At 68.0% G+C, this 55,870-nt stretch carries 52 protein-coding genes (1 of these 52 cut by a window edge); 30 read left to right on the top strand and 22 right to left on the bottom strand.

The window, feature by feature from the left end; genetic code table 11:
• A protein-coding gene (locus NNZ72_RS07675) for an ABC transporter substrate-binding protein (protein WP_257314625.1) crosses the window boundary here: on the bottom strand, positions 1-774 show its 5' portion. Its footprint begins 273 nt before the window's first position; 774 of the gene's 1,047 nt are visible here — the first part of the coding sequence; the start codon lies at positions 772-774; the stop codon falls past the left edge of the window.
• A 49-nt stretch (positions 775-823) separates the two neighbouring features.
• Entirely contained in the window at positions 824-1,594 is a 771-nt protein-coding gene (locus tag NNZ72_RS07670; protein WP_257314623.1) for an HpcH/HpaI aldolase family protein, read from the bottom strand.
• A 157-nt stretch (positions 1,595-1,751) separates the two neighbouring features.
• On the opposite strand from NNZ72_RS07670, the gene NNZ72_RS07665 reads away from it, so the two are divergent.
• A complete protein-coding gene (locus NNZ72_RS07665) occupies positions 1,752-2,483 on the top strand; it encodes a GntR family transcriptional regulator (protein ID WP_257314621.1) in 732 nt (243 codons plus the stop codon).
• On the opposite strand, the gene NNZ72_RS07660 is transcribed toward NNZ72_RS07665, so the two are convergent.
• The 7 genes from NNZ72_RS07660 to NNZ72_RS07630 all read right to left on the bottom strand — a co-directional run bounded on the left by NNZ72_RS07660 (position 2,467) and on the right by NNZ72_RS07630 (position 12,068).
• Positions 2,467-3,294, bottom strand: coding sequence for a sugar phosphate isomerase/epimerase family protein (locus NNZ72_RS07660; RefSeq protein ID WP_257314619.1), 828 nt, complete (start codon positions 3,292-3,294; stop codon positions 2,467-2,469). The two genes, NNZ72_RS07665 and NNZ72_RS07660, sit on opposite strands and share 17 nt — an antisense overlap.
• 118 nt (positions 3,295-3,412) lie before the next feature.
• Complete coding sequence (locus tag NNZ72_RS07655) at positions 3,413-5,506, bottom strand: oxidoreductase (RefSeq protein ID WP_257314617.1); 2,094 nt, start codon at positions 5,504-5,506, stop codon at positions 3,413-3,415.
• Positions 5,507-5,524: 18 nt separating this feature from the next.
• A complete protein-coding gene (locus NNZ72_RS07650; RefSeq protein ID WP_257314616.1) occupies positions 5,525-6,907 on the bottom strand; it encodes an FAD-dependent oxidoreductase in 1,383 nt (460 codons plus the stop codon).
• A 41-nt stretch (positions 6,908-6,948) separates the two neighbouring features.
• Positions 6,949-8,202, bottom strand: coding sequence for an LVIVD repeat-containing protein (locus tag NNZ72_RS07645; protein ID WP_257314614.1), 1,254 nt, complete (start codon positions 8,200-8,202; stop codon positions 6,949-6,951).
• A 77-nt stretch (positions 8,203-8,279) separates the two neighbouring features.
• Positions 8,280-9,272, bottom strand: a complete 993-nt coding sequence (locus NNZ72_RS07640) for a sugar ABC transporter substrate-binding protein (RefSeq protein ID WP_257314612.1) — start codon at positions 9,270-9,272, stop codon at positions 8,280-8,282.
• Between the two features lie 186 nt (positions 9,273-9,458).
• Positions 9,459-10,526: an ABC transporter permease gene (locus NNZ72_RS07635; RefSeq protein WP_257314610.1), complete on the bottom strand. Its 1,068-nt coding sequence runs from the start codon at positions 10,524-10,526 to the stop codon at positions 9,459-9,461.
• A gap of 18 nt (positions 10,527-10,544) precedes the next feature.
• On the bottom strand, positions 10,545-12,068 hold the full coding sequence (locus NNZ72_RS07630) for a sugar ABC transporter ATP-binding protein (protein ID WP_257314609.1): 1,524 nt from the start codon (positions 12,066-12,068) through the stop codon (positions 10,545-10,547).
• A 478-nt stretch (positions 12,069-12,546) separates the two neighbouring features.
• On the opposite strand from NNZ72_RS07630, the gene NNZ72_RS07625 reads away from it, so the two are divergent.
• The 6 genes from NNZ72_RS07625 to NNZ72_RS07600 are packed head-to-tail and all read left to right on the top strand — an operon-like array spanning position 12,547 to position 17,443.
• On the top strand, positions 12,547-13,335 hold the full coding sequence (locus tag NNZ72_RS07625; protein ID WP_257314606.1) for a FadR/GntR family transcriptional regulator: 789 nt from the start codon (positions 12,547-12,549) through the stop codon (positions 13,333-13,335).
• A 13-nt stretch (positions 13,336-13,348) separates the two neighbouring features.
• Positions 13,349-14,341, top strand: coding sequence for a D-erythronate dehydrogenase (gene denD / locus NNZ72_RS07620; protein WP_257314605.1), 993 nt, complete (start codon positions 13,349-13,351; stop codon positions 14,339-14,341).
• Position 14,342: 1 nt separating this feature from the next.
• A complete protein-coding gene (gene otnK / locus NNZ72_RS07615; protein ID WP_257314604.1) occupies positions 14,343-15,593 on the top strand; it encodes a 3-oxo-tetronate kinase in 1,251 nt (416 codons plus the stop codon).
• On the top strand, positions 15,590-16,222 hold the full coding sequence (otnC, locus tag NNZ72_RS07610; RefSeq protein ID WP_257314603.1) for a 3-oxo-tetronate 4-phosphate decarboxylase: 633 nt from the start codon (positions 15,590-15,592) through the stop codon (positions 16,220-16,222). The genes otnK and otnC overlap by 4 nt, the downstream gene beginning before the upstream one ends.
• Positions 16,223-16,226: 4 nt before the next feature.
• Positions 16,227-17,003, top strand: coding sequence for a hydroxypyruvate isomerase family protein (locus tag NNZ72_RS07605; RefSeq protein ID WP_257314602.1), 777 nt, complete (start codon positions 16,227-16,229; stop codon positions 17,001-17,003).
• Between the two features lie 17 nt (positions 17,004-17,020).
• The gene (locus tag NNZ72_RS07600; RefSeq protein WP_257314601.1) at positions 17,021-17,443 is read left to right on the top strand and encodes a GlcG/HbpS family heme-binding protein; all 423 of its coding nucleotides are present in this window, start codon (positions 17,021-17,023) and stop codon (positions 17,441-17,443) included.
• 58 nt (positions 17,444-17,501) lie between these two features.
• On the opposite strand, the gene NNZ72_RS07595 is transcribed toward NNZ72_RS07600, so the two are convergent.
• From NNZ72_RS07595 to NNZ72_RS07585, 3 genes are all read right to left on the bottom strand, one after another.
• Positions 17,502-18,305, bottom strand: a complete 804-nt coding sequence (locus NNZ72_RS07595) for a family 1 encapsulin nanocompartment shell protein (RefSeq protein ID WP_257314599.1) — start codon at positions 18,303-18,305, stop codon at positions 17,502-17,504.
• Positions 18,298-19,347 carry a Dyp-type peroxidase gene (locus NNZ72_RS07590; protein ID WP_257314598.1) on the bottom strand — a complete coding sequence of 350 codons (1,050 nt, stop codon included), beginning with the start codon at positions 19,345-19,347 and terminating at the stop codon, positions 18,298-18,300. The genes NNZ72_RS07595 and NNZ72_RS07590 overlap by 8 nt, the downstream gene beginning before the upstream one ends.
• Before the next feature lie 101 nt (positions 19,348-19,448).
• On the bottom strand, positions 19,449-20,366 hold the full coding sequence (locus tag NNZ72_RS07585) for a DMT family transporter (protein ID WP_257314597.1): 918 nt from the start codon (positions 20,364-20,366) through the stop codon (positions 19,449-19,451).
• 240 nt (positions 20,367-20,606) lie between these two features.
• On the opposite strand from NNZ72_RS07585, the gene NNZ72_RS07580 reads away from it, so the two are divergent.
• Genes NNZ72_RS07580 through pcaF form a run of 3 tightly spaced genes read left to right on the top strand, consistent with a single transcriptional unit; the run spans position 20,607 to position 23,205 of the window.
• Entirely contained in the window at positions 20,607-21,329 is a 723-nt protein-coding gene (locus tag NNZ72_RS07580) for a 3-oxoacid CoA-transferase subunit A (RefSeq protein ID WP_257314595.1), read from the top strand.
• Entirely contained in the window at positions 21,326-21,997 is a 672-nt protein-coding gene (locus NNZ72_RS07575) for a 3-oxoacid CoA-transferase subunit B (RefSeq protein WP_257314594.1), read from the top strand. The genes NNZ72_RS07580 and NNZ72_RS07575 overlap by 4 nt, the downstream gene beginning before the upstream one ends.
• Positions 21,998-21,999: 2 nt before the next feature.
• Entirely contained in the window at positions 22,000-23,205 is a 1,206-nt protein-coding gene (pcaF, locus tag NNZ72_RS07570; RefSeq protein ID WP_257314593.1) for a 3-oxoadipyl-CoA thiolase, read from the top strand.
• A gap of 21 nt (positions 23,206-23,226) precedes the next feature.
• On the opposite strand, the gene NNZ72_RS07565 is transcribed toward pcaF, so the two are convergent.
• A complete protein-coding gene (locus tag NNZ72_RS07565) occupies positions 23,227-23,844 on the bottom strand; it encodes a TetR/AcrR family transcriptional regulator (protein WP_257314591.1) in 618 nt (205 codons plus the stop codon).
• 165 nt (positions 23,845-24,009) lie between these two features.
• Between NNZ72_RS07565 and NNZ72_RS07560 the strand changes: the two genes are divergently transcribed.
• The 11 genes from NNZ72_RS07560 (at position 24,010) to NNZ72_RS07510 (ending at position 34,724) form a co-directional block, all read left to right on the top strand.
• The gene (locus NNZ72_RS07560) at positions 24,010-25,254 is read left to right on the top strand and encodes an acyl-CoA dehydrogenase family protein (protein WP_257314589.1); all 1,245 of its coding nucleotides are present in this window, start codon (positions 24,010-24,012) and stop codon (positions 25,252-25,254) included.
• Positions 25,255-25,264: 10 nt separating this feature from the next.
• Entirely contained in the window at positions 25,265-25,813 is a 549-nt protein-coding gene (locus NNZ72_RS07555; RefSeq protein ID WP_257314587.1) for a flavin reductase family protein, read from the top strand.
• Positions 25,814-25,860: 47 nt separating this feature from the next.
• Positions 25,861-26,706, top strand: a complete 846-nt coding sequence (locus NNZ72_RS07550) for an intradiol ring-cleavage dioxygenase (protein ID WP_257314585.1) — start codon at positions 25,861-25,863, stop codon at positions 26,704-26,706.
• Positions 26,707-26,715: 9 nt separating this feature from the next.
• On the top strand, positions 26,716-27,048 hold the full coding sequence (locus NNZ72_RS07545) for a hypothetical protein (RefSeq protein WP_257314584.1): 333 nt from the start codon (positions 26,716-26,718) through the stop codon (positions 27,046-27,048).
• A 256-nt stretch (positions 27,049-27,304) separates the two neighbouring features.
• Positions 27,305-28,573: an ABC transporter substrate-binding protein gene (locus tag NNZ72_RS07540; RefSeq protein ID WP_257314807.1), complete on the top strand. Its 1,269-nt coding sequence runs from the start codon at positions 27,305-27,307 to the stop codon at positions 28,571-28,573.
• 38 nt (positions 28,574-28,611) lie between these two features.
• Entirely contained in the window at positions 28,612-29,331 is a 720-nt protein-coding gene (locus NNZ72_RS07535; RefSeq protein ID WP_257314583.1) for an ABC transporter ATP-binding protein, read from the top strand.
• Positions 29,324-30,028 carry an ABC transporter ATP-binding protein gene (locus tag NNZ72_RS07530; RefSeq protein WP_257314582.1) on the top strand — a complete coding sequence of 235 codons (705 nt, stop codon included), beginning with the start codon at positions 29,324-29,326 and terminating at the stop codon, positions 30,026-30,028. Before NNZ72_RS07535 ends, NNZ72_RS07530 begins: the two co-directional genes overlap by 8 nt.
• Positions 30,029-30,032: 4 nt before the next feature.
• Complete coding sequence (locus NNZ72_RS07525; RefSeq protein WP_257314581.1) at positions 30,033-30,899, top strand: branched-chain amino acid ABC transporter permease; 867 nt, start codon at positions 30,033-30,035, stop codon at positions 30,897-30,899.
• On the top strand, positions 30,896-31,912 hold the full coding sequence (locus NNZ72_RS07520; protein WP_257314577.1) for a branched-chain amino acid ABC transporter permease: 1,017 nt from the start codon (positions 30,896-30,898) through the stop codon (positions 31,910-31,912). Before NNZ72_RS07525 ends, NNZ72_RS07520 begins: the two co-directional genes overlap by 4 nt.
• Positions 31,913-31,926: 14 nt before the next feature.
• Positions 31,927-32,946 (top strand): maleylacetate reductase, encoded by a 1,020-nt coding sequence (locus tag NNZ72_RS07515; RefSeq protein WP_257314806.1) that lies wholly within the window; start codon positions 31,927-31,929, stop codon positions 32,944-32,946.
• A gap of 23 nt (positions 32,947-32,969) precedes the next feature.
• The gene (locus NNZ72_RS07510) at positions 32,970-34,724 is read left to right on the top strand and encodes an FAD-dependent oxidoreductase (RefSeq protein ID WP_257314575.1); all 1,755 of its coding nucleotides are present in this window, start codon (positions 32,970-32,972) and stop codon (positions 34,722-34,724) included.
• Between the two features lie 18 nt (positions 34,725-34,742).
• On the opposite strand, the gene NNZ72_RS07505 is transcribed toward NNZ72_RS07510, so the two are convergent.
• The 8 genes from NNZ72_RS07505 to NNZ72_RS07470 form a co-directional block, all read right to left on the bottom strand.
• Positions 34,743-35,504 carry an IclR family transcriptional regulator domain-containing protein gene (locus NNZ72_RS07505; protein ID WP_257314574.1) on the bottom strand — a complete coding sequence of 254 codons (762 nt, stop codon included), beginning with the start codon at positions 35,502-35,504 and terminating at the stop codon, positions 34,743-34,745.
• Between the two features lie 423 nt (positions 35,505-35,927).
• The gene (locus NNZ72_RS07500) at positions 35,928-37,202 is read right to left on the bottom strand and encodes a TRAP transporter large permease (RefSeq protein WP_257314573.1); all 1,275 of its coding nucleotides are present in this window, start codon (positions 37,200-37,202) and stop codon (positions 35,928-35,930) included.
• A 2-nt stretch (positions 37,203-37,204) separates the two neighbouring features.
• A complete protein-coding gene (locus NNZ72_RS07495) occupies positions 37,205-37,714 on the bottom strand; it encodes a TRAP transporter small permease (protein ID WP_257314571.1) in 510 nt (169 codons plus the stop codon).
• A gap of 128 nt (positions 37,715-37,842) precedes the next feature.
• Entirely contained in the window at positions 37,843-38,814 is a 972-nt protein-coding gene (locus tag NNZ72_RS07490) for a TRAP transporter substrate-binding protein (RefSeq protein WP_257314570.1), read from the bottom strand.
• Between the two features lie 177 nt (positions 38,815-38,991).
• Complete coding sequence (locus NNZ72_RS07485; RefSeq protein ID WP_257314568.1) at positions 38,992-39,819, bottom strand: phosphogluconate dehydrogenase C-terminal domain-containing protein; 828 nt, start codon at positions 39,817-39,819, stop codon at positions 38,992-38,994.
• A gap of 297 nt (positions 39,820-40,116) precedes the next feature.
• Positions 40,117-41,319 carry an alpha-hydroxy acid oxidase gene (locus NNZ72_RS07480; protein WP_257314805.1) on the bottom strand — a complete coding sequence of 401 codons (1,203 nt, stop codon included), beginning with the start codon at positions 41,317-41,319 and terminating at the stop codon, positions 40,117-40,119.
• A gap of 119 nt (positions 41,320-41,438) precedes the next feature.
• Positions 41,439-42,200: a FadR/GntR family transcriptional regulator gene (locus NNZ72_RS07475; RefSeq protein WP_257314567.1), complete on the bottom strand. Its 762-nt coding sequence runs from the start codon at positions 42,198-42,200 to the stop codon at positions 41,439-41,441.
• Positions 42,201-42,304: 104 nt separating this feature from the next.
• Positions 42,305-43,156, bottom strand: a complete 852-nt coding sequence (locus NNZ72_RS07470; protein WP_257314566.1) for an amidohydrolase family protein — start codon at positions 43,154-43,156, stop codon at positions 42,305-42,307.
• A 140-nt stretch (positions 43,157-43,296) separates the two neighbouring features.
• Here NNZ72_RS07470 and NNZ72_RS07465 point away from each other — a divergent pair, with 140 nt between their 5' ends.
• The 4 genes from NNZ72_RS07465 to NNZ72_RS07450 all read left to right on the top strand — a co-directional run bounded on the left by NNZ72_RS07465 (position 43,297) and on the right by NNZ72_RS07450 (position 48,128).
• A complete protein-coding gene (locus NNZ72_RS07465; protein ID WP_257314564.1) occupies positions 43,297-44,394 on the top strand; it encodes a substrate-binding domain-containing protein in 1,098 nt (365 codons plus the stop codon).
• Positions 44,391-45,929, top strand: coding sequence for a sugar ABC transporter ATP-binding protein (locus tag NNZ72_RS07460; protein WP_257314563.1), 1,539 nt, complete (start codon positions 44,391-44,393; stop codon positions 45,927-45,929). Before NNZ72_RS07465 ends, NNZ72_RS07460 begins: the two co-directional genes overlap by 4 nt.
• Entirely contained in the window at positions 45,929-46,930 is a 1,002-nt protein-coding gene (locus tag NNZ72_RS07455; RefSeq protein ID WP_257314562.1) for an ABC transporter permease, read from the top strand. The genes NNZ72_RS07460 and NNZ72_RS07455 overlap by 1 nt, the downstream gene beginning before the upstream one ends.
• Positions 46,931-47,234: 304 nt before the next feature.
• On the top strand, positions 47,235-48,128 hold the full coding sequence (locus NNZ72_RS07450; protein WP_257314561.1) for a helix-turn-helix domain-containing protein: 894 nt from the start codon (positions 47,235-47,237) through the stop codon (positions 48,126-48,128).
• Between the two features lie 45 nt (positions 48,129-48,173).
• Here the strand turns inward: NNZ72_RS07450 and NNZ72_RS07445 are convergent, their stop codons facing one another.
• A complete protein-coding gene (locus NNZ72_RS07445) occupies positions 48,174-50,300 on the bottom strand; it encodes a TonB-dependent siderophore receptor (RefSeq protein WP_257314559.1) in 2,127 nt (708 codons plus the stop codon).
• A gap of 355 nt (positions 50,301-50,655) precedes the next feature.
• Here NNZ72_RS07445 and NNZ72_RS07440 point away from each other — a divergent pair, with 355 nt between their 5' ends.
• The 5 genes from NNZ72_RS07440 to NNZ72_RS07420 are packed head-to-tail and all read left to right on the top strand — an operon-like array spanning position 50,656 to position 55,559.
• Positions 50,656-51,594, top strand: coding sequence for an ABC transporter substrate-binding protein (locus NNZ72_RS07440; RefSeq protein ID WP_257314804.1), 939 nt, complete (start codon positions 50,656-50,658; stop codon positions 51,592-51,594).
• Entirely contained in the window at positions 51,591-52,634 is a 1,044-nt protein-coding gene (locus NNZ72_RS07435) for a FecCD family ABC transporter permease (protein ID WP_257314557.1), read from the top strand. Before NNZ72_RS07440 ends, NNZ72_RS07435 begins: the two co-directional genes overlap by 4 nt.
• A gap of 2 nt (positions 52,635-52,636) precedes the next feature.
• Positions 52,637-53,671, top strand: a complete 1,035-nt coding sequence (locus NNZ72_RS07430) for a FecCD family ABC transporter permease (protein WP_257314555.1) — start codon at positions 52,637-52,639, stop codon at positions 53,669-53,671.
• Entirely contained in the window at positions 53,668-54,498 is an 831-nt protein-coding gene (locus NNZ72_RS07425) for an ABC transporter ATP-binding protein (RefSeq protein ID WP_257314551.1), read from the top strand. Before NNZ72_RS07430 ends, NNZ72_RS07425 begins: the two co-directional genes overlap by 4 nt.
• Entirely contained in the window at positions 54,495-55,559 is a 1,065-nt protein-coding gene (locus NNZ72_RS07420; RefSeq protein ID WP_257314550.1) for a DUF2218 domain-containing protein, read from the top strand. Before NNZ72_RS07425 ends, NNZ72_RS07420 begins: the two co-directional genes overlap by 4 nt.
• Positions 55,560-55,870 lie beyond the last annotated feature (311 nt).

Raw genomic sequence — 55,870 nt, 5'->3', positions numbered from 1 at the left:
CGCCGAGAACCATTCGCCCCACGCCACGCCGATCGGAGCGGCCTCCATCGCCGGGAAGGCGCGCGACCCCCACAGGATGCCCATCGCCGCCTCGCCGCTGGTGAGCAGCTGCTGCGACTGGGCGCCGGTGTCCCACCAGATGATCGAGTCGCGGATGGTCTCCAGCTTGGCGAGCGCCCGCTCGATGTCGAGCGGATAGAGGTCCTCCTTCTTCACGCCGTCGGCAAGCAGGGCAGCCTCGAAGATGCCGCCGGCGACCCACTTCCAGCAGGCGCGCATGCCGGGGAACTTCTCGACGTCGAAGAAGTCGGCGAGCGTCTGCGGGCCGCCGTTGGGGAAGGCGTCGGTGCGGTAGGTGATCAGGGTCTGCTCGATATCGAGGCCGACGCGATATTTCATCGCCCGCCCCGGCAGGAGGGCGTCGCCGTCGACGACCGAATAGTCGATCTCCTCGAGCCATTCGGCATCGCTGTCGAAGCCGAAATAGTCGCCGGTCGTCCACAGGTCGACGGTGACGTTGCCGGCCTCGACCATGGCTTTCAGGCGCGACGGATCGTCGGGCGTGTCGAAGCGCATGACCAGCGACGGGTTCGCCTCCTGATAGGGCGTGAAGAACGCAGCCCGCAGCGCCTCCTCGAACGCGCCGCCGGAGGTGGCGATGGTGACGCTGCCGGATTGCGCCAGCGCACGGCCGGCGCCCAGGAGGCCTGAGAAAGCGCTGGCAAGGCCCAGTGCCGCTGTACTTCCGAGTAATGCACGACGTGTGAGTTGCATCGAATATCTCCCTTTTCGATGGTTGAGCTCGGACGGCCGGGGCAGGCTCTTAGGAACACAGCTCCCGGAGTTTTGCGGAGGTCTGGCGGCCGCCGTCGGCGAGGTAGCCGGTGTCGAGACCGTGGGTGAAAAGCGTGAAGCCGAGCTCGCGATAGGCGGGGATGAAATCGAGCGAGGCCACGTCGATGCCCGCGGCGATCCCGTTGCCGGCCGCCGCCGCGCACACGCGGGCGCAGGCTGCCTTCAGCTCCTCCGACAGCACGCCGACCTTGATGCCCAGCGACATGGCGAGGTCAGCGGGGCCGACATAGAGGCAGTCGATGCCGGGAACGGCGGCGATTTCCTCGACGGCTTCCAGGCCGCCGCGCGTCTCGATCTGCACGACGACGGCCGTCTCGGCATTGGCGGCGGCGACGTATGCGGCCTCGTTCATGTAGAAGTTCGACGCGCGCAGGGGCCCCATGCCGCGCACGCCGGCCGGGGGATACTTGGCCGCGGCCACGACCTCGCGGGCCTCCTCGGCGGAATTGACCATGGGAACCATGAGCGCCGGGATGCCCTGGTCCAAGGCGGCCTTGATGGCGTCGGACGCGTTCTTGCGCACGCGGTAGAGAACCGGGGTGCCGTTCTTCTCGAAGGCGGGAAGCAGCACGCGCAGGTCTTCCGGGGTGACCGGCGCATGCTCGCCGTCGACGAGCACGAAATCGAACCCGGCCTGGGCCATGATCTCGGCCACGTAGGTGTCGGGAATCTGCATCCAGGTCCCAAGGACCGTCGACTTGTTTCGCAGGGGGGCGGAGAAGGCGGTGCGCAGGTTCATATTGGGCTTCCATATTGTGCTATACGCCACATGTGGCGTGTAATATATTACACGTGACACGTACAGAGTGACACGTGATTGCTTTCTCTGTCAATGCGATTTAGCGATGAGGCGACGGGACGGCATTTGCGCCCGGAGCGCACACAGGAGACACCGAATGGCAAACGCCCAGATTCTGATGCACGAAAGCCTGAGGGGGCAGGCACTCCATATCCTGAAGACGCGGGTCCTGATGGGGGACTTCAAGGCCGGGGAAATCTACTCCTCCACCGCGATCGCCCAGGAACTGGGCGTCTCGAACAGCCCGATCCGGGAGGCTCTGCTGTCGCTCGTCGACCTCGGCCTCATGGAGGCGGTCCGCAACAGGGGCTTTCGCGTCGTCGAGTTCGACGAGGCATCCCGCCGCAAGATCATCGAGATCCGGCTGATGCTCGAGGTCCCCACCGTGGTGAAGGTGCTGGGCGTGCGCGACCGGATCGCGGCGAAAAGGGACGAGATCGAGGATTTCCTGGCCGAGATCGAGGCCTGCGCCGAGAAGGGCGACTTCGTCGGCTATCTCGCCGCCGACCGGAAATTCCACCTCGCGATCATCGAGGTCCTCGAGAACGAGTATCTCAACGACATCATCGGCCAACTCCGCGACCAGACCCGGCTCTACGGGCTGAAGAACGTCTATGCCTCCGGCCGGCTCGTGCGCGAGGCGGAGACCCATCGCGAGCTGTTCCACGCCATCCTCAACGGCTCGGCCGAGGAGGTCGCGCAGATGATGGCCGACCACATCAGGGCGAATGCCGAGGACAGCTACCAGCCCACGGCCGTACACATCCTGGTCAACGGCTGGGAAGCAGCGGAAGAAGGAAGGGTGTCGAACCTCACAGCAGCGACCTGATATAGTCGAACGCATCCCGCGCCATGCGGTCCGCCTCGACCGCGCGGCGGTCGAAGCCGATCTCCATCGTGACGTAGCCGCCGAAATCCAGTTCCTTGAGGTCGCGGACGATCGCGCGATAGTCCGCCTTTCCGGCGTCCGAGGGTGCGGCCCGGTTGGCGTCCGCGAGATGGATGTGATGCAGGTCCGCGCCCATGCGCCGGATGTAGTCGCTCGACGCCTCGTTGCGGTAGATGACGTGATAGGTGTCGAACATCAGCTTCACATTCGCCCGGCCGACCTCGGCCTTGAGGCCGATGGCATCGTCGCAGGAATCGATGAGGTTGCTGTCGGCCGAGGTCGGCTCGATGACGACCGTGACGCCGCGCCCGGCGGCATGGTCGGCCACGGCTTCCAGGGCCGCCCGGCTCCAGTCCCATGCCTGCCGCCGGTCCGTGCCGAAGACCTGCCAGCCGGCGACGTAGAGCAGGGTCGAGCCGCCGAGATCGGCGCAGAGATCGGCGACCTTCCTGTACTGCTCGATCGCCGCCGCACGCTCCTCCGCAAGGGGCGAGGCGACATTGTAGCCCGGCCCGCCGCCCGGCGCCGGCAGCATGCTGGCGAGCGCCAGGACGTTCGCCTCGAGCATACCGCGGATCTCGCGTCGGCGCGCCGGCCCGAGATAGTCGGGAAAGGCGTGCGGGCTCGCCGCACCGATCTCGATGCCGTCGTAGCCGATCCGGGCGATCCGCTCGATCACCTCCGACAGCGGATAGGCCGGGACCCAGACGGGAAAGCTCGAATAGACCCAGGTGTTGAATGCAAGTTTCATCGGTTTTCCCCCGTCCTAGAGCATTTCCAGCCGAAGCGGGATCGCTTCGGCGTCGGATAATGCGGCAAAAACAAAAAGCTAGAGCATTTCCGGTGAGCCAGCGTTCACCGGAAATGCTCTAGAGATTGCGCGCCACCTCGAAGGCCTCGAGGATCGTGCTCTGGATCAGGCGGGGCGCGACGCAGTCGCCGATCCGGACGATCTCGACATGCCGCAGGCCCGGATCGGCCTTGAGCGCCAGGTAGAGGTCCTCGCGCGAGCGGCGGCCGATCACCGGCACCACCCAGTCCACGTCCTCGATGATCCGCTCCTCGCCGGGCATCAGGATGTATTTCGCCCAGCCGATCGCATCCGCGTCCGAGAAGACCGGCGCGATGCACACCCGCCCCGGCTCGATCGCGGCAAGCGACATGCCCGGCAGGAGCGTGATGCCCTTGATCGCCGCCCGGCGCTGGAAGAGCGTGCGCGTGCCTGCCTCGATGTCCTCGCCCACCATGCCGTGCGAGGCGATCACGGTGACGCGACACTGCGCGTCCGCCAGGAACTCCGCCGTGCCGGCGGCCTCCCAGTGGCCGTTGTTGTCGACGACGACCACGTGGCCGGAAAGACAGCGTTCGCCGGAAAGCACCTGATCGCCCGAGACGACGAAATCCCGGTCGAGCCCCTCGATGTCCGGCAGCACCTGCCGCCCGAGCGCCCGCGACATCCGCGTCGCGTCGCCCGGTCCCGCGGGCAGGTTCGGCTCCGAGCCGGTGGCGACGACGACCACGTCGGGTTCCAGCGCCGCGATCGCCTCCGCCGTGGCAGGCGTGCCGAGCTGGACGGCGACACCGAGGTCGGCGATCGCCGCCTCCAGATAGGCCGTGACCTCGCCGATGCTGGCGTGCTCGGGCTGCAGGGCGGCGAGGTTGACCTGCCCGCCGAGGGCGCGTGCCCGTTCGATGAGCGTCACGCGGTGGCCCCGGCGCGCGGCGATCTCGGCGGCCTTCAGCCCGGCCGGGCCGCCGCCGGCGATAACGACGTGGCGCACCGCCGCGGCCCTGCCGACCAGCCGCTCGCTCATCCGCCGCTCCTGCCCGGCGCCGGGATTGTGGACGCAGCGCACGCCCTTCTCCTGGCCGACCTGGTAGATGCAGCCGTCGTTGCAGGAAATGCAGAGCCGCACGAGATCGCCGCGCCCGGCGGCGACCTTGTTGACCGTCTCCGGATCGGCGATGAGCTGGCGTGCCATGCCGACGAGGTCCGCCTCGCCCGCCGCCAGCAGCGCCTCGCCCCCCTGCGGCGACAGGCGCCCGAAGCCGATCACCGGCAGCGACGTCGCGCCCTTCAGCGCGGCGTTGATGCGCCGGAAGTCCGACGCCGCCACCGCCGCCGGCGGGATCTCCATCCAGTAGCTCGAAAACGACCCGGCGTCGGCGTTGAAATAGTCGACCCTGCCGGTCGCTTCCAGCGCGCGGACCATGTCGAGGCCGTAGTCCGTGTCGTAGCCGAAGGGCGTGAACTCGTTGACGCAGATGCGCACGCCGAGCGGGACGTCCGGCCCCGTCGCCGCCTTGATCGCCTCGATCACCTCGAGGGAAAGCCGCATGCGGTTCTCGAACGAGCCGCCGTAGCGGTCCGTGCGGCGGTTGAAGAAGGGCGAGGCGAAGGAGCGCAGCAGGCCGTCATGGGCGATCTTGATCTCGATGCCGTCGAGGCCGGCGTCGACGAGGTTGCGCGCGCTCTGCGCGAAGCCGTCGATTACCGCGCGGATGTCGTCCTCGTCCATGGCCTTGGTCGAGTGGTGGCTCGACGGCTCGGGCATCTGGGTCGGCGCCCACATGATGTGCGGCGGCTTCTCCAGCGAGGTGTGGCCGCCATGGGTGAGCTGGCCGAACAGCCTGGCGCCGTGGCGGTGGACGGCATCGGCGATCCGCGCCAGGCCCGGCACCACCGCGGGGTCCCAGGCATTGACGAAGCGCCGCGACATCTTGCCGGTCGGATGGACGGCCATGCTTTCGAGGATGATCAGCCCGACGCCGCCCCGCGCCCTCTCCTCGTGATAGGCGACGTGGTCGTCGGAGGGCATGCCGTCGAGATGGCCGAGGGCGGTGAAATGGGGCTGGAACACCACCCGGTTGCGCAGGCAAACGCGGCCGATCGAGAACGGGCTCAGGAGATGGGGGTACCCCGAGACCGCTTCGCCCGCCGCAATGGCCGCCGCCCTGGACATGTCCGCCTCCCCTCCCCGTCAGCCCGTCTGCCGCAGCACGTCGGGCACCGCCTCCTCCGGCGTGCCGAGCCAGACGCCGAGCGCGCGCAGGCGCGCCTGCACGTCGGCCACCGGTATTCGCGAGGTCGGCACGCCGCGCTTCGCGGCCAGGGCGGCGGCGATCGCCGCCGCCTCGCCCGTCATGGTGCAGGCCGGGACGTTGCGCGTCGAGCCGAAGGCGATCTCGTCGACGGAGATGCAGCGCCCGGCCAGAAGCAGGTTGTCGACCTTCAGCGGCACGAGGCAGCGATAGGGAATGCCGTAGCCGATGCCGACATGGTCCATGATGGCGCGGCTGCCGCCGGGCTCGTGCACGTCGACCGGCGAGTTGCACAGGCCGATCGCATCCTCGAAGCGGCGGTTGCCGCGCACGTCGGCCTCCGTCAGCACGTAGGGGCCGGTGACGCGGCGCGTCTCCCGCACCCCGAGCTTGGGCGCGACCTCGAGGAAGATCGCCTGCTCGAAGCCCTTCACATAGCGCTGCAGGAAGTCGAAGGCACAATAGGCCTGCTTGCGGATCTCGATCTCGGCGCAGCTGAGGTCGCGGTCGTCGAGGCCGTTGCCCTGGAAGCGGGTGACGTTGACGCTGATCTCGCCGGGGATCAGGCCGGTCTTCATGGTGATGTGGTCCTTGGGGATGATCCAGTCGAACCCTTCGGCCACCTTGTCCTTGATACGCTGCTGGAAGCCGGTGAGGAGCACGGCCATGGCGTAGTCCTCGTTGCGGCTGCCCGCCTCCTTCGGATAGACCACCTCCCACATGTCGGCGCGGTTCTCCTCGCAATCGGCGATCAGAGCCGGCACGTCGACGTTCAGCACGCGGAAATAGGAGGTGATCGGCTGGGTCAGCCCGTCCCCCTCCCGGCCGAGCATGAAGTCCGCTCCGGCGAGCGCGGCGACGTCGCCGTCGCCGGAGGCGTCGACGAAGGCCTTCGCCAGCACCAGGCTCTCGCCGGACTTGGTGCGGATGAGAAGCCCGTGCACGGCGCCGTCCTTCATCACCGTCTGCACGACGTTGGCGCGCAGCAGCACCTCGATGCCCGATTCCTCCACCATCTCGATGATGACGCGCTGCATCACCTCCGCATCGAAGGTGCCGGTGTACTTGCCCCAGTAGGATTCGCGCACGCGCCCGTCGGCGCCGCGATAGCCGACGCAGCGGTCCAGCATCTCCTCGAAGATCTTCGAGTTGATGAGGCCCGTCGGCTTGGTCAGCCGGCCGCCGGTGATGAGGCCGCCGAGGAAGCCGGTGCCTTCGAGGAGCAGCACGCTCGCCCCCTCGCGCGCGGCGCGGATGGCCGCGACGATGCCGGAGGAGCCGGCGCCGGTCACCACCACGTCATAAGAGCCGAACAGGTTCATCAGTCATTCCTTTCGAGACAGCGTCGATCCGGCCCGCGCGGTCAGCCGGTATATTCCATGATGTAGAGACCGGCATTGTAGTCGGTCACGTAGGCGAGGCCCGCCCTGTCGACGAAGATGTCGCAGGACTGGATGATCGGCTTCTTGCCGGGGCGCCTGTCCATGAGGCCCGCGGGCGGCGGCGGCACCAGCGCGCCGACCTCTTTCGGCTGGTAGGCGTTGGAGATGTCGTAGACGCGCACGCCGGCGTTCTGCCAGGTCGAGAAGATCAGCGACGTGCTCTGGAAGCTGCCCGGCCGGTTCTCATGGATGTTGTGCGGCCCGTAATGGGCGCCCTTGTGCGTATAATCCTGGTCCGACGGCGGCGGCATGGTGGCGATCGGCACGGGATTGGCGGGGTTCTTCACGTCGAAGATCCAGATGTTCTTCAGCCCGTCCTCGAAATCGTCGAGCACCGCCTCGTCGACGACGACGAGCAGGTCGCGCCCGGCGATCGGCAGGCAGTTGTGGGTGCCGCCCTGGAACGGCGGCGACCAGTTGGTGTGGCGGATCAGCGACGGCCTGGTCCGGTCGGAGACGTCCATCACCACCAGGCCGGCGTCGCGCCAGGCGCCCCAGGCGATGTCGCCGTCGACGATGGCATGGTGCAGGCCGAACTTCGCGTTCGCCGGCCATGCCGGCGTCTCGCCGGCCGCCTGGTGCATGCCGGGCAGCGCATAGCGGCCGGCCTCGCGCGGATTGGCCGGGTCGGACATGTCGACGGTCATGAAGATGAAGTCGGTGTAGCCGTCGAGCAGGGCCGAGACATAGGCCCACCGGCCGCCGGTCCACCAGATACGGTGGATGCCGCCGGAGACCGGCATGAAGCCGATGCGGCGCGGCTCGCCCGGCCTGCTTGCGATGTCGTAGACCGCAAGCCCGGCGTCCCAGTTGCGCTCTGCCTTCGGCGCGGCCGTCCCGAGCGCGGTGCCGGCGGCGGCCTTGTAGTAGGCCGCCTCGTCGGCGAAGGCGGCGTCGGCGAAGACGTCCTTGCCGTGGATGACGAGCAGCAGGCCGTCGGCGGCCTGCAGGTGCACGTTCCAGGTGTTGGCCGGCGCCGGGACGTAGCCGGCCGGCCTCGGGTTCGCCGGATCGCGCACGTCGACGATCGAGAAGCCCTGGCTGAACAGGTGCCCGACATAGGCGAACCCGTCCTCCACCATCACCTGGATGCCGTCGCGCCGGCCGCCCTGGTCGCAATGGCCGACGAGCCGCATGTTGCGGGCGTGATCGGGTTTCATGATGTCTGTCGTCATGCGTCAATCCGTTCGTGTCGTCGTTCGTCATGCGGCAGGGCGCACCGCGGCGCGCCCTGCCCGTTCCGGGTAAAAGGTCAGCCCTTGACCATGTTGCCCCAGTTCTCCTCGCTGTCGACGTTCTCCTTCCAGATCATCACGGGCTGGATGAGCGTCGTCTTGTTCACCGGCTTGCCGCTGAAATGGTTCTCCATCTCCTCGACGATGGAGGTGCCCATCGAGAACGGGTTCTGGCCGACGTCGGCCGTCTGCGTTCCCTCGCGGATGCGCTGGAGGCCGAGCGGCGTGCCGTCGAAGCCGATCACCGGAATGTGGCCCTCCTCGCCGGCGAGCTTCAGCCGGTCGATCTGGCGCAGCGCCGAGACGACGCCGCGGATCATCTCGTCGTTGTGCGCCCAGATCGCCGCGACGTTCGGGTCACGCGTGAAGGCGTCGACGGTCAGGGTCTGGGCGTTGTCCGCGGTCCATTCCGCCTTCAGCGTCTCGATCGTGATGTCGGGATATTTCGCCTCCATCTGCTCGTGGAAGCCCTGGTAGCGCTTCTCGGACTGGCCGGAGCCGATCGCGCCGCGGACCTCCAGGACGCGGCCCTTGCCGCCGGTCAGCTTCGCCACCGCGTCGGCCGCCGCGCGGCCGCCGGCGACGTCGTCGAAGGTGTTGTAGGCGATCCATTCGCCTTCCGGCGGCAGGTTCTCCAGCATGAAGAGCGGGATGCCCGCCTCGTTCGCCTTGCGCACGCCGCCCTGCAGCAGCTTCGCGTCGACCGGGTTGAGCAGGATGATGTCCGGCGACTTGGACAGCACGTCGAGCATCTGCGTCGTCTGCGTCGAGGGATCGCCCTTGCCGTCGTAGACGGAGATGTTCATGCCCTTCTCGGCCGCGAGCTTCTTCACGTGGTCGACGAGCGTGACCTGGTATTCGTACTGCAGGCCGAAGGCGATATAGGCGAGGTTCTTGCCCTTGAGCGCGCTGTCCTCGGCAAGGGCCGTCCCCGGCAGGGCGGCGGTACCCGTCAGCAGCAGGGCGGCACCGGCCGCAAGCTGCAGGAGTGTACGGCGTGTCGTTGGCATTCTGGTCTTGGCGTCCATCCTGTTTCCTCCCAATTGGACCCGTGAGCCACCCGTGCCGGGTGGTATTGCCATTCCCGCTTCGCCGGTCTTCGGGCAAAGCGATCCCGTTCGCCCCGAAGGGCGCATGTCTCATCCGCTTGCGTCGGCTTGCTTGTGCGGCGGGACGCGGGCGCCCCGCCGGAACGTTCAGCTCTTCTGCGATCTCGACGATTTGGTCGCGATCACCTTCTTGCGCATTCCCGCCTCCAGATAGCTGCGGCGATAGACGTCGAGGGCGGCGGCCGCGGCGATCACCAGGCCCGAGACGACCGAATCCCAGTTCGGCGGCACGTTGAGCAGGTTGACCGCGTTCTGGACGAGGCCGAGCAGCAGCACCCCGAGCAGCATGCTTCCCATGTTGCCCTCGCCGCCGAACAGGCTGACGCCGCCGATGACCACCGCCGCGATGACGGCAAGTTCGAGCCCCTGGGCCGCCGTCGCCGCGCCCGCCTCGAAGCGCGCCGTGATCAGCAGGCCGGCGATCGCGGACATCAGGCCGGAGATCATGAAGGCGATGATGACGACGCGCTCGGTGTTGATGCCGGCGAGGCGCGCGGCGAGCGGATTGCCGCCGGTCGCATAGACGGAGCGCCCGAAGGAGGTGCGCGAAAGGACGATCTGCGCGATCAGGGCCAGCACCAGGGTCAGCACGATCACCGCCGGAATGCCGAAGATGCGCGCCGCCTGGAGATCGACGAAGAACTGCGGCACCGGCGCGATGTTGGTGCCGCCGGAATAGATGTAGGCGAGGCCGCGGCCGATCGTCATCGTCGCAAGGGTGGCGATCAGCGCGGGAATGCGCAGCTTGGTCACCGCGAGCCCGTTGACCAGCCCGATGCCGAGCCCCGCGAGCAGCGCCACCGCCACGCCGATCTCCGGCGAGAAGCCCTGGAACTGGACAAGCCCTACCGAAAGGACCGACGAGAGCACCAGGACGGACGCGACCGACAGGTCGATGCCGGCGACGAGGATGACGAAGGTCTGGCCGATCGCCACGACCGCGATGATCGTCGCCGACTGCAGCACGTTCTCGATGTTGCGCACGGTCGCGAAGACCGGGCTCAAAATGCTCATGATGCCGCCGCCGAGCAGGATGACCGCCAGAAGGCCGACGCTCTGCATCAGGTCGATGAACGATATGCGGCCGCGAAGTCCGGGCAGCTTGCCGTGTCCTGCGGGGGCGACGTCGCTCATCGGTGTGTTCTCCAGTGCCATTCAAATCTCTCCCCGACGTCAACCCGTCGTCGCATAGCTCATGATCGTCTCGCTGGTCGCCTCCGCCCGGCTGAGCGCGGCGGATATCCGGCCCGACCGCATCACCAGCACGCGGTCCGACAGCGACAGGATCTCCGGCAGCTCCGAGCTGATCAGCAGGATCGCCATGCCGCTTTCGGCCAGCCGCAGGATCAGCTCGCTGATCTCCGACTTGGCGCCGACGTCGATGCCCTTCGTCGGCTCGTCGAGGATCAGCACCTTCGGCCGTCGCGCGAGCCAGCGTCCGAGCACGACCTTCTGCTGGTTGCCGCCCGACAGCGTGGAGACCCGCACCTTGGACGACGGCGTCTTGACCGCCAGGCTGCGGATCTCGCGCGCGGCGATCTCCTCCTCCAGCGCGCTCGACAGGAAGCCGTGCCGGGAGATCTGGTCGAACAGGCTGAGCGTCATGTTGCTGCGCACGCTCATCAGGCCGACCAGCGCCTGCCGGCGGCGGTCCTCGGGCACGAGGCCGATGCCGGCGTCGATCGCCGCCTTCGGATCGTTCGGCCGCACGCGGCGGCCGGCGATCTCCACCGTCCCGCTGTCATAGGGATCGATGCCGAAGACGCAGGAGGCCGTCTCGCTGCGCCCCGCGCCGACCAGGCCCGCCATGCCGACGATCTCGCCGGCGCGCACCTCGAAGGAAATGTCGTCGAGCAGGCCCTCGCGCGTCAGGTTGCTGACGCGCATGACCACGTCGCCGATCGGCCGCGGCTTGTGTTCCGTCTCGCGCACCTCGCGGCCGACCATCATGCGGATCACCTTGTCGTGGTCGAGCTCGCCGATCGGCTTCGTCCCGACAAGCCGGCCGTCGCGAAGCACGGTCACGCGGTCGGAGATGGCGAAGACCTCCTCCAGCCAGTGCGATACGAAGACGATGCCGAGGCCGTTCGCCTTGAGATCCTCCACCACGCGGAAGAGCCGCTCGATCTCCGGCGGCGAGAGCGACGTCGTCGGCTCGTCCATGACGAGAATCTTCGAATCCTCGGAGATCGCGCGGGCGATCTCGACGAGCTGCTGGTCGGCGGGGGACAGGCGTCCGGCCGGCGTCGCGATGTTGAGATGCGGCGCCACCCGGGCGACCGCCGCGCGCGCCTTCTCCTTCTGCCGGCGCATCGACAGCCAGCCGTAGCGCCCGGGCCAGCGCCCGAGCATGATGTTCTCCGCCACCGACATGGCGGGCACGAGATGGGCGTCCTGATGGATCGTCGCGACGCCGATGCGGTGCGCGGCGGCCGGGTCCGCATGCAGCGGCACGCCGTCCACGGTGATCTCGCCGCGATCCGGCGTATAGAAGCCGGCCATCAGCTTGATGAGCGTCGACTTGCCGGCGCCGTTCTCGCCGAGAAGGGCCGTCACCTCGCCGGAGCGGACGTCGAAATCCACGTTGTCGAGGGCAAGGACGCCCGGGAAGGACTTGGTGACGCCGCGCGCCACCAGGATCTCGCGCCGCTCGCCGGCCGCCGGCTGGGCGGCGGCCGGCGCCTCCACCGCGCTCACGACCGGTCTCCTGCCGTACGATGCCGGCCGCGCTCAACCCGAACCATTTCCGATCCTCCCTTGCCAGGGCGTACCGCTCCTCAAGCGGACCCGTCGCGAAACCGGGGCTTCGCTGCTGACGGTCTTCACGCTAGAGGCGGCATCCCAACTTGTCAACTGGTCGAGGCACCAGACCAGTTGTTTTTTGTGTTCCGGCAGCCAGCCGCGCCGGGCGGGTCTTTAGACCCGATTCCGGGCGGCGACCCGACGACCGGTCACCGTCCCCGGCAGGCCCAGCGGCGGAAGACGACGGAGACAAGCTGCTATTCACATGATATCAAAGCAATTTTATACATGCTCGGCCCAGCATTGCGCAACGTGGGCCGCCAGTCGTCCGCTTGCTCCGGCGCGCCGCGGCCTTTTTTTTGACACCGGGGAGGTGACAGCCGGCTACGAATAGTTTAACTGGACTATACATCAGTCCAGTCGTGGTGAGCCAATGCCCAGCCTTCCGCTATCGCCTCTGCACGAGACGATCCACAAGCAGACCGCCAAGGAGATGATCCGCGACAAGATCGTCTCCATGATCGCGTCGGGCATCCTGCAGCTAGGCGACGAGCTTCCGAGCGAGCGGGAGCTCTCGACCATGCTGGCGGTCAGCCGGGAGACGGTGCGCGGCGCGATCCAGCTGCTCGCCGGCGAGGGCGTCGTCCAGGTCTCCCAGGGCGCGCGGACGCGCGTCGCCCGGGCCGACGTGACGATCAGCACCCAGCGCATCGGCGTCACCAATCCCACCTCCATCAACGGCTACAGCCTCGAGGCGGTGCACGCCGCGCGGCTGCTCGTCGAGACCGCCGTCGCCGCCGACGCGGCGCGCAACCTCGACGCGGACGACATCCGCCGCCTGGAGGATTCGATCGCCGCGCAGGAGCAGGCGCTCGACGACCCGATCCGCTTCCTGATCTGCGACCGCGAGTTCCATCTGACGATCTACTACGCCTCGACGAACCGGCTGCTGGCCGACTTCGTCGTCGACCTCTACACCTACATGCTCGACCATCGCCGCATCGCCATGGGCCAGCCGGGTGCGATCGAGAAGAGCCTGGAGGACCACCGCTTCATCGTGCGGGCGCTGAAGATGCGCAACCCGGACGCGGTCGCCGCGGCGTTTTCCGAACATATCCTGAGAATTCACGACACATCCCGCGCCGTCGATGAAGGCGGCCTCGCACAAGCGGGCAGGAAGCCCGCCGAGGCCGTGCCCTTCGTCCCTGCCGGCAGAAAGTAAGGAGTCGGCCGATATGAACATTCTGATCATCGGAGCGGCCGGCATGATCGGCCGCAAGCTCTCCTGCGCGCTCGCCGAGGCCGGCAGGCTGGGCGGCCGGCCGATACGGCGGATGACGCTCGCCGACATTGTCGTGCCGGAAAGGCCCGACTTCGACGGCGAGATCGAGGCGATGGCGATCGACCTCTCCAGCGCCGACGCTGCCGCCAGCCTCGTCGCCTCGCGGCCGGACGTCATATTCCACCTGGCCGCCATCGTCTCCGGCGAGGCGGAGGCGGACTTCGAGAAGGGCTACCGCGTCAATCTCGACGGCACCCGCTCGCTGTTCGAGGCCGTCCGCCTTGCCGGCGCCAAGCGCAGCTATACGCCGCGGATCGTCTTCACCTCTTCGATCGTGGTCTTCGGCGAGCCCCTCCCCCCCGTCATCAGCGACACCCATTGCCTCACGCCGCTCACGAGCTACGGCACGCAAAAGGCGATCGGCGAGCTTCTCCTTGCGGACTATTCGCGCAAGGGCTTCTTCGACGGCATCGGCATCCGCCTGCCGACCATCTCGATCCGGCCGGGCAAGCCCAACAAGGCCGCATCCGGCTTCTTCTCGTCAATCCTGCGCGAGCCCCTGATCGGCGAGGAGGCGATCCTCCCCGTCAGCGAGACCGTGCGCCACTGGTTCGCAAGCCCGCGCGCCGCGACCCGCTTCCTGCTGCACGCCGCGACGCTCGACACCGGCTCGCTCGGCCAGTTGCGCACGCTCACCATGCCCGGCCTTTCGGCGACGGTGGGCGACCAGATCGAGGCGCTGCGCCGCGTCGCCGGAGACGCCGCGACGAAGCTCATCCGCCGCGAGCCCGACGAGATGATCGCCGCCATCATCGCCGGCTGGCCGCAGAGCTTCGACGCCCGGCGCGCCGAGGCGCTCGGCTTCCGCGGCGAGACGTCCTTCGAGGAGATCATCCGGGTCCATATCGAGGACGAGCTGGAAAACCGCGTCCGGGAGCACGCCTGACATGCTGCTGGGTGCCATCGCGGACGACTTCACGGGCGCAAGCGACCTCGCCAACACGCTCGCCAAGGGCGGCATGTCGACGGTGCAGTTTTCCGGCTTCGGCGGCACGGCGCCGGACTGCGAGGCGGGCGTCGTCGCGCTGAAGACGCGCTCCGCCCCCGTCGGGGACGCGGTCGCCCAGTCGCTTGCCGCCGCACGCTGGCTGCTCGACCAGGGCTGCGAGCAGCTCGTCTTCAAATATTGCTCCACCTTCGACTCCACCCCCCAGGGCAACATCGGCCCCGTCGCCGAGGCGCTGCTCGACCTGCTGGGCGCCGAGGTCGCGGTCGTCTGCCCGGCCTTCCCGGGCGCGGGCCGGCGGCTCTTCATGGGGCATCTCTTCGTCGGCGACCGCCTCCTGTCGGAGACCGGCATGCGGCACCATCCCCTGACGCCGATGACCGATCCCGACATCCGGCGCTGGCTGGCGCTCCAGACGGCGGGAGACGTGGGCAGCATCCTCCTCGACACCGTCCGCGCCGGTCCGGAGGCGGTCCGCGCCGCCTTCGCCGCCGAGGCCGCGGCCGGGCGGCGCCTCGTCGTGGCCGATGCCATCGCGGACGAGGACCTGATGACGATCGGCGCCGCCGTGGCGGATCATCGGCTGGTCACGGGCGGATCGGGCATCGCCCAGGGCCTTCCCCGGAATTTTCGGGCACGGCTCGGCGGCCCCGCGGATGCGGCGGCCGTGCCGGCCGTGACCGGCCCGGGCGTGGTTCTCTGCGGCTCCTGCTCCACCGCCTCGCAGCGGCAGGTGGCGCTCTACGCCGCGAGCCACCCTGCCCTCGCCGTCGATCCTGCGGCGCTGATGGAGGGCGAAATTTCCGTCGACGGCGTCGCGGACTGGATCGCGCGGCAGGGACGGCGAACACCGATCGTCTATTCGACGGCAGCGCCGGAGGCCGTCGCCGACGCGCAGGCGCGCTTCGGCAGGGCGGCGGTCGCGGCACGGTTCGAGGATTTCTTCGCCGCGCTCGCCCGCCGCCTTGCCGACACCGGCACGCGCCGCATCGTCGTCGGCGGCGGCGAGACCTCGGGGGCGATCGTCGAGGCGCTCGAACTGTCGAGCATGCATGTCGGCCGCGAGATCGATCCCGGCGTGCCGGTGCTCGTCGGCGAGCGCGACGGCCCGCTCGGCCTAGCCCTCAAGAGCGGAAACTTCGGCGCGGAGGACTTCTTCGAGAAGGCGCTTCGCCAAGTGGGTGCACCATGAGCGAGGCCGCCGTCCGCGCGAACATCGTCCGATGGGGCAAGTCGCTGTTCGACCGCGGCCTCACCGCCGGCTCGTCCGGCAACATCACCGCGCGGGTCGACGACGGCTTCATCGCGACGCCGACGAATTCCTGCCTCGGCTTCCTCGACGCTGACCGCCTGTCGAAGCTCGATGCCGCCGGCAACCATATTTCCGGCGATCCGCCGACCAAGGAAACCCCGCTCCACTTCGCCTTCTACGAGGGCCGGGGCTGCGCCGCCGTCGTCCATCTCCACTCGACCTTCGCGACCGCGCTGTCCTGCCTGTCGGACGTCGACCCGACGGACGCGCTGCCGCCGATCACACCCTATGTCGTGATGCGCGTGGGTCGCGTTCCGGTCGTGCCCTATACGCGGCCGGGCGCTGCGGAGGGAAAGCGGCTCATCGCCGGGATCGTCGCCGGCCACAGCGCCGCCCTTCTCGAAAACCACGGGCCGATCGTCTGCGGCGCGACGCTCGACGCCGCGGTCTTCGCCATCGAGGAGCTGGAGGAAGCGGCGAAGCTCGCGATCCTGACGCGCGGCATGCCGGTGAGGCACCTGTCGCAGGACGCCGTCGCCGACCTCAACGCCACCTTCAAGCTGCGGTGACCCGATGCCGAAATTCTCCGCCAACCTCGGTTTCCTCTGGCCGGACCGCCCGCTGCTCGACCGCATCGATGCCGCCGCTCGGGCGGGTTTCCGCGCGATAGAGCTGCATTGGCCCTACGACGTGTCGGCGGAAGCCGTGCGCGAGCGGTGCGGCCGGCACGGCCTTCTGCTGCTCGGCATCAACACGCCGCTCGGCCGCGTCGACGCGGGCGAGTTCGGCCTCGGCGCCGTGCCCGGCCGCGAGGCGGATTTCGAGCGAGGCTTCCTGCAGGCCCTCGAATGGGCGGAGGCGGCCGGCGCCGGCGCGATCCACGTGATGGCGGGCGTCGTCGCGCCCGAGCGGAAGGAGGCCGGCCGCGCCACGCTGATCGGCAACCTGCGGAAGGCGGCGGCGCTCGCGCCGGAGACGACGCTGCTGCTTGAAGGCATCAACCAGCGCGACAAGCCGGGCTACTTCTATTCGACCATCGCCGAGAAGGCCGACGTCATCGGGCAGACCGGCGCGCCGAACGTGCGGATCATGTTCGACGTCTACCATGCGGGCGTTTCGGAGGGCGACATCTTCCGCAAGCTCGCCGCCTACCTTCCGCTGATCGGCCATGTCCAGATCGCCGCCGTGCCGAGCCGCGCCGAGCCGGACGAGGGCGAGATCGACTACGCCCATGTGCTCGCCGAGCTCGACCGCCTCGGCTATCGCGGCTGGGTCGGCTGCGAATACAAGCCGCGCGCCGGCACGGACGAGGGGCTCGCCTGGACGAGGACGCTGAACGTCACGCTTTGAGGAATGGAGGAAAGAGAATGCTCGCCACGAAAACCGCGCTGACCATCGAGGCCGCGAAGACGATCGCGGCCGCCTGCGAGGCGGAAGCGAAGAGGCTGGAGCTGCGGCTCGTGATCGCCATCGTCGACGACGGCGGCCATCTCGTCCTGCTCCACCGCGACGACGGCGCGCAGGTCGGCAGCGTCGAGATCGCCACGCTCAAGGCGCGCACCGCCGTGCTGTTCCGCCGCCACACCCGGGACTTCCAGGACGTGGTCGAAGGCGAAGGCCGTCTTGCCCTGCTCTGCATCCCCAAGGGCATCCCGCTCGACGGCGGCGTGCTGCTGAAGGCGGGCGACGAGATCATCGGCGCGATCGGCGTCTCGGGCGCAAGCGACGAGGCCGATGGCGACGTGGGACGGGTGGGTGCCGCGGTGCTCACGGATATCCGCAAGCGGTAGAGGCGCGCGGCATCGTCGACGACCCTGCCGTCCACGGTCGGGCGCCTGAACGCGACGGCTACGGTTCGGCCGTCAGAGGCACGGCCGCTTCCGTCGTCAGCACGCGGAAGGTGAAGCTCTCCTGCACGTAGAGATCGACCGTGGCGGCGGAATGGCCGAGATAGCCGATGGAGAAGTCCTGCCCCACGGTCAGCTCGAAATCCCCGCCGCGCAGCGACAGCACCAGGCCGTTCTCGATGGCCGGCGCCCAGATGATGCCGCCGTCCGCCACCTTGTCGAGGTGATGGAAGACCGGATAGCCGTCGTCTGAGCCGCCGCTTGCCGCCATATAGGCATCGGCGCCGAGCACCAGCGCATAGGGTCCCTCGACGCCGGCGAGCCGGAGCTGGCCGACCGCCCGCGCCGCCGCGTCCGAATAGCGCTTCACGCCCGCCGGAAGCGGCAAAGCGGGATTGCTCGCCGCCGCGCGGATGCCCTCTATGCCGGCGGCGGCGTAGCCATCGAACACGGCGCGGTCCTCGGCGAAGGCGATCCTGCGCATCGCCTCCTTGACGGGCGACCAGTCGCTGTCGAGCGCGCCGCGCTCCACGTCGTCGATGGCGCTGCGGGCGAGCTGGAAAGGCACGCGAAGCTCGACCAGCGCCTTGACCTCGCGCGCCACCGATTGCACGCCGTCCGACGGCGGCGTGATCGGCGTGACATGGCCGGTGCCGACCGCGGAAAGGCCGGGGCCGGACGGGCCGACCATGTCGACGACGCGGCGGGCGGCGAGGTGCCGCTTCAGCGTGCGCGTCGCCTCCTGCTCGATCTCGGCCCAGGCGGCCTCGGAAATGGGCGCCAGTTCGCGATGCAGGTTATTCATGGGAAACCCCTTTCCTGAGAGAGCCTATGCCGAGCGATCCGTCGCGGCGCGGCGCCGGGTCTTGCGCGGCCGGTGCGACGGTATCGAGAACCGGAGCCGCATCCGGCGAAACCGTGTCGAGAAAGGAGGCTGAGGGGACGAAGAACAGCGTGCCGGTGACGGCGCGGCTGAAGTCGAGCAGCCGGTCGTAATTGCCGGGCGGACGGCCGACGAACATGTTCTCCAGCATCGTCTCGATGCGCCGCGGCGAGCGCGCATAGCCGATGAAATAGGTGCCGAACTCGCCCTTGCCGATATCGCCGAAGGGCATGTTGTCGCGCAGGATCTGCAGTTGCTCGCCGTTCTCGACGATGTTCGTCAGCACGTTGTGCGCGTAGCTCGGCTTCGCGGCCTCGTCGAGCTCGATGTCGGAGAGCTTTTCGCGGCCGATGATCCGCTCCTGCTCGGCGACCGGAATCCTGTTCCAGCCCTCGAGGTCGTGCAGGTATTTCTGCACGATCACATAGCTGCCGCCGGCAAAGCCCGGATCCTCGTCGCCGATGATCGTCGCCGCGATAGCGGCCGCATCGACCGGATTTTCCGTGCCGTCGACGAAACCGATCAGGTCGCGGTCGTCGAAATAGCTGAAGCCGTGCACCTCGTCCTCGGTCGACACGAATCCCGCCAGCCGGCCCATGATCCGGCTCGCCAGCTCGAAACAGAGGTCCATGCGTGTGGCACGGACATGGAACAGGAGATCGCCGGGCGTCGAGACGGCGTGGTGCTTTGCGCGGATCTCGCGGAAAGGATGCAGGTCCTTCGGGCGCGGCGCGCCGAAGAGCCGGTCCCACGCGTCCGAGCCGATGCCGAGGACGCAGGAGAGCCCGCCCTCCAGATCGCGGAAGCCGACCGCACGCAGCAGGCCGGAGAGGTCCGCACAGAGCGCCCGCACGGCGTTTTCGGCCTCGCGGCCCGGGGCGAGCGTGACGACCAGGAAAATGGCCGCCCGCGTCAGCCGCGTCGCGACCGGCTGGGAAACGACGGGGGACGGGGCTGCATTCATGCGCTATCCATTCCGACAGGGACGCGGATCATAGGCCGATGGAGCGAAGGTAGCGAGTCTTTCCTCGCCATGCCATCGAAAACCCGCATGGTCGTGCGGCCTCACGACGTCCGCCGGCCTGCCCGCGCGAGGTCGAGTGCGGCGGACGGCTTCAGGATGATGATCCCCGCCAGGACGATGACCAGCGAGCCGACGACGGTCGGAAGATCGAGCCGCTCGCCGAAGACGAGAACGCCGAGCGCGATGCCGAAGATGAGCCGCGTGTAGCGGAAGGGGGTGACGACCGAGACGGCGCCGGTGCGCATCGCCTTCATCAGCGCGGCATAGGCGAGCACGCCGCAGATCACCGCCGCCGACAGGAGAAGAGCGGGGACGGGCTCGGGGATGACAAACGCCTTCCTCTCCCAGACCAGGGCGTAGGCGGCGCCGGCGAGCACGATCGCCGCGAAGCCGTAGAACCCGAGGACCGCGGTGGCGATGGAGCGCGGCGCCGCACGGCTCGCGAGGTCACGCGCCGCGAAGCCCAGCATGCCGACCAGCGCCAGCACGGACAACGCCGAGAAGCTTTCCGCGCCCGGCCGCAGGACGATGAGCACGCCGACGAGGCCGACGAGGATCGCCGTCCACCGCTGCCAGCCGACCCGCTCGCCGAAGAGGATCGCCGCACCGAGCACGACGACGATGGGCGTTGCCTGGAGGATCGCCGTCGTCGCCGAGAGCGGCGTCAGCGCAAGCGCGAGCACGTAGAACAGCCGCGCCGTCACCTCGAAGCAGGCGCGCACGCGCATGGGGCGCGAGAGCGCATCGGCACCGAACATCGGCTCCCCCCGCACGATCGCGAAGACGGCGAACAGCAGGGCCCCGCCGAGGCCGAAGAGAACGAGGACCTCGGCGATCGGCAGGGACGCCGCGGCGGCCTTCACCATCGCATCCTCGACCGCGAATGCCGCCATGCCCGCGACCATCCAGAGGCTGCCGGCGAGGTTCGCCCGGGTTTCTTGCGCGGTGGTCTCGGTCATGGTGGCGACGCCTGTGGACTGCTGATCGCCCCTCGTACCAGCTTTCCGCCCGATTCCGTCGAGAATTTTCTCCTCCCGCCGATGGAAACCCGTTTCGCCCCTCTCCCATGTATCATCTTTAATTTGTGCGATATGGAAACAAATTTCATATATCGCACAAAATCTGTTGCCCGCCCCAACGCGTTTTCCTATCCAGAGGGAGGCGGCTGCGCTCGCGGCCGTGCTCTGGAGGGAAAGGCGATGGACAAGACGGTCCCGAGCCTCGTCGCGGCCGTGTCCGGCATCGGCGACGGCGCGACGGTGATGATCGGCGGTTTCGGCGGCTCCGGCGCGCCGATCGAGCTCATTCACGCGCTGATCGACCGCTTCGTCGCGACGGGCCACCCGAAGGACCTGACGATCGTCAACAACAATGCCGGCAACGGCCATGTCGGGCTCGCCGCCCTCATCGAGCAGCGCATGGCGCGCAAGCTGATCTGCTCCTTCCCGCGCTCGGCCGACCCAAGGGTTTTCACGGATCTCTACCTGTCGGGCGAAATCGAGCTGGAACTGGTGCCGCAGGGCACGCTTGCCGAGCGCATCCGCGCCGGGGGCGCGGGCATTCCCGCCTTCTATACGCCCACCGCCTACGGCACGGACCTCGCCGCCGGCAAGCCGATCGAGGTGTTCGACGGCCGTCCCTATGTGCAGGAGCGCTGGCTCAGGGCCGACTTCGCCATCGTCAAGGCCCATCGGGGCGACCGCCACGGCAATCTCACCTACAACAAGGCCGCGCGGAACTTCAATCCGCTGATGTGCACGGCGGCCGCAACCACCATCGCCCAGGTCTCCGAGATCGTCGCGCCGGGCGAGATCGACCCCGAGGCCGTCGTCACGCCCGGCATCTTCGTGCAGGCCCTGGTGGCGGTTGCCGATCCGCAGCAGGAAGAAGTCCTGAACCGCGCAGGAGCGCGCCATCCATGACGACGAAACTGTCCAACGCGCAGATCGCCTGGCGCGCCGCCCAGGACATCGACGACGGGGCCTATGTCAATCTCGGCATCGGCTTTCCCGAGATGGTGGCGCAATACCAGCCGCCGGGACGCCAGGCGGTGTTCCACACGGAGAACGGCATCCTCAATTTCGGCGAGCCGCCGATCGCCGGCGAGGAGGACTGGGACCTGATCAACGCCGGCAAGAAGGCGGTGACGCTGAACCCCGGCGCGGCCTTCTTCCACCATGCGGACAGTTTCGCGATGGTGCGCGGCGGCCATCTCGACGTCGCCATCCTCGGCGCCTACCAGGTGGCGGAGAACGGCGACCTCGCCAACTGGAGCATCGGCGCGGGCGGCGTGCCGGCCGTGGGCGGCGCCATGGACCTCGTGCACGGCGCCAAGCGCGTCGCCGTCATCACCGAGCACGTGACCAAGACGGGCGCGCCGAAGCTCGTCAAGCGCTGCACCCTGCCGCTGACGGGCGTCGCCTGCGTGACGCGGGTCTATACCAGCCTCGCCGTGATCGACATCGAGAACGGACGCTTCGTCCTGCGCGAGAAGCTGCCCTCCCTCTCGCTGGAAGAGCTGCAGGCCCTGACGGGGGCCGAGTTCCTCGTCCCCGACACCGTCGCCGACCTCGTCGTACCGGAGTTCTGACCATGGCCGAGGCCTTCATCTGCGACTATGTCCGCACCCCGATCGGCCGCTTCGGCGGCGCGCTCGCCGGCGTGCGAGCCGACGATCTCGGGGCGATCCCGCTGAAGGCGCTGATGGCCCGCAACCCGGCCGTGGATTTCGAGGCCGTGGGCGACGTGGTGCTCGGCTGCGCCAACCAGGCGGGCGAGGACAACCGCAACGTCGCGCGCATGTCGCTCCTGCTCGCGGGCCTTCCCGTCTCCGTCGGCGGCACCACCATCAACCGGCTCTGCGGCTCGGGCATGGACGCGGTGATCACCGCGGCGCGGGCGATCCGCGCCGGCGAGGCCGAGCTGATGATCGCCGGCGGCGTGGAGAGCATGAGCCGCGCACCCTTCGTGCTGCCCAAGGCGGAAGCCGCCTATTCGCGGCAGGCGGAGATCCACGACACGACCATCGGCTGGCGCTTCGTCAACCCGCTGATGAAGAGGCGGTACGGCGTCGATTCCATGCCGGAGACCGGCGAGAACGTCGCCGAGCAGTTTTCGGTGAGCCGGCAGGACCAGGACGCATTCGCGCTGCGCTCGCAGGCGAAGGCGGCGCAAGCGCAGGCAAACGGCCGCCTCGCCCGCGAGATCACACCGGTCGCGGTCCCCGTCCGCAAGGGCGATCCCGTGCGCGTCGAGAAGGACGAGCATCCGCGCGCCACGACGCTGGAGGCGCTCGGCAAGCTCGCCACGCCCTTCCGCAAGGAGGGCGGCACGGTGACGGCGGGCAATGCCTCGGGCGTCAACGACGGCGCGGCGGCGCTGATCGTCGCCTCGGAGGCGGCCGCGCGCCGATACGGCCTCACGCCGATGGCGCGCATCCTCGGCGGCGCGAGCGCCGGGGTGGAGCCGCGCATCATGGGCATCGGGCCCGCGCCCGCCGCCGAGAAGCTGATGGCGCGGCTCGGCATGACGGCCGGGCAATTCGACGTCATCGAGCTCAACGAGGCCTTCGCCAGCCAGGCGCTCGCCACGCTGCGCCTGCTTCGCATCGCCGACGACGATCCGCGCGTCAACCGCAACGGCGGGGCGATCGCGCTCGGCCATCCGCTCGGCATGTCGGGCGCGCGCATCGCCGGCACGGCGGCGCTGGAGCTGCAGCTCGGCGGCGGGCGCCATGCGCTGTCGGCCATGTGCATCGGCGTCGGACAGGGGATCGCCGTCGCCTTGGAACGGGCCTGAGTGATGCGGCCCGCGCGGCAGTCAGAGCGTCTTCCGCTCCGGGGACAGGACGGGGCGCGGCCGGGCCGCAAGCTCGATCGCCTCCTCCTCGCCGATTCCGGTCATGCAGAGCAGGCGCACCACCGTCTCCTCGATCAGCGACGGCGCCAGCTCGCCGCGGGTGATCGACAGGCTGACGCCGACGATGGCGAAGGTCGCCATCTTCCAGGTCAGCGCCGCGTCCGCGACGCGGAACCGGCCGGCGCGGGTGGCGTTCTCCAGGTCGCGGATGGCAAAGGGTCCCATCACGCGGAACATCGCGCCGGCGATGACCTCCGGCCGGTTCAGCAGCTGCTTCCAGCGCATGTCGCCGGTCGCGTGGTCGATGACGGTGCGCACGCCGAAGGCATAGACCTGGGCCGGATCGGAGAAGGTGTCCGTCACCTCCTCGATGCGCAGAGCGAGATTGTGCATCACCCGCTCCATCACCGAGATGGCGAGGTCGTCCTTGGACTTGAAATAGCTGTAGACCGTGCCGGCGCCCACATCCGCCAGCTCGGCGATCTCGTGCATGGTGGCGCTGTCTATGCCCTTCTCGGAGATCACCCGGTAGCCCGCCTGCACCAGCGCCTCGCGGTTGCGCTCCTGCCTCAGAGCCACCCTGCCTTTCGGCGGAACCTTGCTTGCCGTCACAGAACCCACCCCCTCCCCGTCGCCTCTTCCTGCTTGCCGCAGGAGGGACGGCAAAGTCAAGTTCGAATGACGGTCGGAATTGAACAAATTCACGACCGGCCAAAATCACAATTGACATAAAATCGAAACTGAATGACGTTCATTTATATCGCGCAGGAGGAAGCGCTCAGGGAGGCTTACATGAACATGCATGTCGATTCGCGCATCACGGAATCCGAGGTCAAGGCGGTGGCCGAGAGCCTCGTCCCGGTCTTTTCCGAACGCGCCTTGCAGACCGACAGGGACCGCAAGGTGCCGGCCGAGAACATCAAGCTCCTGCACGACAGCGGGCTGCTCGGCATCTTCCGCGCCCGCAGGTGGGGCGGCTCCGAACTGTCCATGCGCGCCCATGTCGACGCCGTCGCCACCGTGGCGCGCGGCTGCCAGGCGACGGCCTGGGTGCTCGGCGTCTACCATGCGCACGACTACATCATCGGCCACATGGCCGAGAAGGCGCAGGCCGAGATCTATTCCACCGGCGAGATCCAGGCGGTCGCCGCCGTCATCGGCCCGCGCGGCCGGGCCGTGCGCCAGGCGGACGGCTCCTACATCCTGAACGGCTTCTGGCCCTTCGTCTCGGGCAATTCCGCCTCGCACTGGCTGCTGCTCGGCGCGGAGGTCTTCGACGAGGCCGGCAACAAGCTGGACGAGGGCGATCTCGCCGTCCCGGTCGGCGACGTCGAGGCGATCGACGACTGGCACGTGGCCGGCCTGCAGGGCACCGGCTCCAACTCGGTGAAATGCACGAACGTCCCGGTGCCCGCCCACCGCTTCGTCTCGCTGCCGGCGATCCTGGAGAACCAGACGCCGGTCTTCGCGCAGCCGGACGCGCCGGCCATCTACAAATGTCAGGGCGGGCCGGCGCTCGGCATGTATATCGCCACCTCCGCGCTCGGCGCCGCACGGCGCGCGCTGGAGGAGTTCCTGAAGGTCGTTCCCGGCAAGAAGGTCATGTACACGAGCCACATCTCGCACGAGTGGAGCGCGCTGCAGATCGCCGTCGGCGAGGCCGCCTCCATGATCAATGCCGCCGAGCTGATCTTCTACCGGGCCGCCGATGACGTCGACGACCATGCCCGCCGCGGCGAGAAGATGCCGATGGAGATGCGCGGCCGCATCCGCATGGACATCACCACCGTGCCGCGGCTCTGCCGGGACGCCGTCCACAAGCTCTACACGATCGGCGGGGCGGCCGGCCTGTCGCTCAAGAGCCCGATCCAGCTCAACGCCCGCAACCTGCAGGCCGCCAGCATGCACGGCTTCCTGCTGCACGACGCGGGTGCGGAGATCTACGGCCGGGTGCTGCTCGGTGTCGATCCCGGCACCGGCGTCATCTGAGGCCGGGCCGATGGATGCGACGACAACGCGCCTCGCGCCCGTGCCGGCGGCGGACTATGTCGCGGCGATCGCCCAACACGTCTCGTCGGTCTGCGTCATCACCACCGAGCTGGACGGCGAGCGCTTCGGCCTGACGGCGACGGCCGTCTCCTCCGTCTCGGCCGAGCCGCCGCGGCTCCTCGTCTGCGTCAACAAGAACGGGCTGACGCACGAGAAGATCGCCGCGGCCGGGCGCTTCTGCGTCAACGTCCTGGCCGAGGGCCAGGACAAGGTGGCGATGGTGTTCGCCGGCATGGGCGGCAGCAAGGAGGACCGTTTCGCGACGGGAGAATGGGTGCGGATGAAGACCGGCGCCCCGGCGCTGGCCGGGGCTCTCGCGACCTTCGATTGCCTCGTCGGCGAGACCTCCGACCAGGCGAGCCACACCGTCTTCTTCGGCGACGTGGTGGCGACGGGCCACGTCAAGGGGCAGGACACGCTGCTCTACGGCGCGCGCCGCTTCCGCCAGCTGCGCAAGATCTTCGCCGGCTTCGGCGGCGGCGGGGACGACTACCTATAGGAACGGTTTGGGCGCGGCATCGGGAGGATGCGCGCCGGGAGGGGAACATGTCACGCTATTTCACCGAAGAGACCTCGATGGAAACGGTCAACGCCCGCATGGGCGCGGATGTCGATCCGCGCCTGCGGGAGGTCATGGCCTGTCTGGTCAGGCACCTGCACGCCTTCGCCAAGGAGATCCACCTGACCCAGGAGGAGTGGGAGGTCGGCATCGACTTCCTGACGAAGACCGGGCAGATCTGCAGCGGCGAGCGGCAGGAATTCATCCTGCTGTCGGACGTGCTCGGCTTCTCGATGCTGGTGGACGCGATCAACAACCGCCGCCCCGCCGGCGCGACGGAGAACACCGTCTTCGGTCCCTTCCACGTCGACGGCGCGCCGGTCCGGGCGATGGGCACCTGCATCTCGCTCGACGGCAAGGGCGAGAGCTGCCTGTTCGAGGGCAAGGTGATCGACCTGCACGGCAACCCGATCGAGGGCGCCAGGGTGGACGTCTGGTCCGACAATGCCGACGGCTTCTACGACGTCCAGCAGCCCGGCATCCAGCCGAAGTGGAACAATCGCGGCGTGTTCGTCACCGGAAAGGACGGGGCCTATTCCTTCGTCGGCATCAAGCCGGTCTCCTATCCCATCCCCGACGACGGTCCCGTCGGCAAGATGCTGGGAAAGCTCGGCCGGCATCCCTACCGGCCCGCGCACATGCATTACCTGGTGACGGCCGACGGCTACCAGCGGCTGGTGACGCACACCTTCGTCGGCGACGACGCGTACCTGGAATCGGACGCCGTCTTCGGCGTGAAGAAGTCGCTGGTGGCGCCTTTCGAGCGCCTGAAGGACGGCGCCACGCTCTGGCGCTCGCCCTTCGACTTCGTCCTCACGCCCGTCTCCGCCTGAGGAAAGCCGATGCCGCTCGTCAAGATCCATGTGGAGAACGTCGTCTGGAGCGAACGGGGCGCGGCGCTGACCGGCGCCCTGAAGCCGATCCGCGCCATGCTCTGCGAGACGTTCAAGGTCGACGCCGGCCTCTGCCAGCTGGCGATCATCCCGGTCTACGGGGTCGACGACCAGGCGCCGGTGGCGGCCGAGATGCAGATCCTGCCGAAACCGGAGCGGACCCGCGAGGTGATCCTCGGGGCCTGCGAACGGCTGCGCGACATGCTCGCCGAAGCCTCCGGCGAGCGCACGGTGATACGCTCGACGCAGCTTGATCCCGAGACCTATCTCGCCCTGAAATAGGGCGGTGCCGCCGCCGGCTATGGAAAACCGCGGATCGGTCCGGTCCCGCGGCTTCCGGCGTTTCGGGCTGCCATTGTTGCGTGCGATAATTGAACTAAATTCAATATAAGAACAAATCGCCTTGACCCTGCCGCCCTCCGTCGCCCAATCTCACTCTTGAAATCTCGCAAGAAACGCGGCGCCGCGCAGGAGAGGGTGGGCGGCATCCGCACCGAGAAACGGGCAAACCGGGAGGGTCTTCATGTCCAGAATCATCATGCTCAACCGCAGACAGGTACTTCGCGGCGCCGGCGCGCTTCTGGCGGCACCGGCGATCCTGCGCGCCACACGCGCCTCGGCGCAGGACGCGGTCTTCAAGATCGGCTACGTCTCGCCCAACACCGGCCCGATCGCCGGCTTCGCCGAGGCGGACGCCTTCATCCTCGACGGCGTGCGCAAAGCCTTCGCCGGCCTCACCAACAACGGCAAGCCGGTTTCGGTGGAGATCATCACCAAGGACAGCCAGTCGAGCTCCAACCGCGCCGCCGAGGTCGCCACCGAGCTCATCGAGAAGGACGGCGTGAACATGCTGCTCGCCTCCGCCTCGCCGGACACGGCCAACCCGGTCGCCGACCAGGCGGAGCTGAACGAGATCCCCTGCATCACCTCGGTCACGCCCTGGCAGCCCTATTTCTTCGGCCGCAACGGCGACCCGGCGAGCGGCTTCAGCTGGACCTACCATTTCTTCTGGGGCCTGGAGGACGTCATCGCCAACTTCCTGGCGATCTGGGACCAGTCCGGCGTCGCCAAGAGTATCGGCGGCCTGTTCCCCAACGACGCCGACGGCAACGCCTGGGGCGACGCCAAGCTCGGCATGCCGACGCCGCTTTCCGAGGCCGGCTATGCGCTGGTCGATCCCGGCCGCTACCAGGTCATGAACGCGGACTTCTCCTCGCAGATCGCCGCCTTCAAGAAGGCCGGCTGCAAGATCGTCACCGGCAACATGATCCCGCCTGACTTCGCCACCTTCTGGTCGCAGGCCGGCCAGCAGGGTTTCCGGCCGAAGGTCGTGACCATCGGCAAGGCGCTGCTGTTCCCGTCGGTGATCGAATCCCTCGGCGAGCGCGGCGACGGCCTTACCTCGGAGATCTGGTGGTCGCCGAGCCATCCCTTCACCTCCAGCCTGACGGGCGAAAGCGCGAAGGAGATCGCCGACGGCTACATGGCCGCGACCGGCAAGCAGTGGACGCAGCCGATCGGCTTCAACCATGCCCTGTTCGAGGTCGCCGCCGACGTCATCCGGCGCGCGGACGATCTCTCCGATCCGCAGTCGGTCGTCGACACGCTCGCCGCGACCGACATGCAGTCGATCGTCGGGCCGATCTCCTGGAAGGGCGGGCCGCTCAACCCGGTCAGGAACGTGGTGCGCACGCCGCTGGTCGGCGGCCAGTGGCAGAAGACGGGCGACCGGTTCGAGCTCGTCATCACCAACAACAGCCAGGCCCCGTCGATCCCGGTCGGCGGCGAGCTGAAGCTCCTCTCCTGACGAAAAAAGGCGGGTGGGCCCGGCCCACCCGCAAGGCCATGTCGATACTGGTTCTCGATCAACTCAGCAAACGCTACGGTGCGCTTCTCGTGACGGACGGCATCTCGCTGTCCGTCGACAGGGGCGAGATCGTCGGCATCCTCGGTCCGAACGGCGCGGGCAAGACGACGCTGTTCAACCTGATCGCCGGCACGGTGAAGCCCAATTCCGGCACCATCACCTTCGACGGCCGCGACATCACCCGCGAGGGGGCGGCCGTGCGCTGCCGGGCCGGCATCTCCCGTTCCTTCCAGGTGCCGCAGCCCTTCACCGGCATGACCGTGTTCGAGAACGTCCTCGTCGGCGCCACCTTCGGCCGCGACCGGGCGGGCGCGTCGGATTTCGCCATGCGCGCGCTCGAACTCAGCGGGCTGACCCGCAAGGCCAACCAGCTCGCCGGCTCGCTGCCGCTGCTCGACCGCAAGCGGCTGGAGCTGGCGCGCGCGCTTGCCACCGACCCGAGCCTGCTGCTGCTCGACGAGATCGCCGGCGGGCTGACCGACAGCGAGTGCCACGAACTGCTGGAGGTGCTGCGCGAGGTGAACGCCGCGGGCGTGACCATGGTCTGGATCGAGCACGTGGTCCACGCGCTGCTCTCGGTCGCGCAACGGCTGGTGGTGGTCGATTTCGGCCGCAAGATCGCCGACGGCGTGCCGGACGCGGTGATGGCCAGCAGGGAAGTGAAATCCGTCTATCTCGGGGACGACGTCCATGTCTGAACCGCTCCTCACCGTCGAGAGACTGAACGCCTTCTACGGCGATGCGCAGGCGCTGTTCGACGTCGACCTGACGCTCGCCCGCGGCGAGCTGCTCGCGCTGATCGGCGCCAACGGCGCGGGCAAGAGCACGCTGCTCAAATGCCTGACCGGCCTCGTGAAGAACCGCACGGGCACGATCCGCTTCAAGGGCGAGGACCTCATCCCCGTGCCCGCCTTCGAGATCACCGCGCGGGGCATCGCGCTGGTGCCGGAGGGCCGGCGGCTCTTTCCCTCGCTCAGCGTCGAGGAGAACCTGCTTCTCGGCGGCAAGGTCGCCCGCCCGGGCGCCTGGTCCCTGGAAGCGATCTACGACCTGTTCCCGATCCTGAAGGAGAAGCGGAAATCCCCGTCCACCCTGCTGTCCGGCGGCCAGCAGCAGATGGTAGCGATCGGGCGGGGGCTGATGTCCAATCCGGATATCCTGCTGCTCGACGAGCTGAGCCTCGGGCTTGCGCCGGTCGTCATCAAGGACATCTACGACCTCCTGCCGAAGATCGCCGGAAACGGCCTCTCCGTCATCCTCGTCGAGCAGGACGTCAGCCGGGCGCTCGGCGTCGCCGACCGCTTCATGTGCATGCTGGAGGGCAAGGTGAAGCTGGAGGGCAGGCCGGACGCCTTCGGCCGCGAAGAGATCACCAACGCCTATTTCGGGACCTGACGGGATGGAATGGATCAACATCATAGTCCAGGGCATTCTGGTGGGCGGCCTCTACGCGCTCTTCGCCACCGGCCTGTCGCTGATCTTCGGCGTCATGCGCCTCGTCAACATCGCCCATGGCGACCTGATCATCGCCGCCGCCTATCTCGCCTATACGGTGATCCAGCTCACCGGCCTGCATCCGCTGGCGAGCCTCGTCGTCGTGCTGCCGCTTTCCGCGCTGTTCGGCTACGGGCTGCAGCTCGCCGTCCTCAACCGCACGCTGGACAAGGGCATCCTGCCGCCGCTGCTCGTGACCTTCGGCCTGTCGATCATCATCCAGAACTTCCTGCTCGAAACCTTCAGCGCCGACAGCCGCAGGCTCAATGCGGGCGCAATCGAGATCAGCAGCTTCAGCCTGATGCCGGGCCTCGACATCGGCTATGTGCCGCTTCTCACCTTCGCCTGCGCGGTCGCGGTGGTCTGGGGCCTGCAATACCTCTTCTATCACAGCCCGATGGGGCGCTCCTTCCGCGCGGTGTCCGACGATCCGGAGGTCTCGCAGCTGATGGGCCTCAACAACCGCACCGTCTATGCCGCCGCCATGGCGCTCAGCATGGTCGTCGTGGCGATCGCCGGCGTGCTGCTCGCCATCCGCTCCAATTTCGACCCGTTCATGGGGCCGGGCCGGCTGATCTTCGGCTTCGAGGCGGTGATCATCGGCGGCCTCGGCAATCTCTGGGGCACGCTCGCCGGCGGCGTCATCCTGGGCGTGGCCCAGGCCGTCGGCGCCCAGATCGATCCCGGCTGGCAGCTGCTCGCCGGACACATCGTTTTCCTCCTCATCCTGGCGGTCAGGCCGCAGGGCCTGTTCCCGAAGGGGGTCGCATGAACCGGTTCCACGTCACGCGCGCCACGGGGCTCAGCCGCTTCGCGCTTGCGCTGTCCGTCCTTCTCGTCGTCGTCCTGGCCGCGGCCCCGTGGTGGGGGTCGACGGCGACGCTGCGCCTCATCGGCGAGATGATGATCTACCTGGCGCTGGCGAGCCTGTGGAACCTGCTTGCCGGCTATACCGGCCTCGTCTCCGTCGGCCAGCAGGCCTATGTCGGCTTCGGCGGCTACATGCTCTTCACCATCGCGCTCTATCTCGGCTGGAACCCGCTGGTCGCCATCCCGCTGGCGGGCCTTGCCGCGGCGCTCGTCTCCATTCCCGTCGCCAAGCTGGTGTTCCGGCTGAACGGGGCCTATTTCGCCATCGGCACCTGGGTCGTGGCAGAGGTCTTCCGCCTCGGCTTCGCGCAGATGTCCTCGCTCGGCGGCGGCTCCGGCTCCAGCCTGCCGGTCGCCATCATGCGGGACATGGCCTCGTCCAAGGCGATGCGGGAATCCCTGATCTACTGGGCGGCGCTGGCGCTCGGCGCCGGATCGGTCGCCTTCGTCTACCTGCTCCTGCGCTCGCGCATCGGCCTGGCGCTGACGGCGATCCGCGACAACGAGACGGCCTCCTCCAGCCTCGGCATCGCCATCCCGCGCATCAAGCTCGCCGTCTATGTCTGCGTTGCCGCCGCGACCGCGATGGTCGGCGCGCTGATCTTCCTGCAGAAGCTGCGCATCGCCCCGGACGCGGCCTTCTCCGTCAACGACTGGACCGTGCTCGTCATCTTCATGGTGGTGATCGGCGGCATCGGCACCATCGAGGGGCCGATCATCGGCACGATCCTGTTCTTCGTGCTGCGCGAGTTCCTCGCCGATCTCGGCTCCGTCTACCTGATGATCCTCGGCGCGCTCGCCATCGCCGTGATGATGCTGTCGCCGCAGGGCATATGGGGTCTGATCGCCGGGCGCCGGGGCCTGTCGCTGTTCCCGGTCGGATACCGCGTCGAGACGAGAGGGGAGAAGCCGTGAAGCCTTTCATCTACATGCCCGTGCCGACGCGCGTCGTGTTCGGCCACGGCCGCATCACGCAGGCCCGGGCCGAGGCGGAGCGCCTCGGCATGACGCGGCCGATCGTCATCGCGACGGCGCAGCAGGCGGACGCCTGCGAGGATCTCGCCCGCGCGATCGGCGGCCTCGCCTATCCGCACGCGGTGATGCACACGCCGGTCGACGTCACCGAGACGGCCGTCGCCTTCGTCCGCGACAACGGCGTCGACGGGATCGTGTCGCTCGGCGGCGGCTCCTCGACCGGGCTCGGCAAGGCGATCGCGCTGCGCACCGATCTCGACCAGCTCGCCATCCCGACCAGCTATGCCGGATCGGAGATGACCGACATCCTCGGCGAGACCGAGGGCGGGCTGAAGACGACGAGGCGCGATCCCGCCATCCGGCCGGAGACGGTGATCTACGATCCCGACCTCCTCGCCACGCTGCCGGACGCCTTCGCCGCGACCAGCGGCCTCAACGCGATCGCGCATGCGGTCGAGGCGCTCTATGCGGCGGACGGCAATCCCATCGTCACGCTGATGGCAGAAGACGGCATCCGCGCGCTGGCCGCGGCCCTGCCGAAAGGCCGCGCGGGCCACGACGAGGCGCTTTACGGTGCCTGGCTCTGCGGCGCCGTGCTCGGCAGCGCCGCCATGGCGCTGCATCACAAGCTCTGCCACGTGCTCGGCGGCACCTTCAACCTACCGCATGCGGAGACCCACGCGGTCGTGCTGCCGCACGCCACCGCCTACAACGCGGCGGCCGCCCCCGGCGCCATGGCGCGCATCGCCCGGGCGCTCGGCGCGGACGATGCCGCCATGGGCCTCCACGTGCTTTCGAAATCGCTGAGTGCGCCGCTTTCGCTGAAGGAGATCGGCATGCCGGAGGACGGGCTGGAGAGGGCCGCCGATATCGCCGTCGCGAGCCCCTATCCCAATCCGCGCCCGCTGGAGCGCGCCGCTATCCGGCGCCTGCTCGACGACGCATTCCACGGCCGCCCGCCCGCGGCCGGCTGAACGCAAAAAAACGGGAGGATACATTGGCAGACATCACCACCGACGTCCTGATCATCGGCACCGGGCCGGCGGGCACGGCGACCGCCGCGCTCCTGTCGAGCTACGGCGTCGACAACCTGATCGTCAACCGCTACCGCTGGCTCGCCAACACGCCGCGCGCGCACATCACCAACCAGCGCTGCATGGAGGTGCTGCGCGACCTCGGCCGGGACGTCGAGGACGAGGCCTACATGTTCGCCACCGGGCAGGACCTGATGGGCGAGAACGTCTTCTGCGTCAGCCTGGCGGGCGAGGAGCTCGGCCGGATGAAGAGCTGGGGTACCCACCCCATGTCGCGCGCCGAGCACCAGCTCTCCTCGCCCTGTCACATGAACGACCTGCCGCAGACCTTCATGGAGCCGCTCCTGTTCAAGACTGCGTGCACGCGCGGCACTCAGGCGCGCATGAGCACCGAGTTCCTGTCCTTCGCGCAGGACGACGACGGCGTGACGGCGACCTGTCGCGACCGGCTGACGGGCAAGGACTTCACCATCCGGGCAAGATATCTTGTGGGCGCCGACGGCGCCAATTCGCTGGTCGCCCAGCAGGCGGGCCTGCCCTTCGAGGGCCGCATGGGCGTCGGCGGCTCGATGAACATCCTGTTCCGGGCCGATCTCTCGCGCCACGTCGCCCACCGCCCCTCGGTGCTCTACTGGGTGATGCAGCCCGGCGCCGACGTCGGCGGCATCGGCATGGGCCTGGTGCGCATGGTGCGGCCGTGGAACGAATGGCTGATCGTCTGGGGCTACGACATCGGCCAGCCGGCGCCGGTGGTGGATGCGGCGATGGCGACGAACGTCGCGCGCCAGCTCGTCGGCGATCCGGAGCTGGAGATCGAGCTGCTCTCGGCCAACACCTGGACGGTCAACAACATGTTCGCGACGAACATGCAGGAGGGCCGCGTCTTCATCATGGGCGACGCGGCGCACCGGCATCCGCCCTCGAACGGCCTCGGTTCCAACACCTCGATCCAGGACGCCTTCAACCTCGCCTGGAAGCTCGCCATGGTGGTGAAGGGCGAGGCGTCGCCGACGCTGCTCGACAGCTACAGCGAGGAGCGCGTGCCGGTCGCCCGCCAGATCGTCACCCGCGCCAACAAGTCGATTGGCGAGTTCGGGCCGATCTTCGAGGCGCTCGGCATGGACGGCGGCGTCGACCACGACAAGATCCAGCGCAACATGGACCAGCGCTGCGACGCCACGCCCGCCGCCGAGCGGCAGCGCGAGGCGCTGCGCAAGGCGATCGCCTTCAAGAAATACGAGTTCGATTGCCACGGCGTCGAGATGAACCAGCGCTACGCGTCCGGCGCGGCCGTCACCGTCGGCGAGCCGGAGCCGGCCTATCCGCAGGACGCGGAGCTGCACTATGCGCCGACCACATGGCCGGGCGCGCGCCTGCCGCATGCCTGGGTCTACGACCGCGCCGGCGCCAGGCACTCGACCCTCGACCTCACCGGCCGGGGCCGGTTCACGCTGCTCACCGGCATCGGCGGCGAGGCCTGGGTGGCGGCGGCCGAAGCGGTGGGAGACGCGCTCGGGATCAACGTCCGCACCCACGTCATCGGCCCGCGCCGGGACTACGAGGATCACGGCGGGGAATGGGCGGAGCTGCGGGAGGTTACGGATGCCGGCTGCGTGCTGGTGCGGCCCGACCATCACGTGGCCTGGCGCAGCGCCGGGCTCGGCGCCGATCCCGCTGCCGAGCTCACGCGCGTGCTCCGCGCCGTCCTCGGCCGATGAGGAAAGCCCGGCCGGCCGCTATTTCAGGAGCGGCCGGACGTTCTTCTGCAGCGCCAGCAGCGGTTCGAGATACTGGGTGCGCAGCTCCGCCGGATCGGCATGGAGGGCGGCGACGCCGGTATTGAGCGCCGCGACGGTCTGGCCGCGGGCGTTGAGGATCGGCACGGCGATGGAGCGCAGGCCGATCTCGACCTCCTGGTCGATGATGGCATAGCCTTGCGCCTTCACCGCCCTCAGCTCCGCCACGATGTCCTCGATATCGGTGCGGGTCATGCGGGTGCGCTGCTCCAGCGGGCGCATGGCGAGGATGGCACGCGCCTCCTCCTCCGGCAGCGAGGCGAGAATCACCCGGCCCATCGAGGTGCAATAGGCCGGCAGGCGGCTGCCGGGCATCAGGCTGATCGACATGACCCTCTGCTGGGCCGAACGCGCCACGTAGACGATATCCCAGCCGTCGAGGATCGACACCGAGACGCTCTGGCCGATCTCGGCGGAGAGCGTGTCCAGCCAGGGCTGGACGATGCGCGGCAGCGGCATGGTGGCGAGACACCCGGTGCCGAGGCGCAGAACGCGCGGCGTCAGGCTGAAATACTTGCCGTCGTAATTGGCGTAGCCGAGCGTGTGCAGCGTCAGGAGGCAGCGGCGCGCGGTCGCCCGGTCGAGCCCGGTGATCTGCGACGCGTCGCTGATCGACATGCGCTCCGTCTCGGCGGTGAACGCCTCGATGACGCTGAGGCCCTTCGCCAGCCCGCCGAGATAATCAGTTTCCTTGATGGCCATGATGCATTTCCGTGCGGAATACGAACAAATTTCAATATACGCACAAAATAGCGTGACCCGCAACTTCATTCCGTGCGGGATGAGGCAAGGAGGGAGCGCGGGAAAAGCCGTCCGCGCCATGGCAATGCGAGGAATAGCTTATCGGCGGCTAGCACGCATCCATTCATTCTCATGTGCTGTCACGACGAGAAGAGGAAGCGGCATGGTGGCCCCGATCGTGCCGAAGGGATCGCCGCCCACGAATTGCGCGTGATGCACGGAGTGCTTTCGGTATCGTAGGTTTGAGCGGCCTGTTGCGCCGAACGAGGTGTCGGAGTCGCCACTGCTCGCCGGAGAAACCGGGATACCGTCGGGACCGGTTTCATGCTGCCGGCGGCCGCTCCCGCGAACTCGCGGGAACGGCCGGCAGGCATGCAGGCACCGTCACATGCCGGACGTGAACAGCAGCGTGAGCGGCGGAAAGAGAATGGTCAGGACGAGAAGCACCAGCGCCCAGAGGAGGAACGGCATTATTTCCCGCGCGATGCTCACGAACGGCACGCGCGATATGCTGGACACCACGAAAAGCAGCAGGCCGACCGGCGGCGTGATCAGGCCGATCATCAGGTTGATGACGACGGTCGCGCCGAAGTGGACGGGATCGATGCCGAGCTCGTGCCCAATCGGGATCAGCGCCGGCAGGAATATGACCATTGCCGGCAGCGGCTCCAGCACCAGCCCGACGATCAGCAGGAAGACGTTGACGATGATGAGGACAACGATCGGATTGGTCGAGATGCTGTGGATGGCGTCCACGACATGGTCGGCGACCTGGCTTTCCGCGACCAGCCACGAAAACGGCGCGGCGGCGGCGAGGAGGAAGAGGATCACGGCGCTCGAGCGTCCGGCGGAGGCGAACAGAGCCGGCAGGTCCGCTATCGCGATCGACCGGTAGACGAAGAAGCTGACCAGGAGGGCATACACGACGGCGACCGCCGCGATCTCGGTGTCCGTCATGTAGCCGAGCCGGATCCCCACCAGGATGATGACCGGCATCAGGATGGCCCAGCCGGCATTGAGCGACACCTGCACCTTCTCCGCCCATCCGACCCTTTCGCCGGCCGGCAGGTTTCGTCGCCGGCCGATCACCGCGGCGATCGTCATGAACCCGACCGCGAGGATCAACCCCGGAAGCAGGCCGGACATGAACATCTTGGCCACGGACACGTTGGCCATCTGCGCATAGATCACCATCGGAATGGAGGGCGGGAGAATGGGGGCGACAAGCGCACCCGCGGCGACGATCGCGCTCGGATAGGTCTTGCCGTAGCCCTTGGCCTCCATCTCCGGGATCATCGCCTTGCCGATGGCGACCGCGTCGGCTACCGCCGAGCCGGAGATGCCGCCCATCATGAGGTTCGCGCCGACGGAGACCTGCCCCAGGCTGCCGCGCCCGCGGCCGACCCACACGGAGGCGAAATTGATGAGATGCCGCGTTATGCCGCCGCGGTTCATGATCTCGCCGGCGAGGATGAAGAGAGGAATCTGCACCAGCGCGTAAAGGCCGATCCCGCCCAGCATCGAGTTGGGCAGCATGACCATGTCGACGAAGCGATCGGTCTTGAGCTCGATCCCGAGCCAGGCGGCGATGATCATCGCAAAGCCGATCTCCGTGCCGATGAACAGCAGCACGAGGAAGATGATGAACAGGGACGACATCCTCAGCCCTCCTGCTCGGCGGAGCCAAGAACGATCCGGCGCACGATGCGCCACGCCGTGAGCGGCACCATCAGCGCGATGCCCACCAGTATCCCGCTGGCCGGCACAGCCAGGGACAGGTCCGTCCCCAGCACGATCTGATATTGCGCGGCCTGGACCATCTGCCAGCACTTCACGGTGAGGATCAGCAGCAGCACCAGAAGGAGCGCGTCTATGAACGTATCGATCCACACCACCAGCCACGGGGGCAGCGAATCCTGGAGGATCGTGACGCGTATATGCTCGTTGGCGGAAAACGCCCGGACGACCCCGATGAAGCAAAGCCACGTGAGCCCGATCTTGACGTATTCCTCCGGCGAGTCCCGCCAGAACGGAAAGAAGTTCCGGTCGATGAACTGCGAGAAGACGACCGCGAGCAGGCCGGCGATCAGCAGGCCGATGACCGTGTCCAGCAGCCTTCCGAACCAGAAGCCGAAGATCCCGACGTATCGATCGATTGTAGTAAACTTCATACACGGTTCCTCATTCGGCCAGGCGGGCCAAGCAGAGCTTGGATCTGCGGTTTCGTGGACGGCTTGCTTACGGAAACGGCACAGGGCGCGCCCATCCGGGGGACGGGCGCGCCCTTGGAGCCGGGGCGCTATTCCTGCATCGCCCGGATCTGCTCGACCAGCCCTTCCGGCCAGACCTTGCCCTCGAAGGGCAGGTGCACGTCCTTGAGGAACGCGCGGAACGCCTCCGTATCCGGCTGCGTGACCGTGACGCCCTCGGCCTCGAAGATCGCGTAGCCCTCGGCGTCGATCTTCTCACCGGCCGCCGTCATCGCCGTGCCGCCGGCCTTCGCCGCCTCGAGGAAGATGGACCGCTCCTCGTCGGTGAAGGAATTCCACAGCTTGTCGTTGATGTACCAGGCGGCGGTCTCGTAGATGTGCTCGGTCGGCGTGAAGTGCTTGGCGACCTCGTACCACTTGTATCCGACCGCCGCGTCGATGCCGTTCTCGTGCCCGTCGACCTGATGGCGCTCGATGGCGTTGTAGGTATCCCCGAGGCCGAGGACGACGGGCCGCGCGCCCATGGCCTCGAACGCCGCCCGTATGCCGTCGATCGGCGGTATCCGGATCTTCAGCCCCTGCAGGTCCTCGGGCTTCGCGATGGCACGCTGGCTGTTCTGCACCGCTCTGGGCGAACGGGCGCCGTAGACGGCGAAGATCCGCACGCCGGACTGTTCGGCAAGGTCGTCGTAGAGCCCCTTGAAGAGCTCGCCGTTGGCGATCTTCTCCGCCTGCTCCTTGGATTTGAACAGGTACGGGACATAGGCGACGTTGAGGGCCTGGCCGCCGCGCAGGACACCGGCATTGCCGATCGCGAGATAGGTCATGTCCACCGTGCCGAGCTGCACGCCGTTGATCAGCGACTGGATGTCGCCGAGCTGGCTGTCGGGATAGACGCGAACCTTGATGCGCCCCTCGGAAAGGCGCTCCACCTCGTCTGCGAAGACCGGCAGCGCCACATGGATCGTGCTCGACGTCGGCCAGGGCGAGCCCAGCCGGATTTCCTTGACCTCCTGCGCCATCGCATGGACGGCACCGGACGCGACCAAAGCCATGGTCATGAGAATCTGCGAAAATTTCATCCTCTTCCTCCCAATTGGCCGCTTGCTGTCAGCGGCGGTAAATAGCGCACGTCCCATCCTCGGACGCGCATCGGACAGTCGGACGTCAACGGCCGTCCGAAGTCTTCCCCCTCGCGCCACGCACGCCTTCCGGTGCGCGGCGCCAGCCGTTGTGCGTCAGGTTATGCGGCGGACGCTTTCGAGAATCTCCTCCGGCTCGAACACCTTCTTCCAGTCGTTCTTCATGAGGGCCGGCACGCCGAATTCGATCGCCTTGTTGCAGGCATCCGAAAAGACGCCGGGCGTCTCCTCGAAAATGACGGCGCCGAGCACGTTCATGTGGCCGAGCAGGAAATCGCGCGCGGCCTCCTTCGGCACGCCGCGCTCGACGCATTCGTCCATCGCCTCGCGCATGACGCTGAGCAGCGAGGCGCAGACCGTCTCCGACAGGCCGGGCTCGAGAAGCGCGATCTGCTCGACCGTCACCCTGTGCGAGCGCATCACCGGCGCCCAGATGACCTTGGCGACCTCCTCGCCGAGCGCGTAGGCTTCCTCCGGCCCCTGCATGAGAGCCGAGACGATGTGCTGCTTGGCGGCGACACCGCCGAAGAAATCGCGCTTGGCGGCAGGCTCCGTCTCGTCGTTGAAGATCGGGGGATGGCACGGATGCGTCACGAAATAGCTGATGTCCTCACGGGCGGGCAGATGCCCGGCCATCGGCGCCGCAGCGTCCAGGATGACGAGCATGGTGCCGGCCGCAAGCTTGTCGACGATGCCGCCGGCGACCTTGCCGATCGCGGTGTCCGGTACGGCGAGGATGACCACCTCCGCCCCGTTCAGCGCATCGTCCATGCCCACGGTGCGGATTCCGAGGTCCTTCTCCAGCCGCGCCTTGCCGGCATCGCTGACCTCGACATGGCGGACCTGAAAGCGCGAGCCGATCAGGTTCTTGGACAGGCGATATCCCATTTTCCCGCCCGCGCCGACCAGGGCAATTACCGTCATTTCCCGTTCCTTCCTTCCATTCCGGATCTGGTGGCCGCCGGGGTTTCCCAGAGCCATCGATTAAACAACTGAATATCAGACATTTGACAAGCTGTCGAGCATGCGGCCCTTCATGACGGCGCTACGCCGATATTTTTGGCGCGTTCCGGCATCCAGTACGTCCCGGAACGTCGTTCCCGCCGGCCCGCCGAAAGCCTGAACGATCCGATGGCCCGCAAACCACAGGCGCCCGACGCACACGTCGACCCGGAGCGTTTCCGCTTCCTTTCGAAGCGTGAAGCCGTTCCGCTTCCCATGTCACACGGTTCCGGAAGCGGGGTCGCTGCCGGGATTCCCCTCGCGCCGGAGGCAGGATGCATCGATGTCTGCGACGCTTCGGATGCCGCAGAGGGCGAGCACGCGGTCCATCTCCTCGCGCAGGATCTCGAGCACCTGGCGAACGCCGTATTCTCCGCCGGCGGCCAGGCCCCAGAGCTGGGGCCGACCGATGAGACATGCCGCAGCCCCCAGCGCGCGCGCCCTGACCACGTCCGCGCCCCGCCTGACACCTCCGTCCAGCAGCACCGGCACACGGCCGGCGACAGCCTCCACGATCGCCGGCAGGACCTCGATCGTCGCGGGGGCGCCGTCGAGCTGGCGGCCGCCGTGGTTCGACACGATGATGCCGTCCGCCCCCCGCTCGATGGCCTCGACGGCATCGAGCGGATGCAGGATCCCCTTTACCAGCAGCTTTCCCGGCCATGTCCTGCGGGCGGCGTCGATATCGTCCCAGGACACGTCGGGATTGAGGTTGCTGGCCATGTAGGCGCTCAGCGCCATGATGCTGGCATGCTCGGCGGAGGCGTAGTTGGCGAAGGTCAGGTTCGGCGTGCGCAGCATCCGCAACCCCCAACCCGGGTGCAGAATCAGGTCGACCGCATTCCGCACGGTGATCCGCGGCGGAACGACGAAGCCGTTCCGGACGTCGCGCTCGCGAAACCCGGGCACCTGGTTGTCGATGGTGATCACCATGGCGTCGTAGCCGCTCGCGAGCGCCCGCTCGGCGAAGGACCTGGTCAGGCCCCGGTCCCTGTAGATGAAATTCTGGAACCAGTTCGGCCCGGCGGCGTCCCGCGCCAGCCTCTCGATCGTGATCGTCGAGGCATGGCTCATCACATAGGCCGTCCCGGCCGCGTGCGCCGCCCGGGCGGCGGCGAGTTCGCCCTGCGGCCAGAAGAGACCGGCGAAGCCCGTCGGCCCGATGATCAGCGGCATGGACAGCCTGGTGCCGAGAAGCGTGACGGAGAGATCCCGTTCCGCGCCGCCGCTTAGGGGACGCGGCATCAGCTGCAGGTTGCCGAAGGCTTCTTCGTTGCGGCGCATCGTGCGCTCGGTCTCGGCGCCGCCGTCGGCGAAGTCGAACACCATCCGCGGCAGCCTGCGCCGGGCGATTTCCCGCACGGCATCGATGCTTGTGAACCGGTGGTCCCGCGGAACGGTCTCAGATGATTTTTCCGGCATCGCCACGTTCCATGAGCCCCTCGATAGTTCGGATGCTGTAAGCCCCATGCCTTTCTGTCCTGCCCATGTTCGTTCGTCAATCATATTTCCGAATATCAGACATTTAAAAACGCGAAACCCTATCCGAGCGCGAGCTTGAGCCGCGACCCCGCGCGGGAGAGATGCGCACGCATGGCCTCCTTCGCAGCGAGCTCGTTCCGGTCCCTCACGGCGTCGACGATCCGCATGTGCTCGGCGATCGTCAGGTCCATCGTTCCCGGAATGTCGTAGGTCGCCGAATACCATATGCGGACGAGGCCCTGGATCGTCTCGGCCATCGTGGAATAGAGGACGTTGCCCGCCGAGCGCGCAAGAAGCACATGGAACTCGTTGTCGAGCGCCATGAAGCGGGAATAGTCCGAGAAATGGTTCCGCATCTCCTCGACGATCCTGTAGAGCCGCGGCGGGACGTCGTCGCCGCGAAGCTCCGCCGCCTTGGAGGAACACTCCACCTCGATCAGGATCCGCGCCTCGAGCAGATCGTCGAGATTGCGCTCGCTCAGAAGCAGGCCCCACATCATGGCGCCCGCCAGCGCCTCGGAGGACGGCTGCCGCAGGAAGGAGCCCTCGCCGGCGCGCGACTCGATCACGCCCATCACCGCGAGGCTCTTGACCGCTTCCCGGATGGTGGACCGCCCGACGCCGAACTGCGTGGCGAGCTCCTTCTCCGCCGGGATCATGTCGCCTGCCCGCCAGACGCCGCGGCGTATGAGATCGGCGATCGCCTTGACGATTTCCTGCGGCAGGGTCGCGCGCTGGATCGGCACGATCTCCCGCGGCGTCGCGAAGATCCGTTCGGGATCGATGGCTTGCGAGGCGTTTTGCAGGATGTCTTTCTTCACGGATGCCCTCTCGGGTGATGTCGGGTGCACTGTGGCCGACGTTTCAGGATCAATAACATAACGCTGTCGCACCCTTCAATGCGAGCCGATTCCCGGCGTCCCTCCTAGAGGCGATAGACTTTCGCGGCATTGTCCCGGTAGAGCTTCCGCCTGTCGCCCACTGCGCACTCCTCGACGATCCAGTCGACCATCTCGACCCATTCCCCGTAGCCGGTGGTGAGCGCGAGCACCGGCCAGTCGCTTCCGAACATGATGCGGTCGAAGCCGAAGCACTCGATGGCATGATCGACATACGGCCGGATGATCTCGCGGCTCCAGTTCGCCTGATCGGCCTCGGTCACCACGCCCGAGATCTTGCAATGGACATTCGGAAGCGCGGCCAGCTGCCTGAGATTGTCGCGCCAGGGATCGCGCTCTCCGGTCCGGATCGGCGGCTTGCCGATGTGATCCAGCACGATCGTCGTGTCCGGGCAGAGCCGCGCCAGGCCGATGACGCCGGGAAGCTGGTGGTGGAAGACGCAGACGTCGCAGACGATGCCCTGCTCGCCGAGAAGCCGCACGCCCTCGACGAAATCGGGCCGCAGGCAATAGGCGTCGTCGGCCTCGGCCTCGGTGATCCGTCGGATGGCCCGGAAGGTCGGATGGCGCCGCAGATGCTCGATCTGCGGCTGGATCCGGCGGCCGATCTCCAGCGGCGCGGCCGCGATCATGCCGGCGATGGCGGGATGGCGGGCGGCCTGCTCGGCGAGCCAGTCCGCCTCGGCGAGATTGAGGTGCGGATCGACCCAGACTTCCGCGAAAACGAGCTTCTCGACCTCGACGCCGGCCGTTGCCCGGGCATAGTCCTCGAAGAGATGCGGCCGGTTGATTCCCGGGCGCCTCTCCAGCCAGCTATAGCTCAGACGATTCACGTCATAGAGGTGGACATGGCTGTCTATGATCGGAAAGCTCGGCATTCTCTCGTCCTGACGCTGGCTTGAATGGGCGCTTCCTGTCATCGTGAAGCAACTCCATTGACACATCATAATATCAGACATTAGGTTAGTCCAGCATGCCGATCGGCATTGCGAAGGGATTTCACCGGGCGGAGGAAGATATGAAGACGTTTCGTAGAGCGCAGGCGCTCGTCGTGGGGTTGACGGTTGCGCTGGCGTCGCCAGCCCTCGCACAGGATATCGTGAGCGAGGCGAAGCAGAACATCGAGCGCCTCGGCGCGGAAAAGACCGAATGGTCCGGACCGAGCGAGGGGCCGAAGATCGAGAAGGGCAAGCACATCGCCTATGTCTCCGCGAACGAGCAGAACGATGCCGAGCGCGAATGGGGCCGGGCGATCGTGGAGGCGGGCGAGAAGGCCGGCTGGAAGGTCACCGTCATCGACGGCCGCGGCAGCCCGGTCAGCTGGCTGTCCGGCATGAACCAGGCCATCTCGCTGAAGGTCGACGGCATCATCACCAGCGCCGACGCCCGCAGCCTCGCCGAAGCCATCAAGCAGGCGACCGCCCAGGACATCCCGGTGGTGGGAATCCATGCGGCCGGCACGCCCGGCCCGCAGCCGGACCTCGGCCTCTTCACCAATATCCAGCAGGATCCCAAGGCCATCGGCGAAGCGCAGGCGGACTGGGTCATCGCCCATTCCGACGGCAAGGCGCGCGTCGTCGTCACCACGAGCGGCGAATATGCGATCGCGATGGTCAAGGCGACGGCGGTCAAAGACCGGCTGGCGCAGTGCGAAGGCTGCGAGGTCCTCGAATTCTCGAACACGCCGCTCGCCGAGGCGGCCCAGCGCCAGCCGCAGCTCGTGGCCTCATGGGTGCAGAAATACGGCACGCCGCTCTATATCACCGCCATCGCCGACTTCACGCTGGACTTCCAGGTTCCGGCCCTGAAGGCCGGCGGCGCCGATCCGAGCCAGGTCATCCTCGTCGGCTCCGACGGAACGAAGTCGGCCTACGGCCGCATCCGCGCCGGCAACCAGTACCAGGCGGTGACGGTCGCCGAACCGAACGCCTATGTCGGCTACCAGGCGGTGGACGAGATGAACCGCGCGCTGCACAAGCTTCCGCCGAGCGGCACCGTGCCGCTGCCGTATCTCGTGACCGCGAGCAACGTCGACGCGCAGGGCGGCGACAAGAACACCTACATTCCCGACAACGACTTCGCGAACCGCTACCTGAAGCTCTGGGGCGTCGAGTGAACAAGGTTGCTCCCAAGGCGGCCGCGGCCACGGATGGCGAGGCTTTCCTCGCCATCCGTGGCCTGGAGAAGAGCTTCGTGGGGACGCGGGCGCTGGACGACGTGGCGCTCGACCTTCACCGCGGCGAAGTGCATGCCCTGCTCGGCGAGAACGGCGCCGGCAAGTCCACGCTGATCAAGATCCTGGCCGGCGTGTACCAGGCCGATGCCGGCACGTTCCTGCTCGACGGCAAGCCGGTCGAGCCCGCGCCCGGCGCGCTTCCCATCGCCTTCATCCACCAGGATCTCGGCCTCGTCGACACGATGACGGTGGCCGAGAACGTCGCGCTCATCGCCGGCTACCGGCGCAGGGCGGGGCTGATCGACTGGCGCGGGACGCGCCGGGCCGGCGTCGAGGCGCTGTCCCGACTCAGCACCGACATCGATCCCGACGCGCGCGTCGGCGGCCTCTCGGCGGCCGACAAGGCGATCGTCGCCATCGCCCGCGCCCTTGCGCTCGACGCGCAGATCGTCGTGCTCGACGAGCCGACCGCCGCATTGCCGGAACAGGACGTGTCGAGGCTCCTCGACACCGTGGTGCGGCTGCGCGACCGCGGCGTCGCCGTGCTCTACGTGACCCATCGCCTCGACGAGGTGTTCCGGATCGCCGACCGCATCACGGTGCTGCGCAACGGAAAGCGCGTGCGCTCCGATCCGGTGAGCGCGGTCGATTCGGCGCAGCTCGTTCACGCCATCGTCGGGCGGCCGCTCGACGAGGTCTTCGTCACGCCCGTCGCCGAGACGGGCCGGGTCGTGATGGAGGTCGAGGAGCTGACGGTCCGCAAGGTCGGACCCGTCTCCTTCTCCCTGCGCGCCGGCGAGATCCTCGGCCTGGTGGGCCTGAGGGGCGCCGGGCAGGCCGAGATCGGCCGGGCGATCTACGGCGACATGGAGATCCGCGGAGGCGTCGTGCGGCTCGACGGCGCCGACGCCAGGGTGCGCGCGCCCTTCGAGGCGACACGGCGCGGCATCGGCTTCGTGTCCTCCAAGCGCCGTGAGGAGAGCCTCGCCGGCGGGCTGACCGTCCGCGAGAACCTCTATCCGGACCCGGGCCTGTTCGGACGCAGCGCCTTTACGCCGATCGGACCGGCCAGGGAGCGGCAGGACGCCCGGGAGATCATCCGGCGCTTCTCCGTTCGCCCCGCCGACCCCGAGCGCATCATCGCGACGCTCAGCGGCGGCAACCAGCAGAAGATCATCGTCGCCCGCTGGCTCGCCGCGGGACGGCGCGTGATCGTCCTCGAAGAGCCGACGCTCGGGGTGGACGTCGGCGCCAAGGCCGAGATCTACGGGCTTTTCCAGGAGGCGCTGGACGCGGGAATGGCCATCCTTCTCATCTCCGCCGACATGGAAGAGGTCGCCGGCATCGCCCACCGGGCGCTCGTCTTCAATCGCGGACGCATCACGCACGAAGTCGGCCGCGACCAGCTTTCGGTGTCGAAGCTCGTGGCCCTTTCGGCCGACAGCGCCGACACGGCCCATACAGGAAAAGACTGATGTCCTCGTCATCCATCGCCAAGACCAATCCCGTGGCACGCCTCCAGCATCTGCTGTCCTCCTGGGGACTCCTCGTGCTGCTCGTCGCGCTCTTCCTGCTGTTTGCGATCCTCAAGGGCGACACGTTCCTCACCGCCTTCACCTTCAACTCGGTGCTCAATGCGCGCTCCATCTATGCGCTGCTGGCCCTGGCCGTGATGATTCCGCTCGCCGCGAACCATTTCGACCTGTCCGTCGCCTCGACGCTCGGCTTCGCCCAGGTGCTGGCGAACGGCCTGCAGACGCAGCAGGGCCTCTCCTGGCAGGCGACCGTGCTGATCATCCTCGTCGGCGGCGGGATCGTCGGCTGGATCAACGGCCTGCTCGTCAGCCGGGCGGGCGTGAGCTCCTTCATCGCCACGCTGGGCTCGGGCACGGTGCTGCTGGGCCTCAACCAGTGGTACACGGGCGGACAGCAGGTGATCGGCGCCCTGCCCGAAGCCTTCACGTCGCTGTCGGGCATGATCCCGGGCCTCGGCATCCCCGTCGTCATTCTCTATGTGGCCTTCTTCGCCATCGTGCTGTGGATCGTCTTCGAGTACCTGCCGGTCGGCCGCTTCCTCTACATCATCGGCGACAATCCCCGTGCGGCCGAGCTGATGGGCATCCGCTCGGCGCGCTACGTGACGCTCGCCTTCATCGCCTCCGGCGTGATCGCCGCCTTCGCCGGCGTCATCCTCCAGGCGCAGCTTCTGGTCGGCCAGAGCACCGTCGGGCAGGAGATGCTGCTGCCGGCCTTCACCGGCGCCCTGCTCGGCGTCACGTCCGTCCGCCCGGGACGGGCCAATGTCGGCGGCACGCTGCTCGCCGTGGCCGTGCTGGCCATCGCAGTGACCGGCCTCAGCCAGCTGGGCGCCCCGTTCTTCGTCGAACCGCTGTTCAACGGCGCGATGCTCATCACGACGGTCGGCCTTGCGGAATACGCGCGCCGCCGCAGGGAGCGCAAGAGCGTCGGCGCCTAGCCGGTCGCGGACGAGTCGTCCGGTAGCGGTCGCGGCCCCATCCGCCTGCGCCCCTATCGGACGGCGGCATTCCCTCCACGTGAATCTCGGCGAACCGGCCTCCCAAGGCACATTTTCGGCGTGTTCACGCGGCATCCCTTGCCTCGTCGGAAAAACATGATATTTTTTGTCATCTTAAAACCGACGTCCGGACCTTGCGCGGCTGTCGTCTGCAGCCGGGAGCTTTCGCAGGGTCTTGCATCGTTCGGGATGCCAGCGGAAAAGATATGCCGGGATTGCCAAAAGACGGGAGCCACTTCGGGCGGTGACGTATCTGCACTCAATGACCTGCTATACGGAAGGCATCAAGGTGCTCGCGCCGGTCAGATGGCGCAGCATGGACGGCCTGGTGGGCGTATTCTGGGATGCGGAAGGCCAGGCGGGCGCCAAAGGCTATTACCTGTCGCCCGATCCGCGCATCGTGATCTTCTTCAACGACGTCTCGCCCTTCATCCAGATGACGAACCGCGAAGGCGGCATCGGCGTGCATTCCCGCCCGATGATGCGGGCCATATACGTGCCGGCCGGCGTGCCGCTGTGGACCGGCTTCACGTCCGCGCACCGCTTCTCCCATCTCGACCTGCATATCCACAGGGACCGCCTGCTGCGGTTCCTCTCCCCCTCCGTCGGCGCGTCGGCGGCGCTGGCGGCCCTGCGCCGGCCGGTGGAGATCCAGGACGTCGGCGCAATCGAGGCCCTGGCCGGCCTGCTCGTCGACGAGGTGTCGAACCCGACGAAACATGCGGTCTATGCCGAAAGCCTCGTGGCGAGCATCGTCGCCGGCCTGCTCGACATTCCCGACCACGGCGCCGAGCACGTCAACGGCCGGCTCACGCAGGCGCAGATGAACAAGCTGGTCTCGCGCCTCGGCGCCTGCAGCGACGGCCGCCTGAGCGTCGCCGACATGGCGGAAACCGTGGGCCTCTCCGAAAGCTGGTTCGCCAACGTCTTCAAGCAGACGACCGGCAAGACGCCGCTGCAATGGCAGCTCGGCAAGCGCATCGACAGGGCGCAGCAACTGCTTCTGGAAAGCGAGCTGACCATCGCCGACATCGCCGCCCAGCTCGGCTTTTCCGACCAGGCGCACCTGACGAAGGCCTTCCGGCAGATCGTCGGAGGCACACCCGCCGCCTGGCGGCGGATGCGGCAGGCTTCCTGACGCGGAAGCGGTCCCATCCGGCCACGGTCCGGATGGGCGCACCCGTCACCAGGTCTGGCGGATGGTCGCGTAGATCGCGCGGCCCGGATTGTACCAGTCCGCCCCGAAGCCGCCGTTCGCGACATGCTTCTCGTCGAATATGTTGGTGACGTTCAGCTGGAACGAGGTGTTCTCGGCGACCTTGTACGTGAAGGCGGCGTCGAAGACGACGCTGCTGTCGGCCATGGCCGTGTTCGCGTCGTTGAGATAGTAGGATCCCTTGTAGCGCGCGCCGGCGCCGAAGGTCATGTCGCCGCGGCGGCCGTCGCCTTCGAGCGTGTAGTTGAGCCACAGCGACGCCATGTGCTCCGGCACCATGGCGAAGCGGTTGCCCTCGTTGGTCCCGTTTCCGTCCTCGACGATCTTGGAGTCGAGATAGGCATAGGCCGCCGTGAGGCTCCAGTCGCTCGTCAGCTCCGCCTTCGCCTCCACCTCGAAGCCGCGCACCCGCACCTCGCCGATCGTCGAGCGCACCGGCGGCGTGCCGGCCTCTGTGACGGTCACGTTGCTCTTCGTCAGGTCGAAGATGGACGCGGTGATGAGCGCCGGGAAGCCCGCCGGCTGGTACTTGACGCCGGCCTCGTACTGCTCGCCGCGCTCCGGCTCCGTGCCGACCTGCGGCGGGGCGACGGATTGCGCGTAGCTCACGAAGGGCGCAAGCTCGTCCGTCACCTTGTAGGACAGGCCGACCCGCGACGTCAGCTCGCTGAAGTCGCCCTCGCTGTCGAGCCCGGTGAGCTTGTCGTGCTCCTCGGCGTCGATCCAGTCGTTGCGCAGGCCGAACGACGCGGTCAGCCGGTCGATGGTCAGCTCCTCCTGGAGGTAGAGCGCCGTCGTGGTCCGCTTGCTGCGCGTGCTGCTGTAGGGCCCGGCATAGACCGGCCCGCCGCTGTAGATCGGGTTCGTCCAGTCGATCCCGGCCGCGGGCGCATAATAGAGGTCGTTGTCGCCGCTGCGCCGGCTGAACTCCGCGCCGACCAGCGTGCGCGTGTCGACCGAACCCAGGCTCGCCGCGTACTCGACATGCGTGTCGATGATGAACTCGCTGTCCGAACCCGCATTGCCGAAGAAATAGCGGTCGGCGATGGTGTCGCCGTTGTCCACCGGCTCGTAGACATAGGCGTAGCCGAAGCCGGTATTGGACTTGCTGTAGCGCGCATTCGTGTGGAACGTCAGGCCGGAGCCGAAGTCGTGGTCGAACAGGACGCTGACGGTGTTGCGGTTGGTGACGTCGTAATTGTAGCCGGGCTCGCCGAGGAACAGGCTGCGGTCGAGATCGTAGCCCACCGGATGGCCGCCGCCGCCCGGCACGCTGTCGCGGTTGAGATGGTCGTAGACGATGGAAAGGCTCGTCGCGTCGGTGGGGCGCCACGTCAGGCCGCCCATGATGAACTTCTCGTCGTCGCGCGAGAAATCGTATTCCTTGTCGGCATCCTGTATCTTGCCGGTGATGCGGTAGGAAAGCGTGTCGTCCGCGGTGAGGTTGTCGCCGAAGTCGAAGCCCGTCTCCTTGTGGCTGAACGAACCGCCGGTGACGTAGACCTCGCCGAACCGCTCGCTCTTCGGCAGCTTCGTCACGTAGTTGACCGAGCCGCCCGGATCGGACACGCCGAAGGACGTGGAATTGGCCCCCTTCAGCACCTCGACCCGCTCGAACGCATAGGGCTCCTCGCGGATGCCGCCGAAGGGCGCGCCGATGGTCAGGCCGTCGCGATACATGTAGGCGTCGAAGCCGCGGATCTTGAAATAGTCGTAGCGGTCGTCCGAGCCGTAGAAGTCGGTCGTCACGCCGGCGGTGTAGTTCAGCACCTCCTCGACATTCGTCGCGCCGCGCTGCTCGATCTCCTTGGCCGTGATGACGGACACCGTGGCGGGCGTCGTGAGGATGTCCGTCGCCATCTTGCCGCCGCCCGTGGTCCTGCGCGCGACGATGGACGTCGAATCCGAGTCCCCGCCCGTCGCCGTGCCGTTGCCGTCGACGGTGATGGTCTCCAGCACCGTCGCCGAGCCCACCTCCGCCTGCTGCGCCAGAACGGCCACCGGCGTCAGCGCGACGAGGGCCGTGCAGCCGAGGAGAACCATCGTCCTGTAGCGGCTGGAGGATTGCCGGTTGCCTGCTTTCATCATGTCCATCGTCGAGTCCCGAATTCGAAGTTGCGCGCACCGGCGGCCGGCAAGCCCCACGCATGCCGATGCCGGTCCGGAACACAAAGGCCCGCCGCATCCCTACCCTGCCGGGTCAGCGGCGGCGATGCGCGATGTCCCCTGAGGCGGCAATAACTTGAGATCAATTATCCAGTATTGTAGATTTCCGCGGTTTTGTACAAACCCACGGAAACTTCGCAGGCTCCGCGCGGCAACGCCCGCATTCGCCTTGACGCTGCCCCATGAACCTGAAACGGAAACTCCACTTTTAATCGCCTGGAGGGTTTCGCCGATGCCGCGGCTTATCCGCTTGTCCCTGATCCTGCTGACGGCCTGCCTCTGGATGGCCGCCGGCGCCCGGGCCGCCGACGGCTCCTATCCCGTCGTCATAGAACACGCCTTCGGCACGACGACGATCGCGAGGAAGCCGCAGCGCGTGGCGACCGTCGCCTGGGCCAACCACGAGGTTCCGCTGGCGCTCGGCGTCGTTCCCGTCGGATTTGCCGCGGCCAATTTCGGCGACGACGACGGCGACGGGCTGCTGCCCTGGGTGGCCGAGAAGCTGAAGGAACTGGGCGGCGGGACGCCCGTGCTCTTCGACGAGGGCGACGGCATCGATTTCGAGGCGGTCGCCGCCACGAAGCCGGACGTCATCCTCGCCGCCTATTCCGGCCTGAGCCAGGCCGACTACGACACGCTGAGCCAGATCGCCCCCGTCGTCGCCTATCCGCAATCCGCCTGGTCGACCGACTGGCGCGAGATGATCCGCCTCAACAGCACCGGGCTCGGCATGGCCGCCGAGGGCGAGGCGCTGATCGCCCGCATCGAGAAGGAGATCGCCGACACGGTCGCGGGCTACCCCATCCTGAGAGGCAAGTCGGCGATCTTCGTCACCCATCTCGACGTGACCAATCTGAGCACGGTCAACTTCTACACCGCGAACGACACCCGTGTGAAATTCTTCACGGACCTCGGGCTGCGCTCGCCGAAGAGCGTGGTCGAGGCGACGAAGCCCGGGCAGTTCGCCGCCAGCGTCAGCGCCGAGCGGGTCGACGTCTTCGACGATGTCGACATCGTCGTCGCCTATGGCGGCATGCCCCTGCTCGACGCCGTGAAGGCGGACCTGCTCCTCTCGCGCATGCCCGCCGTCAACAGGGACGCCCTCGTCATGCTCGGCCGCGATCCCGTCGGCACCGCCGCCAACCCCACGCCCCTCTCGATCTCCTGGGTGCTGAAGGACTACGTGGCGCTGCTGGCCGAAGCGGCCGGGAAGGCGAAATGACGAGCGGGGCCGTCACGGCCGGACGCCGGCCGCCGCCGGCCGGGCGCGCGCATCGCCTCCCCGCCCTGTGGCTGCTCCTGCTCGCCGCGGCGCTCGTCGTGCTCGCGGCGCTCTCCGTGGCGATCGGCACGCGCGACGTCGGCCTCGGCGACATCCTCGCGGCGCTCGGCGGACGCATCGAGACGATCGCCGAGGCGGCGGTCGCCATGCGCATCCCGCGCACGCTGCTGGCGCTGCTCGCCGGCGGCGCCCTCGGCCTCGCCGGCGCGATCATGCAGGGCGTGACGCGCAATCCCCTCGCCGATCCCGGCATCCTCGGCGTCAACATGGGCGCCTCGCTTGCCGTCGTGGTCGGCGTCGCCTGGTTCGAGATCGCCTCCGCCTATGCCTACATCTTCACCGCCATCCTCGGCGCCGGGGCTGCGGCGGCCTTCGTCTACGTCATCGGCTCGCTGGGACGCGGCGGGGCGACGCCGCTGAAGCTCGCGCTTGCCGGGGCCGCCACCTCCATCGCCTTCTCCTCGCTGGTCATCGCGGTGGTCCTGCCGCGCGCCGACATCGCCGGCGGCATCCGCGCCTGGCAAGTCGGCGGGGTCGGCGGAGCGACCTTCGAGCGGATCCATCCCGTCCTGCCGTTCCTCGCGGCCGGCTTCGTCGTCGCGCTCCTCTCCGCCCGCAAGCTGAACGCGCTCGCCCTCGGCGACGAGCTCGCCGCCGGCCTCGGCGAGCATGTCGCCGCGACGCGGGCGATCGCCGCCTTCGCCGCCATTCTCCTGTGCGGCGCGACGACGGCGGTCTGCGGCCCCATCGCCTTCGTCGGCCTCGTCGTGCCGCATCTCTGCCGCCTGCTTGCGGGAAGCGACCACCGCTGGCTGCTGCCCTTTTCCGCCCTCGGCGGCGCCGGCCTGCTGCTCGCCGCCGACATCGTCGGGCGCATCATCGCCCGGCCCGCCGAGCTCGACGTCGGCATCGTCACCGCCTTCATCGGCGCGCCCTTCTTCATCTGGATCGTCCGCCGCCAGCGGGTGCGGGACCTCTGACCATGCTTGCCGCCCTCACCGATTCCGTCGCCGAGAGCCGCCGCCGCCGCGCCGGACGGCGCGGCCTCGTCGTCGGCCTTCTCCTCGCCCTTCTCGCGGCGACCTTCCTGCTGACGCTGCTGCTCGGCCAGTCCTTCACGCCGCCGCAGGACATCCTGCGCACGCTGCTGGGCGAAGACGTGCCGGGCGTCGCCTTCACGGTCGGCCAGCTCCGCCTGCCGCGCGCGCTGCTCGCCATTCTCGCCGGGCTCAGCTTCGGCCTCGGCGGCGTCGCCTTCCAGATCATGCTGCGCAACCCGCTGGCCAGCCCCGACATCATCGGCATCAGCTGGGGCGCCAGCGCCGCAGCAGTCATCGCCATCGTCGTCTTCGGCCTGAAGGGGCCGGCGGTCTCGGTTCTCGCCGTCGTCGCCGGGCTCGGGGTGGCGCTCCTCGTCTATGCCCTCTCCTTCCGCAACGGCGTCGCCGGCACGCGCCTCATCCTCGTCGGCATCGGCGTCTCCGCCATGCTGGAGAGCGTCATCGCCTATATCCTGTCCACCGCCCCGGCCTGGACGCTCCAGGAGGCCCTGCGCTGGCTGACCGGCAGCGTGAACGGCGCGCAGCTCGGCGCGATGCTGCCGCTGCTTGCCGCGCTCGCCGTCTTCGGCGGCCTGCTGCTCGGCCACGGCCGCGACCTCGAGGCGCTGAGGCTCGGCGACGACACAGCCGCAGCGCTCGGCGTGCGGGTCGGGCGCACGCGCGTCCTCGTCATCGCCGCCGCCGTCGGCATGATCGCGAGCGCCACCGCCATCTGCGGGCCGATCGCCTTCGTCGCCTTCCTGTCCGGCCCTATTGCCGCCCGCATCGTCGGCAACAACGGCTCCCTCCCCGTCCCCGCGGCGCTGGTGGGCGCGGCACTCGTGCTGGTCGGCGATTACTGCGGCCAGTTCCTGCTGCCGAGCCGCTATCCCGTCGGCGTCGTCACCGGGGCGCTCGGTGCGCCCTATCTGATTTTCCTGATCGTGCGCGTCAACCGGTCCGGAGGTTCGCTATGATGTCCCACACCCTCACCGCAAGCGCGCTTTCGGCCGGCTACGGCGAGAGGCTCGTCCTCGACCGGCTCGACTTCGCCGTGCCGCCGAGCCGGATCACCGTGATCGTCGGCGCCAATGCCTGCGGCAAGTCCACGCTGCTGCGCACCATGTCGCGCCTCCTGCCCGCCAGCAGGGGCCACGTGCTGCTCGACGGCAAGTCGATCCACGCCATGCCCTCGCGGGAGCTCGCACGCACGCTCGGCCTGCTCCCGCAATCGCCGATCGCGCCGGAGGGCATCACCGTCGCCGACCTCGTCAGCCGCGGGCGCCACCCGCACCACGGCGTCTTCTCGCGCTGGACGCGCGCGGACGACGAGGCGGTCGCCGCGGCGCTGGCGGCGACCAGGACCGACACCCTGTCCGAGCGGCCGGTCGACGAGCTTTCCGGCGGCCAGCGCCAGCGGGTGTGGATCGCCATGGCGCTCGCCCAGCAGACCGACGTCCTGCTGCTCGACGAGCCGACCACCTTCCTCGACATCAACCACCAGATCGAGGTGCTGGACCTTCTGACCGACCTCAACCAGACGCGCGGCACCACCATCGTCATGGTGCTGCACGACCTCAACCTCGCCGCGCGCTACGCCGACCACCTCGTCGCCATGGCGAACGGACGGCTGCATGTCGCGGGCCCTCCGGATGCCGTGCTGACGGAAGAGACCGTGAGGGAGGTCTTCGGCCTCGACAGCCGCATCATCACCGATCCGACATCGGGCCGGCCGGTCATGCTGCCGATCGGCCGGCACCGCATGCTCTCCGACGACGCCATAGAAAGCGAGGCCGCGCCATGACGACCGTGACGGAATTCAAGCTCTCCGGCATCGCCCGGCCGAAGCACGCGGACGCGATGCTCCGGGAGGTCTGCGAGCACTTCGTCGAGCATGCCGCGGTCGAACGGACCGGCGCGGCGGCGACGCTGAAGAGCGAGGTCGGCACCGCGCATATACGCGTCGAGGACGGCCGGCTGCTGATCGACCTCTCCTGCCCGAGCCGGGAGGCGCTGCAGCTGAGCCGGACGATGCTCGCCGAGCACCTGTTCTACTTCGCCGGGGAGGACCCGTTCGAGCTGACCTGGTCGGAGCCCGCCCCGCGGGCACGGCTCGCCAATCTCCACGAGGCGACGGTCGTCTCCGCCGTCGACGTGACGCCGCACATGCGGCGCGTGGTCGTCTCCTGCGCCGACGTCGCCCCGTTCGTCGGCGGGGACATGCATGTGCGCCTGCTCGTTCCGCCGAAGGGCCACGCGCCCGTCTGGCCGGGGCTGCGCGAGGACGGCCGCATCGCCTGGCCGGAGGGCGACGACGAGCTGCTCGTGCGTGTCTATACGATCCGCGCGGTGGACATCGCCCGCGGCGAGCTGTGGATCGATTTCCTGCAGCATCCCGCGGCCGGCATCGCGACCCCCGGCGCCGATTTCGCGAGGGACGCGCGCCGGGGCGACAGGGTCGCCCTGCTCGGCCCCGGCGGCGGCGGCCTGCCGAAGGCGGAGACGATCTTCCTCGTCGGCGACGAAAGCGCCCTGCCCGCCATTGCCCGCATCGCCGCGGAGGTGCCGGCGGGAACGCGGATGGACGCCCTGATCGAGGTCGCGGACGCGGCCGAGGAACAGCCGCTCGCGACCGCGGGCACGCTGACGGTCCGCTGGCTGCACCGCGAGGCCTACCCCGCAGGAGCGAGCAACATCCTCGCCGAGACGGCGAAGGCGGCGCTCGCCGGCGTCACCGCCGAGACCTTCGTCTGGGCCGCTTGCGAACGGGAAGACATCCGCCTCATCCGCGCCGCCCTGAAGAGCCGGCAGCACGACAGGAAACGCATGTACGTCGCATGGTACTGGGAACGGACGGCTCCTTAAAATTTGGGGGATCGATGGTAGAGGAGGTCCGTTCTGGTCAGGACGACCGACACCATGAACGGACAGAGATCAGGCTGGGAGCATGGCAGATACGGCTTGGGAAAGCCATCCGGGAATACATGCTTCGGTCGATCCCCATCCCGGCGAACTCGTGCCGAGGAGCGCACTGAGATGGCATAACGTCCAATAGCCTCGCACCTCGTCAGGCATTATTTCGCGACGCCATTTCGCCCCGCCACCGTGCGGGGCTTATACATTGGAAGGCCGGAACATCGGTTACGATGTTCCGGCCTCTTGTCATTGTGGTGGTT

It is taken from the genome of Shinella pollutisoli (assembly GCF_024609765.1).
In the GTDB taxonomy this organism is placed as follows: domain Bacteria; phylum Pseudomonadota; class Alphaproteobacteria; order Rhizobiales; family Rhizobiaceae; genus Shinella; species Shinella pollutisoli.
Note: the sequence above shows the minus strand (reverse complement) of the source record. Positions and strands in the feature narration are given on the sequence as shown.

Excerpts from the sequence above, each read along its gene's own strand:
- NNZ72_RS07545 (WP_257314584.1), top strand. The coding sequence starts at position 26,716 with ATGCCGCTCGTCAAGATCCATGTGGAGAACGTCGTCTGGAGCGAACGG.
- denD (WP_257314605.1), top strand. The coding sequence starts at position 13,349 with ATGAACATTCTGATCATCGGAGCGGCCGGCATGATCGGCCGCAAGCTC.
- NNZ72_RS07430 (WP_257314555.1), top strand. The coding sequence starts at position 52,637 with ATGCTTGCCGCCCTCACCGATTCCGTCGCCGAGAGCCGCCGCCGCCGC.
- NNZ72_RS07445 (WP_257314559.1), bottom strand. The coding sequence starts at position 50,300 with ATGGACATGATGAAAGCAGGCAACCGGCAATCCTCCAGCCGCTACAGG.
- NNZ72_RS07670 (WP_257314623.1), bottom strand. The coding sequence starts at position 1,594 with ATGAACCTGCGCACCGCCTTCTCCGCCCCCCTGCGAAACAAGTCGACG.
- NNZ72_RS07640 (WP_257314612.1), bottom strand. The coding sequence starts at position 9,272 with ATGCCAACGACACGCCGTACACTCCTGCAGCTTGCGGCCGGTGCCGCC.
- otnC (WP_257314603.1), top strand. The coding sequence starts at position 15,590 with ATGAGCGAGGCCGCCGTCCGCGCGAACATCGTCCGATGGGGCAAGTCG.
- NNZ72_RS07645 (WP_257314614.1), bottom strand. The coding sequence starts at position 8,202 with ATGACGACAGACATCATGAAACCCGATCACGCCCGCAACATGCGGCTC.
- NNZ72_RS07550 (WP_257314585.1), top strand. The coding sequence starts at position 25,861 with ATGTCACGCTATTTCACCGAAGAGACCTCGATGGAAACGGTCAACGCC.
- NNZ72_RS07505 (WP_257314574.1), bottom strand. The coding sequence starts at position 35,504 with ATGGCCATCAAGGAAACTGATTATCTCGGCGGGCTGGCGAAGGGCCTC.
- NNZ72_RS07585 (WP_257314597.1), bottom strand. The coding sequence starts at position 20,366 with ATGACCGAGACCACCGCGCAAGAAACCCGGGCGAACCTCGCCGGCAGC.
- NNZ72_RS07420 (WP_257314550.1), top strand. The coding sequence starts at position 54,495 with ATGACGACCGTGACGGAATTCAAGCTCTCCGGCATCGCCCGGCCGAAG.
- NNZ72_RS07515 (WP_257314806.1), top strand. The coding sequence starts at position 31,927 with ATGCCCGTGCCGACGCGCGTCGTGTTCGGCCACGGCCGCATCACGCAG.
- NNZ72_RS07560 (WP_257314589.1), top strand. The coding sequence starts at position 24,010 with ATGACGTTCATTTATATCGCGCAGGAGGAAGCGCTCAGGGAGGCTTAC.
- NNZ72_RS07440 (WP_257314804.1), top strand. The coding sequence starts at position 50,656 with ATGGCCGCCGGCGCCCGGGCCGCCGACGGCTCCTATCCCGTCGTCATA.
- NNZ72_RS07455 (WP_257314562.1), top strand. The coding sequence starts at position 45,929 with ATGTCCTCGTCATCCATCGCCAAGACCAATCCCGTGGCACGCCTCCAG.
- NNZ72_RS07595 (WP_257314599.1), bottom strand. The coding sequence starts at position 18,305 with ATGAATAACCTGCATCGCGAACTGGCGCCCATTTCCGAGGCCGCCTGG.
- NNZ72_RS07580 (WP_257314595.1), top strand. The coding sequence starts at position 20,607 with ATGGACAAGACGGTCCCGAGCCTCGTCGCGGCCGTGTCCGGCATCGGC.
- otnK (WP_257314604.1), top strand. The coding sequence starts at position 14,343 with ATGCTGCTGGGTGCCATCGCGGACGACTTCACGGGCGCAAGCGACCTC.
- NNZ72_RS07480 (WP_257314805.1), bottom strand. The coding sequence starts at position 41,319 with ATGCCGGAAAAATCATCTGAGACCGTTCCGCGGGACCACCGGTTCACA.
- NNZ72_RS07525 (WP_257314581.1), top strand. The coding sequence starts at position 30,033 with ATGGAATGGATCAACATCATAGTCCAGGGCATTCTGGTGGGCGGCCTC.
- NNZ72_RS07530 (WP_257314582.1), top strand. The coding sequence starts at position 29,324 with ATGTCTGAACCGCTCCTCACCGTCGAGAGACTGAACGCCTTCTACGGC.
- NNZ72_RS07470 (WP_257314566.1), bottom strand. The coding sequence starts at position 43,156 with ATGCCGAGCTTTCCGATCATAGACAGCCATGTCCACCTCTATGACGTG.
- NNZ72_RS07655 (WP_257314617.1), bottom strand. The coding sequence starts at position 5,506 with ATGTCCAGGGCGGCGGCCATTGCGGCGGGCGAAGCGGTCTCGGGGTAC.
- NNZ72_RS07500 (WP_257314573.1), bottom strand. The coding sequence starts at position 37,202 with ATGTCGTCCCTGTTCATCATCTTCCTCGTGCTGCTGTTCATCGGCACG.
- NNZ72_RS07575 (WP_257314594.1), top strand. The coding sequence starts at position 21,326 with ATGACGACGAAACTGTCCAACGCGCAGATCGCCTGGCGCGCCGCCCAG.
- NNZ72_RS07625 (WP_257314606.1), top strand. The coding sequence starts at position 12,547 with ATGCCCAGCCTTCCGCTATCGCCTCTGCACGAGACGATCCACAAGCAG.
- NNZ72_RS07520 (WP_257314577.1), top strand. The coding sequence starts at position 30,896 with ATGAACCGGTTCCACGTCACGCGCGCCACGGGGCTCAGCCGCTTCGCG.
- NNZ72_RS07660 (WP_257314619.1), bottom strand. The coding sequence starts at position 3,294 with ATGAAACTTGCATTCAACACCTGGGTCTATTCGAGCTTTCCCGTCTGG.
- NNZ72_RS07540 (WP_257314807.1), top strand. The coding sequence starts at position 27,305 with ATGCTCAACCGCAGACAGGTACTTCGCGGCGCCGGCGCGCTTCTGGCG.
- NNZ72_RS07650 (WP_257314616.1), bottom strand. The coding sequence starts at position 6,907 with ATGAACCTGTTCGGCTCTTATGACGTGGTGGTGACCGGCGCCGGCTCC.
- NNZ72_RS07605 (WP_257314602.1), top strand. The coding sequence starts at position 16,227 with ATGCCGAAATTCTCCGCCAACCTCGGTTTCCTCTGGCCGGACCGCCCG.
- NNZ72_RS07435 (WP_257314557.1), top strand. The coding sequence starts at position 51,591 with ATGACGAGCGGGGCCGTCACGGCCGGACGCCGGCCGCCGCCGGCCGGG.
- NNZ72_RS07665 (WP_257314621.1), top strand. The coding sequence starts at position 1,752 with ATGGCAAACGCCCAGATTCTGATGCACGAAAGCCTGAGGGGGCAGGCA.
- NNZ72_RS07495 (WP_257314571.1), bottom strand. The coding sequence starts at position 37,714 with ATGAAGTTTACTACAATCGATCGATACGTCGGGATCTTCGGCTTCTGG.
- NNZ72_RS07490 (WP_257314570.1), bottom strand. The coding sequence starts at position 38,814 with ATGACCATGGCTTTGGTCGCGTCCGGTGCCGTCCATGCGATGGCGCAG.
- pcaF (WP_257314593.1), top strand. The coding sequence starts at position 22,000 with ATGGCCGAGGCCTTCATCTGCGACTATGTCCGCACCCCGATCGGCCGC.
- NNZ72_RS07535 (WP_257314583.1), top strand. The coding sequence starts at position 28,612 with ATGTCGATACTGGTTCTCGATCAACTCAGCAAACGCTACGGTGCGCTT.
- NNZ72_RS07555 (WP_257314587.1), top strand. The coding sequence starts at position 25,265 with ATGGATGCGACGACAACGCGCCTCGCGCCCGTGCCGGCGGCGGACTAT.
- NNZ72_RS07425 (WP_257314551.1), top strand. The coding sequence starts at position 53,668 with ATGATGTCCCACACCCTCACCGCAAGCGCGCTTTCGGCCGGCTACGGC.
- NNZ72_RS07635 (WP_257314610.1), bottom strand. The coding sequence starts at position 10,526 with ATGGCACTGGAGAACACACCGATGAGCGACGTCGCCCCCGCAGGACAC.
- NNZ72_RS07600 (WP_257314601.1), top strand. The coding sequence starts at position 17,021 with ATGCTCGCCACGAAAACCGCGCTGACCATCGAGGCCGCGAAGACGATC.
- NNZ72_RS07465 (WP_257314564.1), top strand. The coding sequence starts at position 43,297 with ATGAAGACGTTTCGTAGAGCGCAGGCGCTCGTCGTGGGGTTGACGGTT.
- NNZ72_RS07590 (WP_257314598.1), bottom strand. The coding sequence starts at position 19,347 with ATGAATGCAGCCCCGTCCCCCGTCGTTTCCCAGCCGGTCGCGACGCGG.
- NNZ72_RS07485 (WP_257314568.1), bottom strand. The coding sequence starts at position 39,819 with ATGACGGTAATTGCCCTGGTCGGCGCGGGCGGGAAAATGGGATATCGC.